The 57,671-nt window shown below is 58.5% G+C and carries 53 protein-coding genes, 2 pseudogenes, 1 riboswitch and 1 other annotated feature (2 of these 57 running past the window's edge); of the genes and pseudogenes, 9 read left to right on the top strand and 46 right to left on the bottom strand.

From position 1 onward, the window contains the following. On the top strand, nt 1-274 hold the end of the coding sequence (gene murF, locus IRT44_RS12535; protein ID WP_212132404.1) for a UDP-N-acetylmuramoyl-tripeptide--D-alanyl-D-alanine ligase. It extends 1,106 nt beyond the left edge of the window; only the last 274 of its 1,380 coding nucleotides appear in the window; the start codon falls outside the window, past its left edge; it ends in the stop codon at nt 272-274. Nucleotides 275-375: 101 nt separating this feature from the next. On the opposite strand, the gene IRT44_RS12530 is transcribed toward murF, so the two are convergent. Further along, a complete protein-coding gene (locus IRT44_RS12530; RefSeq protein WP_212132405.1) occupies nt 376-1,494 on the bottom strand; it encodes a D-alanine--D-alanine ligase in 1,119 nt (372 codons plus the stop codon). A 232-nt stretch (nt 1,495-1,726) separates the two neighbouring features. Between IRT44_RS12530 and IRT44_RS12525 the strand changes: the two genes are divergently transcribed. Next, nucleotides 1,727-2,218: a hypothetical protein gene (locus IRT44_RS12525; protein ID WP_171565327.1), complete on the top strand. Its 492-nt coding sequence runs from the start codon at nt 1,727-1,729 to the stop codon at nt 2,216-2,218. Between the two features lie 86 nt (nt 2,219-2,304). Here the strand turns inward: IRT44_RS12525 and IRT44_RS12520 are convergent, their stop codons facing one another. Both IRT44_RS12520 and IRT44_RS12515 read right to left on the bottom strand, forming a co-directional pair. Continuing rightward, nucleotides 2,305-3,762: an alpha/beta hydrolase gene (locus IRT44_RS12520; protein ID WP_212132439.1), complete on the bottom strand. Its 1,458-nt coding sequence runs from the start codon at nt 3,760-3,762 to the stop codon at nt 2,305-2,307. Nucleotides 3,763-4,036: 274 nt separating this feature from the next. Then, nucleotides 4,037-5,332: a class I SAM-dependent rRNA methyltransferase gene (locus tag IRT44_RS12515; protein ID WP_230076758.1), complete on the bottom strand. Its 1,296-nt coding sequence runs from the start codon at nt 5,330-5,332 to the stop codon at nt 4,037-4,039. A 204-nt stretch (nt 5,333-5,536) separates the two neighbouring features. Between IRT44_RS12515 and IRT44_RS12510 the strand changes: the two genes are divergently transcribed. Continuing rightward, on the top strand, nt 5,537-6,421 hold the full coding sequence (locus IRT44_RS12510) for a Na/Pi cotransporter family protein (RefSeq protein ID WP_230077884.1): 885 nt from the start codon (nt 5,537-5,539) through the stop codon (nt 6,419-6,421). 6 nt (nt 6,422-6,427) lie between these two features. Here the strand turns inward: IRT44_RS12510 and IRT44_RS12505 are convergent, their stop codons facing one another. The 25 genes and pseudogenes from IRT44_RS12505 to gpr form a co-directional block, all read right to left on the bottom strand. Next, on the bottom strand, nt 6,428-7,093 hold the full coding sequence (locus IRT44_RS12505; protein ID WP_171565330.1) for an LrgB family protein: 666 nt from the start codon (nt 7,091-7,093) through the stop codon (nt 6,428-6,430). Continuing rightward, nucleotides 7,086-7,478, bottom strand: a complete 393-nt coding sequence (locus IRT44_RS12500; RefSeq protein WP_171565331.1) for a CidA/LrgA family protein — start codon at nt 7,476-7,478, stop codon at nt 7,086-7,088. The genes IRT44_RS12505 and IRT44_RS12500 overlap by 8 nt, the downstream gene beginning before the upstream one ends. 174 nt (nt 7,479-7,652) lie before the next feature. Further along, entirely contained in the window at nt 7,653-8,318 is a 666-nt protein-coding gene (gene deoC, locus IRT44_RS12495; protein WP_171565332.1) for a deoxyribose-phosphate aldolase, read from the bottom strand. Between the two features lie 5 nt (nt 8,319-8,323). Next, entirely contained in the window at nt 8,324-8,752 is a 429-nt protein-coding gene (locus tag IRT44_RS12490) for an NUDIX hydrolase (protein WP_171565333.1), read from the bottom strand. Then, nucleotides 8,749-10,107, bottom strand: a complete 1,359-nt coding sequence (mtaB, locus tag IRT44_RS12485) for a tRNA (N(6)-L-threonylcarbamoyladenosine(37)-C(2))-methylthiotransferase MtaB (protein WP_171565334.1) — start codon at nt 10,105-10,107, stop codon at nt 8,749-8,751. Before mtaB ends, IRT44_RS12490 begins: the two co-directional genes overlap by 4 nt. Nucleotides 10,108-10,153: 46 nt before the next feature. Then, nucleotides 10,154-10,897 carry a 16S rRNA (uracil(1498)-N(3))-methyltransferase gene (locus IRT44_RS12480; RefSeq protein ID WP_171565335.1) on the bottom strand — a complete coding sequence of 248 codons (744 nt, stop codon included), beginning with the start codon at nt 10,895-10,897 and terminating at the stop codon, nt 10,154-10,156. Between the two features lie 18 nt (nt 10,898-10,915). Continuing rightward, on the bottom strand, nt 10,916-11,857 hold the full coding sequence (prmA, locus tag IRT44_RS12475; protein ID WP_171565336.1) for a 50S ribosomal protein L11 methyltransferase: 942 nt from the start codon (nt 11,855-11,857) through the stop codon (nt 10,916-10,918). 65 nt (nt 11,858-11,922) lie between these two features. Beyond that, complete coding sequence (gene dnaJ, locus IRT44_RS12470; protein ID WP_171565337.1) at nt 11,923-13,053, bottom strand: molecular chaperone DnaJ; 1,131 nt, start codon at nt 13,051-13,053, stop codon at nt 11,923-11,925. A 109-nt stretch (nt 13,054-13,162) separates the two neighbouring features. Beyond that, nucleotides 13,163-15,001 carry a molecular chaperone DnaK gene (gene dnaK, locus IRT44_RS12465; RefSeq protein WP_212132406.1) on the bottom strand — a complete coding sequence of 613 codons (1,839 nt, stop codon included), beginning with the start codon at nt 14,999-15,001 and terminating at the stop codon, nt 13,163-13,165. A gap of 51 nt (nt 15,002-15,052) precedes the next feature. Continuing rightward, nucleotides 15,053-15,637, bottom strand: a complete 585-nt coding sequence (gene grpE, locus IRT44_RS12460) for a nucleotide exchange factor GrpE (protein WP_230076757.1) — start codon at nt 15,635-15,637, stop codon at nt 15,053-15,055. Nucleotides 15,638-15,708: 71 nt separating this feature from the next. After that, on the bottom strand, nt 15,709-16,737 hold the full coding sequence (gene hrcA / locus IRT44_RS12455) for a heat-inducible transcriptional repressor HrcA (RefSeq protein ID WP_171565339.1): 1,029 nt from the start codon (nt 16,735-16,737) through the stop codon (nt 15,709-15,711). A 122-nt stretch (nt 16,738-16,859) separates the two neighbouring features. After that, nucleotides 16,860-18,002, bottom strand: coding sequence for a radical SAM family heme chaperone HemW (gene hemW, locus IRT44_RS12450; protein ID WP_230076756.1), 1,143 nt, complete (start codon nt 18,000-18,002; stop codon nt 16,860-16,862). Nucleotides 18,003-18,060: 58 nt separating this feature from the next. Next, entirely contained in the window at nt 18,061-19,878 is a 1,818-nt protein-coding gene (gene lepA, locus IRT44_RS12445) for a translation elongation factor 4 (protein ID WP_171565341.1), read from the bottom strand. Between the two features lie 223 nt (nt 19,879-20,101). After that, on the bottom strand, nt 20,102-21,115 hold the full coding sequence (locus IRT44_RS12440; RefSeq protein ID WP_212132408.1) for a hypothetical protein: 1,014 nt from the start codon (nt 21,113-21,115) through the stop codon (nt 20,102-20,104). Next, a complete protein-coding gene (locus IRT44_RS12435; RefSeq protein ID WP_212132409.1) occupies nt 21,085-21,633 on the bottom strand; it encodes a sigma-70 family RNA polymerase sigma factor in 549 nt (182 codons plus the stop codon). The genes IRT44_RS12440 and IRT44_RS12435 overlap by 31 nt, the downstream gene beginning before the upstream one ends. Nucleotides 21,634-21,730: 97 nt before the next feature. After that, nucleotides 21,731-21,886 (bottom strand): annotated as a pseudogene (locus IRT44_RS12430) (iron chelate uptake ABC transporter family permease subunit); the annotation flags it as partial. A 164-nt stretch (nt 21,887-22,050) separates the two neighbouring features. After that, nucleotides 22,051-22,254, bottom strand: a riboswitch (cobalamin riboswitch). A 14-nt stretch (nt 22,255-22,268) separates the two neighbouring features. Continuing rightward, nucleotides 22,269-23,363 carry a M24 family metallopeptidase gene (locus tag IRT44_RS12425; protein WP_230077883.1) on the bottom strand — a complete coding sequence of 365 codons (1,095 nt, stop codon included), beginning with the start codon at nt 23,361-23,363 and terminating at the stop codon, nt 22,269-22,271. Between the two features lie 156 nt (nt 23,364-23,519). Continuing rightward, nucleotides 23,520-24,413 carry a nickel transporter permease gene (gene nikC / locus IRT44_RS12420; RefSeq protein ID WP_230076755.1) on the bottom strand — a complete coding sequence of 298 codons (894 nt, stop codon included), beginning with the start codon at nt 24,411-24,413 and terminating at the stop codon, nt 23,520-23,522. A 12-nt stretch (nt 24,414-24,425) separates the two neighbouring features. Beyond that, nucleotides 24,426-25,436: an ABC transporter permease gene (locus tag IRT44_RS12415; protein ID WP_171565343.1), complete on the bottom strand. Its 1,011-nt coding sequence runs from the start codon at nt 25,434-25,436 to the stop codon at nt 24,426-24,428. A 78-nt stretch (nt 25,437-25,514) separates the two neighbouring features. Next, complete coding sequence (locus IRT44_RS12410; protein WP_171565344.1) at nt 25,515-27,164, bottom strand: ABC transporter substrate-binding protein; 1,650 nt, start codon at nt 27,162-27,164, stop codon at nt 25,515-25,517. 155 nt (nt 27,165-27,319) lie between these two features. Further along, nucleotides 27,320-28,291, bottom strand: coding sequence for an ABC transporter ATP-binding protein (locus tag IRT44_RS12405; protein WP_304414454.1), 972 nt, complete (start codon nt 28,289-28,291; stop codon nt 27,320-27,322). Between the two features lie 18 nt (nt 28,292-28,309). Next, nucleotides 28,310-29,278: an ABC transporter ATP-binding protein gene (locus IRT44_RS12400; protein ID WP_230076754.1), complete on the bottom strand. Its 969-nt coding sequence runs from the start codon at nt 29,276-29,278 to the stop codon at nt 28,310-28,312. Nucleotides 29,279-29,514: 236 nt separating this feature from the next. Then, the gene (locus IRT44_RS12395) at nt 29,515-29,823 is read right to left on the bottom strand and encodes a DUF3679 domain-containing protein (protein WP_212132410.1); all 309 of its coding nucleotides are present in this window, start codon (nt 29,821-29,823) and stop codon (nt 29,515-29,517) included. 6 nt (nt 29,824-29,829) lie between these two features. After that, on the bottom strand, nt 29,830-31,011 hold the full coding sequence (gene spoIIP / locus IRT44_RS12390; RefSeq protein WP_171565348.1) for a stage II sporulation protein P: 1,182 nt from the start codon (nt 31,009-31,011) through the stop codon (nt 29,830-29,832). Between the two features lie 187 nt (nt 31,012-31,198). Then, complete coding sequence (gene gpr, locus IRT44_RS12385; protein ID WP_171565349.1) at nt 31,199-32,299, bottom strand: GPR endopeptidase; 1,101 nt, start codon at nt 32,297-32,299, stop codon at nt 31,199-31,201. 157 nt (nt 32,300-32,456) lie between these two features. Here gpr and rpsT point away from each other — a divergent pair, with 157 nt between their 5' ends. Next, entirely contained in the window at nt 32,457-32,732 is a 276-nt protein-coding gene (rpsT, locus tag IRT44_RS12380) for a 30S ribosomal protein S20 (RefSeq protein WP_171565350.1), read from the top strand. A 39-nt stretch (nt 32,733-32,771) separates the two neighbouring features. Here rpsT and holA read toward each other — a convergent pair. From holA to IRT44_RS12360, 4 genes and pseudogenes are all read right to left on the bottom strand, one after another. Beyond that, nucleotides 32,772-33,817: pseudogene (holA, locus tag IRT44_RS19405) on the bottom strand (DNA polymerase III subunit delta). Between the two features lie 348 nt (nt 33,818-34,165). Then, nucleotides 34,166-35,020: a hypothetical protein gene (locus IRT44_RS12370; protein WP_171565352.1), complete on the bottom strand. Its 855-nt coding sequence runs from the start codon at nt 35,018-35,020 to the stop codon at nt 34,166-34,168. Further along, the gene (locus IRT44_RS12365) at nt 35,017-35,565 is read right to left on the bottom strand and encodes an RNA polymerase sigma factor (RefSeq protein ID WP_171565353.1); all 549 of its coding nucleotides are present in this window, start codon (nt 35,563-35,565) and stop codon (nt 35,017-35,019) included. Before IRT44_RS12365 ends, IRT44_RS12370 begins: the two co-directional genes overlap by 4 nt. 52 nt (nt 35,566-35,617) lie before the next feature. Then, nucleotides 35,618-38,002, bottom strand: a complete 2,385-nt coding sequence (locus IRT44_RS12360) for a DNA internalization-related competence protein ComEC/Rec2 (RefSeq protein ID WP_230076753.1) — start codon at nt 38,000-38,002, stop codon at nt 35,618-35,620. Nucleotides 38,003-38,130: 128 nt separating this feature from the next. Between IRT44_RS12360 and IRT44_RS12355 the strand changes: the two genes are divergently transcribed. The 4 genes from IRT44_RS12355 to comER all read left to right on the top strand — a co-directional run bounded on the left by IRT44_RS12355 (nt 38,131) and on the right by comER (nt 42,602). Then, nucleotides 38,131-38,562: a deoxycytidylate deaminase gene (locus IRT44_RS12355; protein ID WP_171565355.1), complete on the top strand. Its 432-nt coding sequence runs from the start codon at nt 38,131-38,133 to the stop codon at nt 38,560-38,562. A 224-nt stretch (nt 38,563-38,786) separates the two neighbouring features. After that, a complete protein-coding gene (gene asnB / locus IRT44_RS12350) occupies nt 38,787-40,712 on the top strand; it encodes an asparagine synthase (glutamine-hydrolyzing) (RefSeq protein ID WP_171565356.1) in 1,926 nt (641 codons plus the stop codon). Nucleotides 40,713-40,878: 166 nt separating this feature from the next. Continuing rightward, nucleotides 40,879-41,703, top strand: coding sequence for a helix-hairpin-helix domain-containing protein (locus IRT44_RS12345; protein WP_171565357.1), 825 nt, complete (start codon nt 40,879-40,881; stop codon nt 41,701-41,703). 65 nt (nt 41,704-41,768) lie between these two features. After that, a complete protein-coding gene (gene comER / locus IRT44_RS12340; RefSeq protein ID WP_212132413.1) occupies nt 41,769-42,602 on the top strand; it encodes a late competence protein ComER in 834 nt (277 codons plus the stop codon). Nucleotides 42,603-42,711: 109 nt separating this feature from the next. On the opposite strand, the gene leuS is transcribed toward comER, so the two are convergent. The 12 genes from leuS to IRT44_RS12280 all read right to left on the bottom strand — a co-directional run bounded on the left by leuS (nt 42,712) and on the right by IRT44_RS12280 (nt 54,801). Further along, entirely contained in the window at nt 42,712-45,129 is a 2,418-nt protein-coding gene (gene leuS / locus IRT44_RS12335) for a leucine--tRNA ligase (protein WP_171565359.1), read from the bottom strand. Between the two features lie 66 nt (nt 45,130-45,195). Beyond that, nucleotides 45,196-45,435 (bottom strand) — a binding site (T-box leader). 46 nt (nt 45,436-45,481) lie between these two features. Next, nucleotides 45,482-46,225, bottom strand: coding sequence for a class I SAM-dependent DNA methyltransferase (locus IRT44_RS12330; protein WP_230076752.1), 744 nt, complete (start codon nt 46,223-46,225; stop codon nt 45,482-45,484). A gap of 5 nt (nt 46,226-46,230) precedes the next feature. Next, the gene (gene rsfS / locus IRT44_RS12325) at nt 46,231-46,587 is read right to left on the bottom strand and encodes a ribosome silencing factor (protein WP_171565361.1); all 357 of its coding nucleotides are present in this window, start codon (nt 46,585-46,587) and stop codon (nt 46,231-46,233) included. Continuing rightward, nucleotides 46,587-47,177, bottom strand: a complete 591-nt coding sequence (gene yqeK / locus IRT44_RS12320; protein WP_171565362.1) for a bis(5'-nucleosyl)-tetraphosphatase (symmetrical) YqeK — start codon at nt 47,175-47,177, stop codon at nt 46,587-46,589. Before yqeK ends, rsfS begins: the two co-directional genes overlap by 1 nt. Continuing rightward, nucleotides 47,161-47,757: a nicotinate-nucleotide adenylyltransferase gene (locus IRT44_RS12315; protein ID WP_171565363.1), complete on the bottom strand. Its 597-nt coding sequence runs from the start codon at nt 47,755-47,757 to the stop codon at nt 47,161-47,163. Before IRT44_RS12315 ends, yqeK begins: the two co-directional genes overlap by 17 nt. A gap of 3 nt (nt 47,758-47,760) precedes the next feature. Then, on the bottom strand, nt 47,761-48,051 hold the full coding sequence (gene yhbY / locus IRT44_RS12310) for a ribosome assembly RNA-binding protein YhbY (protein WP_171565512.1): 291 nt from the start codon (nt 48,049-48,051) through the stop codon (nt 47,761-47,763). A 29-nt stretch (nt 48,052-48,080) separates the two neighbouring features. Further along, nucleotides 48,081-48,935: a shikimate dehydrogenase gene (locus IRT44_RS12305; protein ID WP_171565364.1), complete on the bottom strand. Its 855-nt coding sequence runs from the start codon at nt 48,933-48,935 to the stop codon at nt 48,081-48,083. 76 nt (nt 48,936-49,011) lie between these two features. Continuing rightward, nucleotides 49,012-50,130 carry a ribosome biogenesis GTPase YqeH gene (gene yqeH / locus IRT44_RS12300; protein WP_171565365.1) on the bottom strand — a complete coding sequence of 373 codons (1,119 nt, stop codon included), beginning with the start codon at nt 50,128-50,130 and terminating at the stop codon, nt 49,012-49,014. Beyond that, the gene (locus IRT44_RS12295; RefSeq protein ID WP_171565366.1) at nt 50,127-50,651 is read right to left on the bottom strand and encodes a YqeG family HAD IIIA-type phosphatase; all 525 of its coding nucleotides are present in this window, start codon (nt 50,649-50,651) and stop codon (nt 50,127-50,129) included. Before IRT44_RS12295 ends, yqeH begins: the two co-directional genes overlap by 4 nt. Nucleotides 50,652-50,772: 121 nt before the next feature. Continuing rightward, nucleotides 50,773-51,855: a DNA polymerase IV gene (locus IRT44_RS12290; RefSeq protein WP_171565367.1), complete on the bottom strand. Its 1,083-nt coding sequence runs from the start codon at nt 51,853-51,855 to the stop codon at nt 50,773-50,775. A gap of 553 nt (nt 51,856-52,408) precedes the next feature. Next, nucleotides 52,409-53,143: a gamma-glutamyl-gamma-aminobutyrate hydrolase family protein gene (locus IRT44_RS12285; RefSeq protein ID WP_212132416.1), complete on the bottom strand. Its 735-nt coding sequence runs from the start codon at nt 53,141-53,143 to the stop codon at nt 52,409-52,411. 26 nt (nt 53,144-53,169) lie between these two features. Beyond that, a complete protein-coding gene (locus IRT44_RS12280) occupies nt 53,170-54,801 on the bottom strand; it encodes a peptide ABC transporter substrate-binding protein (protein WP_212132417.1) in 1,632 nt (543 codons plus the stop codon). 124 nt (nt 54,802-54,925) lie between these two features. Between IRT44_RS12280 and IRT44_RS12275 the strand changes: the two genes are divergently transcribed. After that, a complete protein-coding gene (locus IRT44_RS12275; protein ID WP_230076751.1) occupies nt 54,926-55,738 on the top strand; it encodes a serine hydrolase in 813 nt (270 codons plus the stop codon). A gap of 80 nt (nt 55,739-55,818) precedes the next feature. On the opposite strand, the gene IRT44_RS12270 is transcribed toward IRT44_RS12275, so the two are convergent. Together IRT44_RS12270 and IRT44_RS12265 are read right to left on the bottom strand one after the other, a co-directional pair. Next, complete coding sequence (locus IRT44_RS12270) at nt 55,819-57,111, bottom strand: phytoene desaturase family protein (protein ID WP_171565371.1); 1,293 nt, start codon at nt 57,109-57,111, stop codon at nt 55,819-55,821. Nucleotides 57,112-57,379: 268 nt separating this feature from the next. Beyond that, nucleotides 57,380-57,671: the end of a virulence factor gene (locus IRT44_RS12265; protein ID WP_171565372.1), read on the bottom strand. The gene runs 851 nt beyond the window's last position; the window shows 292 of its 1,143 coding nt (coding positions 852-1,143); the start codon falls outside the window, past its right edge; it ends in the stop codon at nt 57,380-57,382.

Raw genomic sequence — 57,671 nt, 5'->3', positions numbered from 1 at the left:
GTTTGAGCTTGGCGAGAACAGCCCGGCCATGCACGCCCAGGTGGGGGCTTTCGCCAACCGCTACCGCGACCGAATCGAACTGCTCGTGGCCGTCGGTGAGCAAGCGCAGCACCTGTATGACGCGTACGAGGGGAATAAGCGCTACTTCCCGACCAAGGCTGAAGCAGTCGAAACGCTCCTTGCGGTGCGCGACGCCCATCACGCCTTTCTGTTCAAAGCGTCGCAAGGCATGGGACTGTGGACGCTGCTTCAGGCGCTGGAAGATCACGCGTGACCACAATTGAAAACGAAAAACAGCAAGGAGCCTCGCTACAGAGGCTCCTTGTCCAAAAATGAACACGGGAGCGCCCCAGGGCACTCCCTCTACATTCCCCATTATTCCAACTCTTCTGCATCCACCACGTTTCGCTGTTTGTCGGCGTGGCGTTCCAGAGCAAGCTGGACCAGCCGGTCAATCAGCTCGCTGTAGCTGATGCCCGCTTCCTGGAACAGCAGCGGGTACATGCTGAACGGCGTAAAGCCGGGCATCGTGTTCACTTCATTGATATACAGTTGGTCGTTTTCCTCGTCCCAGAAAAAGTCTGCCCGCGACAGGCCCGACGCATCCAGGGCGCAGTATGCGATTTTGGCCATTTCAGCGATCCGCTCTGCCACGTGGGACGGAATCCGGGCTGGAATCTGCAGTTCTGTGCCGGCGCCTTTGTACTTGGCTTCGTAATCGTAAAACTCCTTGGCCGGCACGATCTCGCCCACGACCGAGGTGATTGGTTCCTCGTTGCCGAGCAGGCCGATTTCCAGCTCGCGCGCCTTGACGAACTGCTCCACGATCAACCGGCGGTCAAATTTGGCGGCCAGCATCATCGCGTCGATCAACTGCTGCCGGTCTTTTGCCTTACTGATCCCGACACTGGACCCCATGTTGGCCGGTTTTACGAAGCATGGGTAGCCCAGTTCCTGCTCGATGCGCGCGATGATTCCCTCCTGGTCACGTTCCCACTGCGACCGGAGCACGCCCACGTATTTCACCTGCGGCAGTCCCGCCTGGGCGAACACGTTTTTCATCATCCATTTGTCCATGCCCACTGCCGATGCCATGACACCAGCTCCGACATATGGCAGGTTGGCCAGTTCCAGCAGGCCTTGAATCGTGCCGTCTTCACCGTTTGGGCCGTGCACGACGGGAAAAATCACGTCCACTTCCTGGGCGACGCCAAAGATCGGCGAGGTGCGGCTGACAGCCACCTGTTCCATCTTCACCTCGCTGCTGACAGACACCGCCCCGTTTGTCAGGCGGAGTTCGTTGGTACCCTCCGGCAAAATGCCCCTGAGGTTCTCCCCTTTCACCCAGTTTCCATCCAGCGTCACGTAGATGGGCAAAATGTCGTATTTATCAAAATCGACCGCCTTCATAATCGACAGGGCGGTGCGCAGCGAAACCTCATGTTCCGAGGACTTCCCTCCGTAAATAATCCCCAGCCGAATTTTGTTCCCCATGAACTCCAAGCTCCTTTCGCCTTGCCTGCGCAAAAGCGCGTTCACGCGTCTCCTGCTCTCCCATGGTATGCAAACGCCCGCCTATGGTGTGCGCCGGGCGCAAATACCCCATTCAGCATACACAATCCCTTCCGCAAATACAAGGGGACAGGAGAAGCACAAGCAGCCGCCGTCCAACATATCCTGTGAAAAAACGTCACAGAAGACTTTTCTCAACGCAGGGGGAATGTCCATGAGAGACTATCTGCTCTTCTGTACGTACTGTTCGTCCTATACGCTCCTGCACCGCTACGACAAGGAGACCGGGACGTTTTTGGGCGAGTACTCCCTGTTGCACAACGCCTACACGCGCAACAGCGTCGTGCTCCACAAGTTTCTGCTCGCCCACCTCGGACACGCACTGCGCGTCATCCCCTCCCAAACGGACGAGTACCGCGAGATCATCTGCACAGCTTCCCGTTTTTTGGAAGACGATATCGACAAGTACGTGGAAGAAAGTCTGGCGCTGGTCAAGTACCAGGAACGGGATCGGCAGAGCGAACGGGAGATCGGCCAGGTGCGCCTCTACATCCTGGAACACCTGCTGACGCACGAACTGGAGGAATTGAGTAAAGTCAGGGCGGCCAGCTCAGCCGAGGGGCAGGTGCTGCTCGGCAAGGAACTGGGCATCAAACGAGCCCTGGAACTGGTTCGCGACATCCTGTCCGACAAACAGTTTGCCTGACCGCAGCGTTTTTCGACCCGCCGGACAGCGGGCCGTTTTTTTGTCGATACAAAAAAAGAAGCGGACGCATATGTCCGCTCAGCGTGTCAGTACGGGTCGATCTCTTCCCCCGTCCGGATGTCCTTCACCCGCAGGGGATCGCGCGGTGCAGAAATCGTCCCGCTTTCAGGCGGCTGCCTGCCCTCTTCCACCCAGCCGACAAGCAGGTCAAAGCATTGATGGACGTACGGTAACAGCGGCTGAAGTTCCTTGTCCGGGTCCGATGCGCTCCAGACCAGGCCGTCGACATGATTGCCCTTTTCCACCAGGTAGAGCCGGTGCAGGTTTTCCCGTCCCGCCGCTTTGACCAACCGCCGGTAGGCGTTCCCATGTACCTCGGGGAAGATCAGGGCGTCCCAGGTGCCGAACACGGAGATCAGCGGCACGTCAATCCTGCCCGTATTCTCGATCGCCTCCACCGCTTCTTTCACTTTTTTCGGCCGCTTGGTGAAATCGTAGGTGCGATAGATGCCGTCCAGCGAACGGTCGCGGGTGCCGTCGGCGTTGAACCGCAGGTAGTCCGGCCACTGCAAGCGCTTCGGCGCGTGCGGGTCAAACTCGTCCCGGTAGATGTTGAGGGTAAGGAACCAGTAGATCTGGTCGTAATAGGCCCACAGCTTCTCCGAGCCTTTGGGCACACCGGCTCGGTACAGGGCTGCGCGGGCGCGCTCCCGCTCGTTGCCCTGGCCGTAGATGGCCGCTTCCGCGTGGTTGACGACGTCGGTCAGTGTGGTGATCAGGTTGGGCCTGTCAGCGCGCCACAGCACCCCTTCCCAATCGACGCCGCCGTCGTACAGCCGCGGCTCTTTGGTCAGTTTCGGATCATCGTGTTCCAAAGCGTACCGGACCACGTACCCGCCGTTGGAAATACCGATGGCGTACGTGGGGATTGGATGCTGTTTCGAGACCAGTCGGGCAGCGGGTGTACTGTCGGAGGGATCGATCAGCCGGTCTCGATGATGCGCCGCCAGGTAGGCTTGCGCCGCCTTGGTCAACTGCCGGAAGCGGACATGCCACTCGGCTACCGAGTCTTCCTCGGACGCGAGGGCGTTTTTTACTTTGGCCAGCGGATCGGCGGGATCGCTTTCTCCCTGCGTCCCTTTGTCAATGGCCGCAAAGGCGTAGCCTTTTTCCAGCACGTAATCGCTAAACAACAGATCGGTGGCCGTCTCGTTGCGAGTGGCCGGGATGCCGGACACGACCAGCTTGCCGTTCCACTCATCCGGCACGCGAATGACGAATTGCGCATCGTCAAACGCGCCGTTTACTTGTGTGCCCGTCACTTCGGCCGGATCGTACATCGTTTCCCAACCGCCCCACGCGGCCGGGACCAGCCCCAGATTGCCGAATTGGACAGCCGCCGCGTACTGCTGCGGGTTGCGCGTGGTCAGCCAGTTTCCCGCCTGGCCGTCAAAGCGGGTGACCGTCACGCCATGCGCGCCCGGTACGACAGGTTCCGAGATCGCTCCGGCGGATGACAGGCCGGCCGGGACCAGCGGAACCATCAGCGCCGCCGCAAGCACAAGACGCGACCATGACATGCTCATCTCTCAATCCCTCCTCTTCTTCCTTCCCCTTTCTTTCTGAGAAGCGCTTTCATTTTACCAGTGCCGATTCGTTCCAGCAACTGCCATTTCTGTATGCGGATGACCCGTTCCGCAGCAGCCAGAGAAGCATGTTTCCCCTGCTGCCCGACGGAAGAACGGCGCAAAAAGGCGGCATGCCGCGCTGCTGCGACATGCCGCTCGTTTTTTGTCCGCCGCTCCTGGCAGCGGATGGTTACCGCCGATCCCTTACTTCAAAGATGGCAAACTTGAGGTAGTGGGATTCGTCCGCTCCGCTGATCTGTGGGTGGTCCTTGCCTGCTCCCCGCCACTCAATCAGCCGCAGGATTTTACGGGCATCCATCGCCGCGTCCTGGATCGTCTCCAGGAAAAGCTGGGGAGACATGTGGTACGAGCAGGAGGCCGTCACCAGATACCCTCCGGAGCGCACCAGCTTCATCCCGTTCAGATTGATGTCCTTGTAGCCGCGGCAGGCGCTCTTCACCGCCGCGCGCGATTTGGCAAACGCCGGCGGATCGAGAATGACCACGTCCCACATGCGGCCGGCATCGACGCACTCGCGCAGGTAGTCAAACGCGTTGGCGACGACGAATTCGACGCGGTGCAAAAAGCCGTTTTGCATGATGTTTCGCCTAGCCGTCTCGATGGCGTGCTCGGAGATATCGAGCGCCGTCACCTTTTTCGCGCCGTGCTTGCATGCGTTCAGCGTAAACGACCCGGTATGGGTAAAGCACTCCAGCACCTCTGCCCCGTCCCAGTAGGGGTTTTTTACCACTTTGCCGCGCCGGTCTACGGGGACGATCTTCTGTTCGCCGTCCACGTCCATCTCCTTCAGGGTGATGCCGTGCTTTTCTCCCCAGCCTTTCATCAGCGGGGCGATGGCGGCTCGGTTTTCCCGCTGGTCGTAGAAGAAGCCCGTTTTTTGCCCTTCGATGATATCCACAATGTATGTCAGGCCGTTTTCCGTAATTGTCACTTCCCGCGGACATTCCCCGAACAGCACTTCCTTGCTCTGGTCCAGCCCCTCCAGTTCACGCACGGGGACGTCGTTGCGCAGGTAGATGCCCTGCGGTTGAAACACTTCCACCAATGCGTCCCGAATCCAGTCGCGCCGCACGTCCATCCCAAGCGAGAGAATTTGCGCCACCAGCACGTCTTCGTACCGGTCCACAATCAGACCGGGCAGGAAGTCCGCCTCGCCGTAGACGACGCGGCATGCTCGCGGATTGTCGACGAACCGGGAGCGAAACGCGGCCGCTTCGCGGATGCGGCGGAGAAAAAAGTCATAGTCGATCGCTTCGTCCTGATTGTACGTCAGAACGCGAACGATGATTTGTGATGCGGGATTGATGTAGCCTTTGGCGAGGAAGTGGCCTTGGTGGTTGGTGACCTCGACAATGTCGCCCGGCTTATACTCTCCTTGAATCTCCTTCACTTCCGATTGAAAAATCCACGGATGGCCCGCTTCCAGCCGCTTTTTTCGGTGCTTGTGCAGAATCACTCGTGCCAATGTTTTCGGTTCCTCCTTGTCATGCTCGTCTTGGTACAGGCATAGCGTATAGTAATTCAATCCCTCCCGACAGCCTGCACGGTGCCCGTTCAGATGGCACACGCGGGCTGCGCGAAGGGTGTTCTCATTGCTGGTAAGGAGGATCGCTCCGTGACTGCCATCCTCGCTCCCTTTACATTCGGTCTCAGTTTTTTTCTGTTGGGTATGTATGTCATGCGCACCGGTTTTCAAAACCTCGCCGGGAAGAAAATGGCGGACTGGCTGGGACGCTTCACGCGCACGCCGGTCCACAGCTTTTGGGTGGGTCTGTTGAGCACCATGGTGCTGCAGAGTTCCAGCGCCGTCACCGTCCTTACCATCGGGCTTACACATGCAGGCATGATCAGTTTTTCCCAGACCGTGGGAATCATTCTCGGCACCAATGTAGGGACGACGTTCACAACCGAATTGATCGCGCTTCGGCTGGAGACGTTCGCCGTGCCCATGCTTCTGGTCGGCGTCGCCTTGTGGCTGATGCCGCGCCGTCTGACCCGCTGCATCGGACTGGTGGTGGCCGGCTTCGGCCTGATCTTTCTTGGGATCGACACCATGCAGGTGATGGCCAAACCGCTGGAACAGTCGGACGCGTTTCGCTCGCTGTTTCTAGAAAGCCGCCATTCCGTCTGGATCGGCCTGATCACCGGAATGGTGTTTACAGCGCTCATCCACAGCAGTTCGGCGACGACCGCCATCACCATGGGGTTGATGAGTCACCAGGTGCTCTCGATGGAGACGGCGCTGGCAATCGTGCTGGGTGCCAACATCGGCACCTGCTTTACCGCCATCATCGCCAGCATCGGCACCAATGCGGCTTCCCGCCAGGTCGCCTGGTGCCACACGCTGTTCAACCTGGTAGGCGCTCTCGCCTTTCTGCCGTTTCTTTCACAGCTTGCCATGGTCAGCAGCTTGTTGACAGACAGCCCGTCGATGCGAATTGCTCATGCCCAGACCCTGTTCAACGTGGTGTGCTCCCTGGCCGCCCTGCCGTTTACCAGGCAGATCGCCGCTGCCGTCCAGTGGCTGGTGCCGGACAGGAAACGACGCTGGTAACTCCGTCTACGTGGAAAACGGAATCAGGTACAGCGCTGTCACCACACCGGCCAAGATCATCGCCACACTGGACGCCGCCGTCTGCACCGGTGAGACGCGGTTCAGGTTGGCTGTGCCGATTGCATGAGAGCTGGTGCCGACGGCAATCCCAATTGCCCAATCATCCCTGATCCCCGCCCAGGAGAGGACCGGACGGGCAATGGTGACGCCGATGATCCCCGTCAATACGGTAAACAAGGCCCCCAGCGCCGGAATGCCGCCGATGCTGCGGGTCAGTTCCACGGCGATTGGCGTGGTCACCGATTTGGCCATCATGCTGTGCACCATCGTCTGATCCGTGCCCAGCAGCCATCCCACCAGCCGGACCGTCAGGATCGCAACGGCACAGCCCGCCGCCACACCCAGCAGGACGCCGCGCCAAATATGGACGAACTCCTTCAGCTGCTTGGCGAGCGGAACAGCCAGTGCAACCGTGGCCGGTCCCAGCCAAAACGAGATCCATTCCCCGCCGGCGCGGTACGCTTCCCAATCCTCGCCGATCAGCCACCAGGCAAACCAGACGCAGATTGTCGCCACGACCAGCGGTTGCAGACGGGGAAAGCGCTCCGCCAGCACACTCGCTGCCTTGTATCCCGCCAGTGTGACAGCAACGGCAAGCAATTGGTCAAACATCGAGCATCCTCCCTTCCAGTTGGTGATGCTCCATTTTTTGCTTGTGCCGGTTCAGATACCACTGAACGACCCGACCCGACACCAGCATCACCGCGAGCGGACCCAGCACGAGCGACGAAACGATCGGCCACGGGTCGCCTGCAATCCACTTGAGATACGCAGTCACTCCCACCAGAATCGGTACAAAAAACAGCATCATGTGCCGAATCAACAGATTGCTGGCCGTCTCGACCCACTCCAGCTTGACCAGTCCCGTGCATAGCGCCAGCGTCAGCAGCAGCATGCCCAGCAAGTTGCCCGGCAGCGGGACGTGAAGCCATTTGTTGGCCAGCGTACCCATTCCAAAAAAGGCAAGCAGAATCAACACGCCCTTGATGGTTTTCATGTGATGCGCTCCTTCCACCCGGTTTTTGTCCATATGGTTACACCGGGATTTGTCAGGCGGTTCACTTTGCCAATATCCGCACTTCAGACACTTTGTCACATCCTGCAGAGCAGAGGTGTGACCCACCTGCAGAAAAAAGCCCGACCACTCATACGGTCAGGCTTTCCTTACGTGTCAGTAACCGCTGCCACCCGCGTTTGCGCCCGTCACGATCGCGACGCCGGAACTGGTGCCAATGCGGCTCGCTCCCGCTTCGATCATCGCAAGCGCCGTCGCGCGGTCGCGCACACCGCCGGAGGCTTTCACGCCAATATTCGGCCCCACTGTTTTGCGCATCAGGGCGATATCTTCCACGGTGGCACCGCCGTGTCCGAATCCGGTGGAGGTTTTGACGTAATCGGCGCCTGCTTCAACGCACAGCTTGCAGGCGGTCACTTTTTCTTCGTCCGTTAACAGGCCCGTTTCCAGAATCACTTTGACCAAAACGCTGCCAGCCGCTTCCTTGACGGCTTTCACATCCGCTTTTACCAGCTCCAGATCGCCGGATTTCAGCGCACCGATATTGAGGACCATGTCCACTTCCGCAGCGCCGTTTGCAATCGCGTCACGGGTTTCCGCCGCTTTCACCGCCGGAGTGCTGGCTCCCAGCGGGAACCCGATGACCGTGCACACCTTTACATCAGTGCCTTTCAGCAGCTCGGCGCAGCGCTTTACCCAAGTGGGGTTGACGCAGACGGAAGCAAAGTCGTGTTCTTTTGCTTCGGCGCACAGCTTGTCGATCATCGCTGCCGTCGTTTCCGGCTTCAGCAGGGTATGGTCAATGTACTTGTTCAGGTTCATCCTTCTCACACCTCGATCCCGAAATGTTGCAAAGCCTTGCGCAGGACGTCGTCGTTGTTGCGGTACCCTCGCTCCTGCTGGAGCGCCCACGCTTCCAGCGGCGTGTACCAGTGAACGTCGTTAATCTCCTCCACCTGCACGGTAATTTCCGTCGTGTACGCCTCCACCAGAAAATAGTGGACTTCCTTGTTGACCACTTCTCCCGTTACTGCGTGCTGGTAGTCGTAATAAATCGTGTCCAGCTTTTCTCCGAGCACCCCGCGGATTCCCGTCTCCTCCAGCACTTCCCGGAGTGCCGCTTCCTCAATAGTCTCGCCCAGTTCCTGTTTTCCCTTGGCCAGCGTCACCTTGCCGTAGCGGTCTTCAATCAGCAACAGCAGCAGTTCTTCGTCGTGAAAGCGGTAGACGACGCCGCCCGCTGATACCTCTTTCATATCGCCCGTTCCTTCAGTTGCACAGGACGCTCGTTGTCCAGTACGCGGACAAGCGTGCCGTTGCAGTATTCGGAGCCGGGTTCATCCAGCCGGACCTTGCAGATGTTGCCGATCATCGACGCATCGCCTGGGAAAACCACATTCAAATAGTTGTCGGAATACCCCATCAGCAAGCCGCTGTCCGGGTCTTCCTTGTACGGGCGTTCGGGAATCACTTCCAGCACTTCGCCGACAAACTGCTTGGCGTATGCCAGCGTCAGCTGCTGGTTCAGCTCCAGCAGTCGGGCGACCCGCTCATGCTTCACCTCTTCCGGAATCTGATCCGGCATGCGGGCAGCCGGCGTACCGGTGCGCATGGAGTACGGGAAGACGTGCAGTTCGGCAAACCCCACGGTTTTGATGAAATCGTAGGTGTTTTGGAACTGCTGTTCCGTTTCGCCCGGGAAGCCGACGATCACGTCGGTTGTCAGGGCGACGCCTGGCAGTGCTTCGCGCACTTTCACCATCTTTTCGTAGAATTCCGCCGTGGTGTACTTGCGGCGCATCCGCTTCAGCACCTCATCGTCGCCCGCTTGCAGGGGCACGTGCAGATGACGGCAGACGCGATCCGAATTGTTGATCACATCAATCACTTCGTCAGTAATCTGGCTGGCTTCGATGGAGCTGATGCGAATCCGCTTCAGTCCCTCCACCTGATGCAGATCCACGAGCAGTTTGGCCAGGTTGTAGTTCTCCAGATCCTCGCCGTAACCGCCGGTGTGGATACCGGTCAGCACGATCTCCAGATACCCGGCATCGACCAGCTTCCGGGCCTGTTCGAGAACGCTCTCCGGTTTGCGGGAGCGCATCAGGCCGCGTGCCCAGGGGATGATGCAGAAGGTGCAGAAATTGTTGCAGCCTTCCTGAATCTTCAGGGACGCGCGCGTGCGATCCGTAAACGACGGGACGTCCAGTTCTTCAAACTCGCGCGCCTTCATGATGTTGCTGACCGCGTTGATCGGTTGGCGCTCCCGGCGGATTTGCTCCACGTATTCGATCAGTTTCTCGCGGCCCTGTGTGCCGACGATGATATCTACACCCGGGATTTGCGCAATTTCCCCGGGGGAAGTTTGCGCGTAGCAACCTGTCACCGCGACAATCGCGTCAGGATTGCGGCGAATGGCACGGCGGATGACCTGACGGCTCTTCTTGTCTCCGGTATTGGTCACCGTGCACGTATTGATCACGTAGACGTCGGCGCCGTCCTGTTCAAAGTCCACCCGCTCGTAGCCGTTGGCCTTAAACAGCTGCCAGATCGCTTCCGTCTCATAACTGTTCACTTTGCAGCCCAATGTATGGAAAGCAACCGTAGACATGGCGCTTCCTCCTTTCTGTAAGTAGCCTTGACCCATCTTACGCGCTCTACGGGGCCAGGCGTTCAAACTGGTACGATGCGGCTGCCAGCACGTACTGGCTGGCCGTCTCCGTGCGCAGGATGCGCGGACCGAGTGATACGGACTGAAAGCCCATCAACTCTGCCTGCTTCACCTCGTCCAAAGAAAAGCCTCCTTCCGGCCCGATCAGCACAAAGAGCGACTCTCCCGGACTCATGCCGGCAAAGACCTGATGAAGCGTAGAGCCGCCTTCCTTTTCATAGGCGATCACACGCTGCGTGTAACCGGCGGCCGACGCGATTGCTTGTCGAAACGACGCAGGCGGCAGAATCTCCGGCAGCACCGCCCGGTGGGATTGTTCCGCCGCCTCCTTGACAATCTTGCGCCAGCGCTCCAGCTTCTTCGCCTCTTTTTTGGCGTCCAGCTTGACGATGGTGCGTTCGGAGGTAAACGGAAAAAAGGCATGCGCCCCCATTTCCGTCCCCTTTTGCAATATCCACTCCATCTTCTCGCCCTTCGGCAGTCCCTGTCCGATGGTAATGCGGATCGGCAGTTCCGTCTGCTCGTCCAGGAACTGGACGATCGATGCTGTCACTTCTTTTGCGGACAGGGAGACGAGCTGAGCGACAGCCGAACGGCCCGCCCCGTCGCACACGACGATTTTCTCGCCGGGTTTGGCCCGCATCACGTTTACGATATGATGAACGTCGTCGCCGACAATCGTTACCTCTTGTTCGGAAAAGAGGTGTGGCTCGACAAAATATCTTTGCATCTCGCCAACCTCACTATTCTACCGTTTTTTTGCCACAATTGCTACCCAGTCATCGATGAAAATGGTTTCCACGAGTTCAAGGCCGGACGCCTCCATTGCCGCTTTCACATCCGCTTCCCGCGCGGCGATGATCCCGGACGCGATGAACACCCCGCCCGGTTTCAGCACGCGATATACGTCGTCGGTAAAGCGGACGATCACTTCTGCGAGAATATTGGCCACCACCAGGTCGACCTGCTCGTCCACTCCGTCCAGCAGGTTGTTCTGCCGGACGGTGATCCGCTCGTGGACGCCGTTCAGTTCGATGTTGGCCTCCGCGGAGCGGACCGCCACCTCGTCCAGATCCATCGCCAGCACGTGGTCGGCGCCCAGTTTGACGGCGGCGATGCTGAGGATGGCCGTTCCCGTCCCTACGTCGTAGACGCGGTCGCCGGGCTGCAGGTATTTTTCCAACGCGCGCAGGCAGAGAATCGTCGTCGGATGGGTGCCGGTGCCGAAGGCCATGCCCGGGTCCATCTCGATGATGATCTCGTCTGGCCGCTTCGGCTCGTATGCCTCCCAGACCGGTTTGATCGTCATCCGCTCGGAGACGTTGACCGGTTTGTAATACTTTTTCCAGGCGTGGGCCCACTCGTCTTCGTGCACGTCATTGACGGCAATCGTGCCTTTGCCGATGTCGAGACCGTAGTCGGTCAGGTGGCTGAGCTGCTCCTTCAGCTCATCCAACACGTCGACCAGCTGACTCGAATCCATCGGCAGATACGCCTTGACGAATACGCCCTCGTCCGGAAAATCATCCGGGGAGAGCTGGTAGATTTCACCAAACGGCGTATCCCAATCGCGATGCAGCACCTCGGGGTCTTCAATGACGACACCGTTGGCCCCCATCTCGTATAGCAGGTTGGACACTGCTTCCACTGCCTCCGCTGTCGTGTGGATACTGATTTCCGACCATTTCATGAACTACCAACTCCCCAATTTTGCTCATGTTCTGCCAACGTCTCGCTGACAGACGCGATTCCCGGCTACTCGCCGCGGAACGCCCGCTTCATTTTTTCAAAAAAACCCTCATCTTCCACGCCGTACCCGCTTATCGACTCACCAGACAGGGAGGCGAATTCGCGAAGAAGTTCCTTTTGCCGCTCGTTCAGCTTGGTCGGGGTGACGACGCGCACCTTCACATGCTGGTCGCCGCGGCCGCTTCCGCGCAGGTACGGCACCCCTTTGCCCCGCAGCCGGAAAAAAGTCTCCGTCTGCGTACCGGCGGGAATCTTCAATTTAACCCGGCCGTCGACCGTCGGCACTTCAATTTCGTCCCCGAGCGCTGCCTGGGCAAAGGTGAGCGGCACTTCGCAGTAGATGTCGTTGCCTTCCCTTTCAAAAAACTCGTGCGGCTTCACCCGCAGCACGACGTACAAGTCGCCGGGAGGGCCGCCGTTTATGCCCGGTTCGCCTTCGCCCGCGACGCGAAGCTGTGCTCCGTCGTCGACGCCTGCCGGAATGTTGAGGTGAATTTTGCGGCGCACCTTCACCCGGCCCGTACCGCGGCAGGATGTACACTTCTCCTTGACCACCTTGCCCTTGCCTTCGCAGGTCGGGCACACGCGACGGTTCACGATGCGGCCAAACGGGGTATTTGCCACCACTTCCTGCTGACCGGTGCCGCCGCACGTCTTGCATGTCTCTATGCCGGAACCCGGCTTCGCTCCCGTGCCACGGCAGGTGTCGCACTCCGCCTCTTTGGGAATCTCCACGTCCGTTTCCTTGCCGAAGACGGCATCCGTGAAGTCAATCGACAACCCAAACTGCAGATCCGCCCCTTTTCTCGGCGCATTCGGGTTGGACCGTCTGCCGCCGCCAAAAAACATGTCAAAAATGTCCCCAAAGCCGCCCATGCCGGACGTGTCAAATCCGCCGAACCCGCCGCCAAAGCCCTGGCTGGGGTCTTGATGGCCGAACCGGTCGTACTGGGCACGCTTTTGCGGGTCAGAGAGGACATCGTACGCTTCTTTTACTTCCTTGAACTTCTCTTCCGCATCCGGCGCCTTGTTGACGTCGGGGTGGTACTGGCGCGCCAACTTGCGGTACGCCTTCTTGATCTCGTCGGCATCCGCTCCCTTGGAGACACCCAGCACCTCATAGTAATCCCGTTTCATCTGCTCGATCACTCCCATGACAGTCAACTGTTATCATAGCATGTGACTGACTTGAAAAAAAGTCAAAGTCAGCATTCCGTGACTTTGACTTTTTTTCGTTCACACTCGGTTACTTCTTGTCGTCGACGACCTCGTAGTCAGCATCGACGACGTTGTCTTTTTTCGGTTCGCCGGATGCGCCTTGGCCAGCCGCGTTTTGTGCTGCCTGAGCGGCTTGAGCGGCCTGTTCGTACAGTTTCACGGAGATTTGTTGAATGACCTGGGACAGTTCGTCCTTGGCGGTCTTGATCTCGTCGATCTTGCCGCCTTCCAACGCCTTTTTCAGTTTGTCCTTGGCTTCGTTGGCCTTGTCGATCTCCGCCTGATCCACCTTGCCTTCCACTTCTTTCAGGGTCTTTTCGGTTGTGAAGACCAGCTGATCCGCTTCGTTGCGGAGCTCTACTTCCTCCTTGCGCTTTCTGTCCGCCTCTGCGTTCAGCTCAGCCTCTTTCACCATGCGCTCGATCTCTTCGTCCGTCAGGCCGGAGTTGGACGTGATGGTGATGCGCTGCTCCTTGCCGGTGCCGAGGTCTTTGGCGCGCACGTTCACAATCCCGTTGGCGTCGATGTCAAACGTTACCTCGATTTGCGGAACGCCGCGCGGAGCCGGCGGAATGTCGGACAGGGTGAAGCGGCCCAGCGTCTTGTTGTCGGCTGCCATCGGACGTTCGCCCTGCAGTACGTGGATTTCCACGGAGGTTTGGTTGTCGGCAGCCGTAGAGAAAATCTGCGATTTGCTGGTCGGGATCGTCGTGTTGCGCTCAATCAGCTTGGTAAACACGCCGCCCAGCGTTTCGATACCCAGAGACAGCGGTGTTACGTCAAGCAGCACAACATCCTTCACATCACCGGTCAGCACGCCTGCCTGAACGGCTGCGCCCAGCGCCACCACTTCGTCCGGGTTAACCCCTTTGTGCGGCTCTTTGCCGATAAATTTCTTGATGGCCTCCTGTACGGCCGGAATCCGCGTGGAACCGCCGACGAGGATGACGCGGTCGATGTCGCTCGGGCTCAGTCCCGCATCTTGCAGCGCCTGGCGAGTCGGTCCCATGGTGCGCTCTACCAGGTGCGCGGACAGTTCTTCAAACTTGGCGCGGGTCAGGTTTACCTCCAGGTGCTTCGGACCGGTCGCGTCCGCGGTGATGAACGGCAGCGAGATGGTCGTGGTCAGCACGCCGGAAAGGTCTTTTTTCGCTTTTTCCGCGGCGTCTTTCAAACGCTGCATCGCCATGCGATCCTGGGACAGATCGATGCCGTGTTCCTTTTTAAACTCGCTTACCAGGTAGTCGATAATCACCTGGTCAAAGTCGTCACCGCCCAGGAGGTTGTCGCCGGAGGTGGCTTTTACTTCAAAGAAGCCGTCAGACAGCTCCAGAATGGAAACGTCGAAGGTACCGCCGCCCAGGTCGTAGACGAGCACGGTTTGGTCTTCCGTTTTTTCGATGCCGTACGCCAGTGCAGCCGCTGTCGGTTCGTTGACGATGCGGAGCACTTCCAAACCGGCGATCCTGCCGGCGTCCTTGGTCGCTTGACGCTGGCTGTCGTTAAAGTAAGCCGGAACGGTAATTACCGCTTTGGTGACCGGTTCGCCCAGGTATGCTTCCGCGTCGGCTTTCAGTTTTTGCAGAATCATCGCCGAAATTTCCTGCGGCGTGTACTCCTTGCCCTCCAGGGTTACCTTGTGGTTGGTTCCCATGTGGCGTTTAATGGAGATCACCGTGTTGTCCGGGTTGGTGATGGCTTGACGTTTGGCCGCTTCTCCCACGATCCGCTCGCCGTTTTTAAACGCGACGACGGACGGCGTAGTGCGGCTGCCCTCCGCATTGGCGATGACGACCGGTTCGCCGCCTTCCATCACGGCTACGCAAGAGTTTGTGGTTCCAAGGTCAATACCGATAACGCGACTCATACTGGATATCCTCCTTACACTTCTGTCCAACTGGAATTATCTTAAGTACAATCAGGCGTTTACCTTGACCATCGCAGGACGGATGACGCGATCCTTGAAGAGGTAGCCTTTTTGGAATTCCTCCACGACCACGCCCGATTCGTATGCCGGGTCTTGGGCCTGCATTACCGCCTGATGGACGTTGGGATCAAAGGGCTGGCCTGTCGCCTGGATCGCCGTCAAGCCTTCCCGTTCAAAGATCTGCAACATCTGGCGGTACACCATGTTGACCCCTTCGAGCAGGGATTCGACCGTCATCGAATCCTTGTCAGCACTCAGCGCGCGTTCAAAGTTGTCAATCACGGGCAGAAGCTCCGAGATAACCTTGAGCGAGGCGTATTTGGCCAGATCCTCCTGCTCCTTGCGCGTCCGCCGCCTGAGGTTTTCCATGTCGGCCAAGGCGCGCAGCATGCGGTTATGATTTTCTTCCGCCTGTGCCTTCCAGCGTTCCGCTTCCTGCTGCCAGTCGATCTCTGCCGCCGGCTCCTGCTCTTGTGCGGCGGCTTCCTGCTGCTCCTGGTCAGCGGTTTCCTGCTGCTCGGCTGCTGCCGCTTCCGCTTCCTGTTCGTGGTCTCGCGTCAGTTTGTCCTCGTTCAACGTTCCGATACCTCCCCAGGCTGTCCGCTGCCGCTGCACCGGGTCAGCCTTTCACTCCATTACGATTTCTACTATTTCTCAAACTGCGATGTCAGCATACGCGACAGACCTTCCGCCAGATAGTTGAGCACGGTGATCACCCGGCTGTACTCCATCCGCGTCGGCCCCAGGATTCCCACCGTCCCGACCGGCTTGCCGCCGATGTAATAGGCGGTGGTGATGATGCTGCATTCCTTCATCGCGTCAAGCTGGTTTTCCTGTCCGATGCGAACGGTGATGCCCTCACTCGGAGGTCCGAACAAGTGGACCAGTTGATCGTTTTGTTCCAGCAGTTCCAAGATGTCCTTCACTTTGTCCACGTCGCGGAACTCCGGCTGATCCATGATCTTGGTCGCACCACGGAGATAGACGCGTTCGCCTTCCTTCCGCTGGAGAGACTCTTCCAGAATCCGCAGCATCTCTTCGTACTGCTCCACATGACGCCGCATCTCGCCCGCCACTTCCAGATACATGCGCTGGCGAAGCTGCCACAGCGGCACGTCGCTCAGCTTGCTGTTCAGCAGGTTGACCAGCTTCTCGATCTCCTGCGGTCGAACGCCCTGCGGCATGTCAATCAGCTTGTTTTCCACGCGGCCGGTGTTTGTGACCACGATGGCCACTGCCTGTGTTTCATTCAGGGGAACGATCTGAATGTGTTTCAGCCGATGCTCGAAAATCTCCGGACCCAACACGATGGCCGTGTAGTTGGTCACGTGCGAGAGAATTTGAGCAGTGTAGTCGATCACCTTCTCAAAGTGATGAATCCGTTCGGCAAACAGCTGTTTCAGTTTGCTCAACTCCAACTCACTCAACATGTGCGGTTTGATCAAGTTGTCGACGTAAAAGCGGTACCCTTTCGTGGAGGGAACGCGGCCTGCTGATGTATGCGGCTGTTCCAGGTACCCGAGTTCTTCCAGATCAGCCATCTCGTTGCGGATGGTCGCGGAGCTGAAACCGATGTCCTCCCGTTTGGAGATGGTGCGTGAGCCTACGGGTTCGGCGGAATGAATGTAATTATCGACAATCGCATTGAGAATCAGTCGTTGGCGTTCCGATAACATGCTGTCTTCGCCCCCTGTTGTTAGCACTCAACAGCATCGAGTGCTAAATCTATTTACTAAGGTATCAATACGCGAAGGTTTTGTCAATGTTTTCCCAGCACGCTGTCCACCCGATCCTGCCGCTAATCGCGCAGGAAGCGGGCGAACACTTCGTTTCCCAACGGCAAGGCCTGTTTGGTCAACCGCAGGTGGCCGTCCACACGTTCCAACATCCCTTTTGCCACCTCTTCGTCAATCACCGGTCCGAACACCTGCTCCGCCGTGACGCCGAAGCGCTCCGCGAAACGGGCGAGGTTCACCCCGTCGCGCAGCCGCAGCCCCAGGATCATCTGTTCCTCCATGGCATCTTCGCGGGAGACGGCAAACTGCTCCACTCGGGGCAGCCCTTCCTGGCCCATGCGCATGTAGACGGCCAGCGGTCCTGCGTTGACGTGCCGTTCGCCGTTTACATAGCCGTGGGCTCCCGCGCCCAACCCATAGTATTCATCATTGAGCCAGTAGGTGCAGTTGTGACGGCTTTCATAGCCAGGCTTGGCAAAGTTGCTGATCTCGTACTGGCGATAACCGTGCGCTTCCATCTCCTCGATCAACATCAGATACATTGCCAGCTCAGCCTCTTCCGAAGGGAGCGGAAGCTGGTCTTTTTGGTACAGCGTGTGGAACAGCGTGTTTTCTTCCACCTTCAGACTGTACGCGGAAAAATGCGTGGTCGGCAGCTCAAACGCCAGTTCCAGCGTGCGGCGGAAAATCTCTTCCGTCTGGTCCGGCAGCCCGAACATCAGGTCGATGGTCAGGTTGGTAAAGCCGACGGTCACGGCGTTGTCGATGCTGCGGTAGACGTCGTCCACGTCGTGAATCCGGCCCAGCCGCTTCAAGAGCGCATTGTCGAACGACTGCACGCCAAAACTGAGCCGGTTGACGCCCAGCTCGCGCATCAGCCGGAGCTTTTCCACGTCAGTGGTGCCGGGATTGGCTTCCATCGTGAATTCCAGATCGTCGGCCCAGAACCGTTCTGTATGCTTCCGCACCGCCCCCAGAAAGACCTGCATCTGGCGGCGGTCGAGAAACGTCGGCGTCCCCCCGCCGACGAAAATGGTTTTGATCTTCTCCGGCGGCCACAGGGCAAACGTCCGCTCCATCTCCTTGTCCAGTGTGTCCAGATAGTCTTCGATCACCTGCGGGTTGCTGGTGACGAACGAATTGAAGTCACAGTAGTAGCACTTGTTGGTGCAAAAGGGAATGTGGATGTACACCGACTGCGGCATATCCGCTCCCCTCCTTTTTGCGATAGTGGAATGGAAAAGACCTGACGCGCGGTCAGGCCTACTTTTTGTCGTCCATGCGCAGCACAGCCATAAACGCTTCTTGCGGCACCTCGACGGAGCCGACGGCTTTCATGCGCTTTTTCCCTTCTTTTTGTTTTTCCAACAGCTTGCGCTTCCTGGTGATGTCGCCGCCGTAACACTTGGCCAACACGTTTTTCCTGAGCGCGCTGATCGTCTCGCGCGCGATCACCTTGTTGCCGATGGCGGCCTGGATCGGCACTTCAAACTGCTGGCGCGGAATCAGTTCTTTCAGCTTTTCGCAAATGACGCGTCCGCGCTGGTAGGCGCTGTCGCGGTGGACGATGAACGACAATGCGTCAACCACTTCGCCGTTGAGGAGGATGTCCATTTTCACCAGCTTGGAGGGCTTGTAGCCGGCCAGTTCATAGTCAAAGGACGCGTATCCCTTGGTGCCCGACTTCAACAGGTCAAAGAAGTCGTAGACGATCTCGGAGAGGGGCATGTCGTACTTGAGCTGAACGCGGTTTTCCCCCATGTACTGCATGTCGAGGAATTCCCCGCGCTTGCCCTGGCAGAGCTGCATGACGTCGCCGACGTAATCGTTGGGCACCATGATTGTCGCCGTGACGTACGGCTCCTCGATCTGTTCGATTTTTTGCGCCTCCGGCATTTTCGAGGGGTTGTCGATCTCAACCACTTCGCCGCTCGTCTTGGTGATGCGGTAGATAACGCTCGGCGCGGTGGTAATCAGGTTGATGTTAAACTCCCGCTCGATCCGCTCCTGGATGATCTCCATGTGCAAAAGTCCGAGGAAGCCGCAGCGGAAGCCAAATCCGAGCGCCTGTGAGGTCTCCGGTTCGAACTGCAGCGACGCGTCGTTCAACTGCAGCTTTTCCAGCGCCTCGCGCAGATCGTTGTACTCGCTGGTGTCGATCGGGTAGAGACCGCAAAACACCATCGGATTGATTTTGCGGTAACCTGGCAGCGGTTCGGCGGCCGGACGATTGGCATCCGTGATCGTATCCCCGACACGGGTGTCGCCCACCGTCTTGATCGAGGCAGCCACGTAGCCCACGTCACCGACGGTCAGCTCGTCTACCGGCGTCTGACGGGGGGTGGAGGTGCCCACTTCCGTCACTTCGAATGTTTTGCCGGTGGCCATCATCTTGATTTTCATACCTTTTTTCAGCGTACCGTTGACGATCCGCACGGATGCGATCACGCCCCGGTACGGATCAAAGTAGGAGTCGAAGATCAGCGCCTGCAGCGGCGCATCCGGGTCTCCCTCGGGTGCCGGCACCTTTTTCACCACTGCCTCCAGCACGTCCTTGATGCCGATCCCTGCTTTGGCCGAGGTGAGGCAGGCGTCGCTGGCGTCCAGCCCGATGACGTCCTCCACTTCCTGCTTGATGCGCTCCGGCTCCGCGCTGGGCAGGTCGATCTTGTTGATGACCGGGATAATCTCGAGATTGTTGTCCAGCGCCAAATAGACGTTGGCCAATGTCTGCGCCTCAATCCCCTGGGCGGCGTCCACCACCAGGAGCGCCCCTTCACAGGCGGCAAGGCTGCGGGATACTTCGTACGTAAAGTCGACGTGTCCGGGGGTGTCGATCAGGTGCAGGATGTACTCCTCTCCGTCATCGGCTTTATAGTTCAACCGCACGGCGTTCAGCTTGATCGTAATGCCGCGCTCCTTTTCCAGCTCCATCGTGTCCAGAAACTGGTCTTCCATCTCGCGGGCCGACAGTGCTCCGGTCAGCTCCAAAATGCGGTCCGCCAGGGTTGACTTTCCGTGGTCAATATGGGCGATAATGGAAAAATTGCGAATTCGTTTCTGTCTTTCACGGCGATCCATCTGTGTCTGTTCCCTCCCACGCCATCCGAAAGTCGCTTTCAGATAGCGTTCCGAAAAAATACACTAAGGTCAATTATAACAAAGGGCGGATAGCGGAGCAATAAGCAGGAACGAGGCGGAAGGAGAGGGAAGATGGGAGATGGAAGGGGCATGACGGGGCGCACCCCTTCTGGAGGAGAGGGCGACGGGGGAATTAGGGGAGCAGCACCCGGGTACGGCCCTGTCAGTGTGCAGAGCCGTACCTTTTCAGTTTCTGCACGATCTGCGGCGGAAACATCGACTCGAGGCTGCTCTGGTAACGGCTGCCGTCCTCCGGCATGCGGTGGCTTGTGACCTGGTACCCGGCGCTGCCGCCGCGAGAGACCCTGTACGCGATGTCAAAGACCATCGGGGCGCTGAGCGCGAGCTGCTGTTGGTCCCCGCCCCTGCCGGTAATCTGCACCCATGCGTACACGCGCCGGTTCTCCGCATTGGGGGCTTCCACGCCGATTACATCCAGTTTGACGTCCCGCTCACCGCCGAGCCAGTCAAGATCACCCCGGATGCTCTGCAGGTAGCGGGTAATCAGCGGCGTGACCAGTTCCCGGTTGGCCGGCGACACGCCCTCCTTCACCTCGACGAACACCTGTCCGAAATGCTTGCCGCCGGAGACGACCTGCAGCTTCCAGATACCCGCATGCGGCAAAACGATGCCGGAAGGAAAATGGCCGTCCGCGTCATACTGCGGTCCCGCCACCCGGTAGCTGCCCAGATCCACGCGCTCCCCCTCGGTGCTCCACCCGACCAGATTCACTTCCGGGGCAAACGGACCATTCAGCAGCCAGAACACGTTTTGCATCTGTCCTTCGTACAGCTCATCCGTGATGATGCGCACCGGCTTCTCGCCGACATAGCGGAACGGTTTGCCGTCATGGACCGTCTCCATCTGCGGCGACGTTTTCCACAGCACGGGAGGAGAGGAGACGAGGCCGAACAGCGGCGGTGCGGTTGTCTTCGGCGCGGGGCCAGGGGCGGCCGGTTGCTTGGGCTGCAGCGCATCGGGCCACCACATCCACAGGGCCAGCAGCGTCACCGCAGCGGACGCCGACGCCAGAAGCGGTCCGCGCCTCTGCCGCTGCGACCGCTGTCTGATGCGCTTTCGCACGGCTTCTTCCATTCCGGGGGTAAACGTCACGTCCTTGCACACCGTTTCGTCGGCCCGCTCCTTCAGCTCTCGCAGCCATTTGTCCCGTTCCATTCCCATTCCTCCCTTGACTCCATCCGCTGTCTCAACTGCTGCCGGGCGCGGTGCAGCCGTGTCCGGACCGTTCCCTCCGTCACGCCAAGCACTTCGGCCGTTTCCGCGATGGACAGATCGGCGTAGTAGTGCAGCGCGATCACCTGGCGGTACAGCGGCGGCAGCTCCAGCACCAGGCGAACCAGCTCGTCCCGTTGCGCCCGCTCCATGACCTGCCGCTCCGCGGACACGTCGCTCTCCCGGCTGATCCAGGAACGAGGCAGCAGGTTGCGAAACGCCCAGGAGCGCAGGCACCCTTTGCACTCGTTCACGGCGATCCGGTAGAGCCAGGTGCGGATGCTGCTCTCGCCGCGAAAACGGGGCAGGTGACGGTACGCTTTCAAAAAGACGTCCTGCGTGATGTCTTCCGCCAGACTGCGGTCTTTCACCATCAAGGTGACCAGGCGAAGCACGCGCGTCCCGTATTCCCGCATGATCTGTTCCAGCACCGCTTCCACCGTCGGCTGCAGTTTTTCCACGCGGCGCGCCTCCCTTCGTGTGCATTCACCTGTTTAGATGCGGCCGGCCGACGAAATGTTACAACGTTTATGGCGAAAAACGGGTCCAGGGGAGCGGGAGTGCGCCAAACAGCATGACCGATGTCGCCCCGACCGACGCCCCCGAAGAGACGCCCAGGATGTCGGGATCAGCGAGGGAATTGCGGACAAGTGCCTGGATGGCCGCCCCGACTACGGAGAGGCCATCCCCGACGAAAGCACCAATACATACTCGCCTGCCTGTTGTAAACCTGGCTCACATGTTTACGCACAAACAAAAAAGCACCTCCCGTATTGGACGGAAGATGCCTGTCTGCATGCGGACACGACAAAAGAACAGACGCGGAGCGCCGTTTCTTTCTGTCCCCTGCTTTCCACACATCCCCATCCTCGTGGGTAAAAGCGTGATCGCTTCACGGCAGGTCTCCTGGCTTGGGTTCATCGCTCCCTGCACCTTCCCATCTCGCCAGACCGGCGAGACAGTGGCTGTCGCAGGGCGCTCCCGTTACAGTGGCGGGACCGCGTCGGACTTTCACCGAACTTCCCTTTTAAGCCCCCCGGGCGGACCTGCACCCGGACGGCACCGTGAAACACCATATTCGTTTTTCGTCTGAGCCTTACCTGATGACGGTCAGCTGTTTCGGGAACTGCGTCAATACATCGCAGCCGCTGTCGGTCACCAGCACGTCGTCCTCGATTCGCACGCCCCCCACGCCCGGGAGGTAGATCCCCGGTTCGATCGTGAAGACCATGCCGGGACGAAGCACGTCCTGGTTTTGTCCGTGAACCGACGGATATTCGTGGACGTCCATGCCCAATCCGTGCCCCAGACGGTGCATGAAATACGGACCATACCCTTTTTCCTCGATTACGCGGCGAGCCGTTTGGTCGAGGTGAGCCAGCGTGACACCCGGACGCACCTCAGCGATGGCCGCTTCGTTGGCCGCAAGCACCGTCTCGTAGATTTCCCGAAGCTGTGCACTGATCTCGCCGATCGCAAAGGTGCGGGTGATGTCGGACACGTAGCCGTCAGCCGCCACGCCCAGGTCAAACAACAGCAGGTCTCCCTCGCGCACCTGCCGGCTGCCCGGGGTTCCGTGCGGCAGCGCCGATTTTTCGCCGGCCAGCACCATCGTGTCAAACGACGGCCCGTCAGCCCCCAACCGCTTCATCTGGTATTCCAGTTCGGCGACGATCTCCATCTCGGTGACACCCGGTTTCACTTTTTTCAGACTCTCGCTCAGTGCCTGTTCCACCAGCCGCACGGCGTGCCTGATGCGGGCCACTTCCTCCGCCGACTTGATCAACCGCATTTCGCGGAGCGGTTCCTCCACGTCGGCGTACCGCTTGGCCGACACGACCGCGCTCATCGCTTCAAAGCGCTCCACAGTCATGTGGCTCTTCTCGATGCCCAACCGCGTCACTCCGGCGGGCAGCGCCTGCTTCAACACGTCATACGGATTATCCGTATCGGTATGCGTCAGGATTTGCTTGACCCCGGAAGCCGCCGCTGCCGCCGCTTCACGATCCAGCGCCGGGACGATCAACGACGGTTCGCCCTGCGCCGGGATGATGAGGCCCATGAAGCGTTCGTGGGGTTCCGTAAAAAAGCCAGTCAGATAGTAAACGTGTTTGGGCGAGGTGATCAACACCGCGTCCAACTCTTCCTTTTCCATATACGTGTGCAACTGCTGCATGCGCTCCTGGTACAACTTGCTCACCCTGCTTTCTCTTGGTATCTACTAGCGAGGATACCATGTCCTCGGAAAAAAAAGAAGCGAGCGGGCCCTATCACCCATGCTCCACGGACTTTGTCTATATACGGGAAGGCTGCCGAGCAGCCTCGACAGCCGGACGGAATGGCGTTTTCAATGTTTCATCCGCGGGTCAAGCGCGTCGCGCAGACCGTCGCCGATCAGGTTGAAGCCGAGCACCGTCAGCATGATGGACAAGCCGGGGAAGATGACGGTCCACGGCGCTTTTTGAATGTACTGGCGTGAGTCGGACAGCATCAGCCCCCACTCCGGCTGCGGCGGCTGCGCCCCCAGTCCGAGGAACCCCAGGGCAGCCGCTTCTAGAATTGCCGTCGCAATGCCCAGCGTGCCGGTGACGATGATCGGCGCCAGGCTGTTCGGCAGGATGTGATGCAGGATAATCCGAGAGTTTTTCGATCCGATCGCCTTCGCTGCCATGACAAACTCTTCCTCTTTCAGGCTTAACACGCGCGAACGGACCAGCCGTCCGTAGGTAGGAATGTTGACGATGGCGATCGCCAGCAGGGCGTTCTCCAGCGATGGTCCGAGCATCGCCACAATCGCGATGGCGAGCAGAATACTGGGGAAGGCCAGCATGATGTCAAACAGCCGGGAGATGATCATGTCCACCCAGCGGCCGTAATAGCCGGCAAGCAGGCCGAGAAACGTGCCGACGATTACCGATCCGATGACGGAGAACAGCCCGACGCGCAGGGAGATTTGCGCCCCGTAAATCACCCGGGTGAACACGTCGCGCCCGTTGTAGTCAGTTCCAAACCAGTGCTCGGCCGACGGCGGCTTGTTCTTGTTGATCAACTCTCCCTTGTCGTATTCGTAGGGGGTAATGTATGGAGCCAACAGGGCCAGCAGGACAAACACGAAAATGATGATGAAGCCGACGATGGCCAGCTTGTTTTTGCGGAGCGTCCGCCAGGCGTCGCGCCAAGGGGACGAGACCGGCTCGTCGGTTTGCTGCACGCGTAGCGTTTCCACATGGGTTTCTGCCATAAGACGTCCTCCTTAGCGGTATTTAATGCGCGGATCGACATAGGCGTAGAGGAGGTCGACCAACAGGTTGATCAGGACAAAAATCGTAGCGATGACGAGAATGCTTGATTGAATGACGGGATAATCGCGGTTTCCAATCGCCGTAAAAATGTATCGGCCAACGCCGGGCCAGCCAAAAATCGTCTCGGTCAGGACGGCTCCGCCGATCAACAGCCCTGTCTGCAGCCCGACGATGGTCAGGACGGGAATCAGCGCATTTTTCAAGGCGTGCTTGTACACCACGAAAAACTGTCCCAGCCCCTTGGCACGTGCCGTCCGAATATAGTCGGAGCGCATCACTTCCAGCATGCTGGAACGGGTGATGCGGGCGATGATCGCCATCGGGATGGTCCCCAGCGCGATGCTCGGCAAAATCAGGTGCTCGATCACGTCGCGGAGATGGTCCCAACGACCGGCCAGCATCGCATCAATGATATAGAAATGCGTAATCGCCGTTACGGGATCACGCGGATTGTCGCGTCCAATGGAAGGCAGCCACTTCAACTCCTGGGCAAACAGCCACTGCTCCATCAACCCCAGCCAGAATACGGGCATGGATACGCCGATCAACGCAACCAGCATGCAGATGTAGTCAAACCACGAGTTTTGCTTCCAGGCCGAAATGATTCCGGCATTTACGCCGATGAAAACGGCAAATATCATGCTGACCAGCGTCAATTCAATGGTGGCAGCCAGGTACGGCCCCAATTCCTTCGCGATGGGAGCCTTGGTGTGCAAGGATACGCCCAGGTCTCCCCTGAGAACGTCCCACAGGTAGTGGAAGTACTGCACGTACCAGGGATTGTTCAGCCCGAGCTGCTGCCGCAGATCCTCCAGAGCTTTGGCACTTGCCTTTTCTCCCAAAATGGTCAGCGCCGGATCGCCGGGGATGGCGCGAATGATGGCAAATACAATCAGCGACATGCCAAGGAGCACGGGAATCAGCATCAACAATCTACGAATCGTGTATGACAGCAAGGCCATCTCCTCGCTTTCCTCGCGTTTTGCACATGAGAGAAGGGTAAGAAGAAGGGTTCCTCTTACCCTTTGTTGCCGTCTTCCTTATTGGATGTCTACCTTTTCTACGCTTTCGCTGCCTTTGGGATGAGGCTGATAGCCCGTGACGCTCTTCTTCGCGGCGAGCGGCGGAGTGGAGTGCACCAGCGGGATCAGCGGCGCGTCGTTGAAAATGATCTCCTGGGCTTTCTTGTACAGGGCTTCCCGCTCCGCTTGATCGGGCAAGGACTGCGCTTTCAGCAGCAGTTGGTGGACTTCCTCATTGCTGTAGCGGGAAATGTTGTTGCCGTTGATCGTGTTTTTGTCAAGCAGTGTATACAGGAAGTTGTCCGGGTCGCCGTTGTCGCCAGTCCACCCGAGCAGGCACATGTCGTGCTCGCCTTTCCGCGTTTTTTCCAGATAGGTGGCCCACTCCATCGTGACAATTTCCGTCTCGATGCCGATCTTTTTCAGATCCTGCTGAATGGCCTCGGCAATCTTCTTGCCGTCGGGGATGTACGGACGCGGCACCGGCATCGCCCAGAACTTGACCTTGAAGCCATTGGGATAGCCTGCCTCCGCCAGCAGCTGCTTGGCCTTTTCCAGGTTGTACTCGCGGTCCTTGATCTGGTCGTTGTAACCCCAGAGGCTGGGCGGCATCGGGTTGGTTGCCGGTTCACCCAGGCCGCTGTAGAACGCTTGGACCAGTTCCGGCTTGTTGATGGCGTAGCCGATGGCTTGACGCACTTTCGGATTGTCAAACGGCTTCTTCTCCGTGTTGAACGCCAAATAGCCGACGTTCATCGACGGGCGCAGGATCAACTGCAGGTCCTCGTTCTCCTTCACGCTCTCTGCATCGTCCGGATTGAGACCGTCCATCAGGTCGATTTCGCCGGAGGCAAGCGCGGTCAGGCGCGCCGTGTTTTCCGGAATGACTTTAAAGACGACCTTGTCCAGCTTGGGCAGCCCCTTGTTCCAGTAGTCGGGGTTTTTCTCCAGCGTGATGGTGTCGTTGCGAACCCATTCCACGAACTTGAACGGTCCCGTACCGACCGGCTTCTCCCCGAGCGTTCCGCTTTCGATCGCTTTCGGAGACGCAATCGCAAACGGCGACATGCCCAGGTTGGCCAGGAACGGCGCCATTGTCCGGTTCAGCACGAACTGCACGGTGTACGGATCGACCACCTTGACTTCCTTGATTACGTGATCCTTGTCGCCTTTGTAGCCGCCGAACATGTCGTTGTAGTACGGGTAGCCCTCGGGGTTGTGGTACTTGTTGCTCTTGTCCATCCAGCGGTCAAAGTTGAACTTGACCGCTTCGGCGTTGAAATCGGTGCCGTCGTGGAATTTCACGCCCTGGCGGAGCTTGAAGGTGTAGGTCAAGCCGTCCGGTGAAATCTCCCAGCTCTCCGCCAATCCGGGAATGACCTTGGTGCTGGTGTCTTCATAGCTGACCAGCGTTTCGTATATGTTTTCCGTCACCTTAAAGGTTTCACCGTCGGTCTCCCGGATGGGATCAAGGCTTTTCGTATCAGCGCCGCGGCCGATGATCAACTGCTTGGGACCGTTGTTGGCCGGTTCCGTCGCCGTCTGCGCCGGTTGTTGCCCCGATTGGTCAGCCGGCTGCTGAGCCGTTTGCGAGCCGCTGCATCCTGCCAGCGCCATGGAGAGCGCCAACAGGCTGGCCATTGCAGCAGTAAGCACGTTCTTCTTCATGGATGAGTGCCCCCTTTTCCTCCGTTTTTCTTCACGCCATTATTCGAAAGATTTGGACCGTCACCGTTTTTCCGCATCCCCCCTTTGCCTGGGAACAGGCAGCGTTGCTCCCGACCGTGCGGGTGCTTTTCGCTCCTCCCCGGTCCCCTCGTGACTCACGTCTTGTACAAATGACAGGCGATGAAATGGCCGCCGCCAACGTCCTGAAATGCGGGACGCACGCTGCGGCATTCTTCGGTCACATGGGGACAGCGGGTGTGAAATGTGCATCCGCCGGGCGGATTGGCCGGGCTGGGCACATCTCCCTGCAGGATGATCCGTTCCCGCACGGCATCCGGATCAGGCGACGGCACGGCTGACAGCAGCGCGCGCGTGTACGGGTGCAACGGCTGGTCGTACAGCGTTTCGCTGTCGGCCAGTTCCACCAGTCGCCCCAGGTACATCACGCCGACGCGGTCGCTGATGTGGCGTACGACGCTCAGATCGTGGGCGATGAACAGGTAGGTGAGCCCCAATTCCTGCTGCAGATCCTGCATCAGGTTGAGCACCTGCGACTGGATGGATACGTCCAGCGCCGACACCGGTTCGTCTGCCACGATCAGTTTGGGGTTGAGCATCAGGGCCCGGGCGATGCCGATCCGCTGCCGCTGGCCGCCGCTGAACTGGTGCGGATAGCGCTGTGCGTGGGCGCTGCTCAAACCGACCACTTCCAGCATCTCCCGCACCCGCTTTTTCCGTTCGTCTGGCGTGCCGATGCCGTGCACCACGAGCGGTTCTTCCAAAATCTTTTCAATATTGTGACGAGGATTGAGAGAGGCGAACGGATCCTGAAAGACAATCTGCATGTGGCGGCGCATCCTGCGCATCTCGTCCGCTGTGAGCGCGGTGACATTGACGCCGTCAAATATCACTTCTCCGGCGGTCGGTTCGATCAGCCGCAGCAGAGAGCGTCCGGTCGTCGACTTGCCGCAGCCGCTCTCGCCCACCAGGCCGAGCGTCTCCCCCCGCTTGACCGTGAACGATACGTCGTCCACCGCCTTGACTACGCCAACCTCTTTCCCGAAAACGCCGCCTGTGATGGAGTAGTATTTTTTCAGATTCTTGACAATCAGCAGATCTTCAGCCACCTGCATGCTCCTTTCGGGTTAATCGTACAGCCAACAGCGAGTGCGTCGATTCGGTCCTGCCGCTTTCAGTTCCGGCATCTCTGCCCTGCACCTGTCGGTCGCGTGCTCGCAGCGCGGGGCAAATCGGCAGCCTACGGTGAGCGATCCGGGGATGGGCACGTTGCCGGGGATGGAGTACAGCCGCTTCCGCTCCCCCGCCAGTTTGGGCAGGGAATTAAGCAGCCCGACCGTGTACGGGTGTTTTGGCTCTTTCAGGATGGAGCGGACGTCGCCTTCCTCCACCACGTTGCCCGCGTACATCACGACAACGCGGTCACACATCTCCGCAACCACCCCGAGGTCGTGGGTGATCATCATAATCGCCGTTTCCGACTCGCGATTGAGCTGCCGCATCAGATCGAGAATCTGCGCCTGAATCGTCACGTCCAGCGCCGTCGTCGGTTCGTCCGCAATCAACAGCTGGGGATTGCAGGCCATCGCCATGGCAATCATGACCCGCTGCCTCATGCCGCCGGACAATTGGTGCGGGTATTCGTCCACGATCGCTTCCGCGCGCGGGATGCCCACTTTTTTCAACATGTCAATCGAGCGCTGCCTGGCCTCTTTTTTCGTCGCGTTGGTATGTATTCGAATCACTTCCCCAATCTGGTTGCCGATCGTGAAAACGGGATTGAGCGAGGTCATCGGCTCCTGAAAGATCATCGCAATCTCATTGCCGCGCAGCTCCCTCATGCGCTTTTCGCTGGCTGTGACCAGCTCTTCCCCCTTAAACCGGATGGAGCCGCCGACAATCTTGCCAGGAGGATTGGGGACCAGTCTCATCACGGAAAGCGAGGTCACACTTTTCCCGCACCCGGATTCGCCGACAATGCCGACCACTTCTCCTTTGTTTACCTTGATGGAAACGCCGTCGACGGCCGGGATTTGTCCGCGGTCCGTGAAAAAGTGCGTCTGCAGGTTTTCGATCTCAAGCAAAGGCTGTGACACGCCGTGCACCTCTCTTACCGATATATTCCATAGGACAAGACGCCTAACTGTGATCAATTATGCCATTAATCCAATTTTTTGGCAACGTATTAAATTCACATAATTATAACTTGACTAAACAAACAAAATATTCTCCTGTGCGAACCAATACGAACGAACGAGAAAGACCCGCATGTGCAGCGGGCCTGATTAATACCTGACTGTTTGCCTGCATTGATTTGTCTATAAACGACCGCTCATGGGGCAAAAATCCTGGCCACCCACTCAACGGCCGACTTCGTCCCTTCTTTCACCAGCCGCCCCAGCGTTTGGCCCGCGCTGCTCACGTAGTTGACCATCTCGCGCGGCGCCGCCGCCTGCACCTGTGTACCCATCACCGCGATCTCCATCTGCCCCTTGTCCAACTTTTTGATGTAAAACGTCTGCGGCTGCTGCTCCGGCGTTCCGCTCACCTTATGGATGCCGCGCTCTGCTGTCTGCAGCCCCAACGCCACGCCGATCAACAGGATCACTACCATCCCCGCCAGCTTCACCGTCACGTTCATGCCTCTTCACCTCTTGGCAGGCTCGCTGGTCAACGGTTTGCCCACCTTTTCCGCCTGCCAGTAGTATTCGGCGAACACGTCTGCCAGCGCTTCCGCCGTGTTCAACGACTCCTGCAGCGTATTGCTGGTTCCGCCGATTTCCATTAAAAGGCTTCCCGGTGAGATGGACTGGTTATACTCGCCATGGTCGGTTTTCGCCCCTTTTTCCATGACGCCGCGGGACAGGCCGGGATACATCTTTTCCATCAGGTGGTGCAGTTCGGTGGCAAACTGCTCGTTTTTCTCGTAGTTTTTGTTTCGCTTCCCGATGATCATCAAGACGCGGGCATAGGTCTTACCGTTGATGGTGACGGTGGTTTTGCTGCGCGGCGCAGTGTCGCGGTGCAGGTCAAAGAAGTAATACAGCTCCCGGTTCCGCTGCGTCGCCGCCTTGACCGCCCGCAGCGATTCGGCGTAGGAGAGGGCGTAGTCCAATTTTTTGTCCAACAGCTTTTGGTAGATGTCTTCCTCATTGTACTCCGTGCCGATGCCTCGTTCGTTCAGCGCTTCCGCCAGCCGCTTGCTGACCAGCGAGATGTTGCGCTTAGGGTGGTCCACCGATGTCCCGACGGGCTTTGTTTCACTGTACCAGGACTCGCGGTTGTGGGTGCTGTAGACGTAGACAATTTTCCTGCCGCCGGTGGTCGGGTTGGGCTGCGGTGCCGCCTTGTTCTCCTCCGGCTTCGGCTGTGCATCGTTTGCTGCCGTTTCACCGGTATTGCCAGACGGCGCCGCATCGTTCACCTGATGCGGATAGGCGGGGTATTCCACGTACAGGTCGGCCAGCGTGGAGTCCCTGCCGGCGACGACAAAGCGGGCGTCATCCGCTGTCAGCATGCCGGGCAGCTCCCTTCCCAGCAGGCTGCGCAGGTCACCAGGCTGGATGCCGGTGGCCACCTGAAACAAAAAACCGGATATGCTGTTGACGCCTCGCTCTGTAGAGGCCTGTACCGTCTGTGTCAGCGTGGGAATCTCCTGTCCCATCCATGTGAGCAAAGCCAGGCTGGACACGCGGGTCGCCGCCTGCTGCACAGCCGACGAGGCGATCATGACGCGGTTGCCGTGCATCGCCATCACACTGGTGACGATGAACAGGAAGGCCGTGATAATGGAAAGCGCGACAAATTGGCGCTGAATCAGGGTTGCCATCTGTCTCCCTCCTCATGCTGTTTGCATTGACAGCGGACTTAGCAATCGCCGAACGCTTGTCTATGCTTTAGCCTATGAGCGTCATAGAGACGATAGAACCCTTTTCTACCTTTTCTCTCACCGCTAGTTTTTCCGTCTGCGGTGTCAGTGAGGAGCGCTCACCGGCAGACGGCCAGGACGGCAGCCATCAGTGGGTGTAGGCCGCGCTGTTCTTACTGTTGACGGCACGGTGCAGCGCCTGGTTCAACCCGGTAGCGAGCACGTTGGCCACCCCTTCGATAAAGTCGTCCACTTCCTTGGGTGTCACCACCAGGTCTTGTCCCAGCGGCCGCAGCACCTCGTGAATGAGCTGCCGTTTTTCCTCCTCGGGCAGCGACCCCACCAGGCCCAGAAACGTCTTGCGCGCCTCCATGTCGGGCAGATCATCTTCCGTATACGGCTCTTTCCGCTCCGGCAGACTGCTCATCGCCAGCTTGTTGGCGGGCCGGTTGCTCTCCTTCATTGACTGGCCGAAGTGGCCGAGCAGATAGGTGATGGCGTCGTTGACAATCGTGGAGGCAAACACGACCGTCGGCACGCCGATCGCGATCACCGGAATGCCCAACGTCTTTTCGTCAATTGCCTTCCGCTTGTTGCCGACGCCGGAGCCGGGATGAATTCCCGTATCAGAAATCTGGATCGTGGTGTTGACACGGTGCAGCGCACGGGAGGCCAGCGCGTCGACGCAGATGACGAAGTCGGGTTTGCTCTTTTCCACCACCCCAAAGATAATCTCGCTCGTCTCGATGCCGGTGATCCCCAGCACCCCCGGCGAGAGGGCGCTCACTTCGCGGTACCCGTCTTCCACAGTCTCGGGAGCGAGCGTAAACAAATGACGGGTGACGAGCAGGTTTTCCACCACCATCGGTCCCAGCGCGTCCGGCGTCACATTCCAGTTGCCGAGGCCGACGACGAGCGCCTTCTTTTCTTCCGTAATTCCCAGTTCGCTGAGAAACCGGGCAAATTCACGGGCGAACCGCTGGGCTACCCGTTCTTCGACGGCCGTGTCGTTGTTGCGCAGCTTCGGCACTTCGATGGTGATGTAGTGGCCAGGCAGCTTGCCAATCTGCCTGCCCGCTTCCTCGTTTTCCACAGCCAGGCGCGTTACCTTGATCCCCTCTTCCGAATCGTCCGTCTCGATCCTGACACCGGGGATCTGGCCGCCTTGCTGCTGCTGGGCCAGTTCATGTGCTTCGAGGGCCAGGTCGGTCCGGATGGAATAACCGGACAAATCGAGATTGTGCTCCATCTGTACTTGCTCCCTTCTCCATTTTGTTCCTGCTGTTAGGTTGCTTGAAACCCCGTTTTTTATTCCGAATCCTTTCTTGCAAATGGCAAGTCTGCGTGCTAGAATAAGTTTTGTTGTATTTCCTGCATGCCTATGGTCGTCTAAGGAGGTGACACACATGCCAAACATTAAATCCGCGATCAAGCGCACCAAACAAATCGAAAAGCGCCGCGCACAACGCGCTTCTCAAAAGTCCGACCTGCGTACTGCAATGAAGAACTTTGAGAAAGCGGTCGCTGCTTCCGATGTCGAACTGGCGAAATCCACTCTTCTGGTGGCTGTGAAAAAGCTGGACAAGGCCGCTACGAAAGGTCTCATTCATAAAAACGCAGCAAACCGTCAAAAGTCCCGCTTGATGAAAAAGTTCAACGCTCTGACCGCTCCGGTAGCGTAAGAGTAATCGGTACATCAGAAAAACCCGCGAACACCTGGTTCACGGGTTTTTTGCTTTGGTCCGTTCCTCGTAGACGCGCGTCATGAACAGTTCCAGGGCCAGCCGCTTGTCCACCTGTCCGGACTTCATCCGGTAGTCTTCCTCGGCCAATACGGCCAACAGCCTTCGCAGCGCCGCTTCGGAAAAATGACGCGCTTGTTCCATCGCTTTTTTTACCGCGTACGGATGCACTTTCAGCATGCCGGCCAACTGCTGCTGCGAATACCCCCGCGGCGCCCACTGCCGCACGTGCAGCAGCAAGCGGAACTGCCTGGCCAGCAGCGCCACGAGGCGAATTGGTTCTTCGCCCGTTTTCAGACAGTCGTACAGCATCCGCAGGCCTTTGTCCAGCCTGCCTGCGGCGGTATGCTCAATCAGGGCAAACACGTCTTGTTCCAGCGTGCGCGAGGCCAGCGTTTCGATCACCTCATCCGTGATGACCGCTCCGCTCCCCCCACAAACAACGCCATCTTTTCCAGCTCTTTGTCCAGCAGGCGCAGGTCGCCTCCTGCGCGCTCCACCAGCTTCACTGCCTGCGGCCGCTCAATGACAGCGTGGTACTTCTCCGCCTGACGCTCCACCCACGCGTACAGATCGGCGTCTCGCAGCGGCTGAAACGGTATCACTTTGGCCTTTTGGTGAAGGATCTTGACCAGTTTTTTTCGCTCGTCCAGCTTGTCCGCCTCCGTATGCAGCACGAGCGAAGTGTAGGTCGGCGGCTGCTCCAGATAGGCAAGCAGTGCGTCGGGATCGCTCTCTACCTTCGTCGCCGGCTTGCTGCCGGTCAAAAAGTACGCCTGCCGGGCAATCACCAGGCGATGTTCCCCCAGAAACGGCAGCGTCTCCGCATCCTGGACGATCTCGGCGAGCGGTGTTTCCGTGCAGTCGTACACGCTCAGGTTCAAATCGGCGAAGGCCGGGTCAATCATCTCCCGGCGGGCCGCCGCGAGAAACTCTTCGGCGAGAAAGGACTCCGGGCCGTACAGAACATACACCGGCGCAAACTGCTTCTGTCTGATCTCCCGGATGGCCGAAAGCAGCGGCATGGCTTCTCCTCCTCCTTCGTATTCCTGGGTTATTATAGCACAGATGCGCGCAACGGGCACCGCGGATGTCTCGATCACCGGCATGGGCGGACAAAGGCCCGTTTTTTCTCAAGGCGACGCGCTCCTGCAGAGCGAAACGAAAAACCGCAGCCTGGATCGCTGCGGTTTTTCATATGGGCACCTCTATGTAAACGTTCTGGGAGAAGTCCCGGGATGCCTTCTCCTGAAACGGTAAGCAGGGGGTGCTGGATACTGCAATATACGCAGTTCCTTCCCTGCCGGTGCCGGTCCAATTGCAAAAAGCGCGTTTGTCACGAACGCACGAACACTGCACACGCAAAGGGGGCGTCAGTCTCTGTCGCGCGATTTCCCTCTGTTGCCGCCGGACTTGTCGTCATCATCTTCGTCGCGGTCGTCGTCATCACGCACTTTTTTTTCGTTTCTGTCCGACTTGCTGTCGTCCTTTTCTTCCAGGCCAATCGGAAACACCGGCTTTTCTTCCTGCGGATCGATGACTGGCCTTACGGGCGGTTTGGGTTCCACCTGCTTTTTCGGTTGGACGGTTTGCTTTGCAGGTGGCGTTTTAGTTTCTGTCTTGGTCTTTTGCTCTTTTTTCTCTGTCGTCTGCGATTTTACCTTCTTCGCCGGTTTCGTCTGCTGCTCCCCCGTTGTTGTTACTGATGATGAATGAGTGCTCTTTGGGGGCACAGGCGGACCAAACACGGCAGGCGCCACCTCAGGCGTTTCTTCGCCAGCCGTCGAACCTTGCTGGTAATCGTCCGAGTTCTGCTGCTGATCGCTGCTGCCCATAAAGAGCAGAAATACGAGCAGACAGGCGGCAACTGCACCGCTTCCGATCCGGGCCATCCAGACGTACGCCCGCCGCCACTTCGACGATTTCTCGGTGGCAGACGCCGCCTGTTTCACCTCCAGCTTGGGCAGAGATTCCCGCTTAGGGGATGATGCTTCTGCCGGCCGGACCGATTCTGACTCCAACTGCGGTAGGATCGCGTCCACCAGGCTGTATGGTGGTGTGACAGGGGGAAGTTGTTCCAACTGCTCAGAGACTCGTTTCAAACGGTCGTACGCAAGCTGCAGATCGGGATTGTTCCGGAGCATGGCAAACAGCTTTTCCCGCTCTTCCGGTGAGAGGTCCCCATCCATATCCCGCTGCATCCACTCCCAGACTTCTTCATCTATCATCTACCGATCCCCCCTTTCTGATAGTCGTGCAACAACTCCTGCAGTTGTTGTCTGGCCCGAAACAAATACGACTTGACCGTATTCAGCGGCAGATCCAATGTCTCGGCAATCTCTTGGTAGGACAAATCCTCAAGATAGCGGAGCACCACCACCATGCGGTACTGATTGGGCAGTTTTTTGATCGCCTGCTGAATATCGCTCGACAAACTGGTGAGAAGGATTTCATCTTCTACGTTGTTTCGATCAGGGATGATGAGCTCATGCTCGTCAATCGAGACCGTTTCCTTCATGGCGCGAAATTTATCCATGCAAACGTTGTTGACGATCCGTTGCACCCATGTGGAAAACCTTGCCTTTTCCTGGTACGTGTCCAGCTTTCGATAAATCCGGATCAACGCTTCCTGGGAGGCATCGAGAGCGTCCTGTTCATTTCCTAGGATATAATAAGCGCTGCGGTAAACAGAGGCCTCAATCGATCGGAGCAGCTCGACAAGCGCGTCGTGATCCCCGGCTTGCGCCATCCTGATCAGCTCTGCCTCTCGCATAATCTCCTCTCCCTCCTACAGACGGGGCGCTGCTGAAAAAGGTTGCAAGCATTTATGTATCGGTAATTTGCGTTTGCCAGTGCACCGCTCCCCTGCGTATGACCAGGGTGACTGCCCCATGCAGATCCGTTCGGTAAACATTTGCCCCTGTATCCATCAAACGCTTGACCACGACGGGCGAGGGATGCCCGTAGCGGTTGTTTCGGCCGGCCGAAATGACGGCGGCTCGCGGTTTTGCTGCGGCCAGAAAAGCGGGAGAGCTGGATGTGCTGCTGCCGTGATGCGCCACTTTCAATACATCGACGGGCGACAGCAGGCTGCGGGCAAGCAGCCGCTCTTCCCCTGACCGTTCAATATCGCCAGTAAACAAAACAGTCGTGCCATAAGCGGTAAGACGAAGCACGACAGAAGCATCGTTGCCCGTATGTGTCAAATCTCCGTCCGGGTGAAGCCAGGCCCACTCCACACCGGGTACATCCGTCCATGTCTGCCCAGGCCTTCCGGTCAGGACAGGTACGCGTTTTGCGCGGAAACGTTCGAGAATCGCGGCTTCCTCGTCACGGGGAGGTGAACCGTTGACAAGCACCGAGCCAAATGTAAAGTGCGGCACCAGCGCTGCCATCCCTCCGATGTGGTCGTGATCCCCGTGCGTCATTACCACATGGTCGATCCGTTCGATCCCCCGCGCTCGCAAAAAAGGCAACACGACGTCTTTCCCCACATCAAACGGATCACGTCGCTCCCGCCAGGATTCCCTGGCTGGGTACCGGGGTGTTCCACCCGCATCTATTAAGTATACCTTCTTTTTACCAACTTCGACAACGATAGAATCTCCTTGATCGACGTCAAGAAACGTGATCCGCACTTCGTCCCCGCCGGCGAACGGCTGTCTCGCGGCCACGAGCAGCAACAGAAACAGGCCCGCATACAGCCAGCGGTCCCTCGGACGATGGTAGCCTCGCCACCACAATACAGGCAGTGCCGCGAGAAAAAGCCCGTACAGCACGATCCACCACCACTGGGGATGCGGCCAATGGGAAAACGGCACGGTCTGCGCCTCCAGCCAAAACAGCGGCCCGTGCAGCCAGTCCAGCAGCGCGGAAGCCAGCTGGGCGGGCAGCACGGCCAGCGCCGGGTGAATCAGTCCGAGCAATAGCGCGAGGTAGCCTGCAGGCAGCACCACCATTGAAAGCAGCGGCACGGCCAGCAGGTTGACCAGCCAGGAGAGCGGTGAAAACTGATGAAAATGGTAAATGAGAAACGGGAACGAGACAGCCTGCGCGGCAAAGGTGACGGCCAACGACGTGCGCAGCCACTCGGGCCCCCGCGTGAAAAACTGGCGGCCGACGGGCACGAGCACAATCAGCCCCAGTGTCACGCCAAACGAGAGCTGGAACCCCAGGTGCCACAAGTAGTACGGATTGAACGCCAGCATCAACAGCAGCGCCCACCCCCACACCTGCCTTCCCTCCGTCTGCCGGGCTCCAGCCTGACAGAGCAGGCCGATCGCTCCCATGATGCCGGCGCGCACCGCGGAGGCACTGGCCCCCACGATTAGGACATAGCCGACAAGCAGCACTGTCGTCAGCACCAGGGCCGTCCGGCGCGGCATCCCCGCCCGCTCTGCGATCCACACGAACATCCCGCTCACCAGCGTCACGTGCAGCCCGGAAATGGCCAGCACGTGACTCAAGCCAAGGTTGTCGTACATCTCTTCCGTTGCCGGCGACACCCCGTCCGTGATGCCCAACAGCAGCGATTGCATGTAACCGGCTGCTTCCTGGTCTGGAAACAGCAGGGCAATGCGGTCGGCAGCTGTCGTCTGCCACCGCCGAAACAGCATCATTACACCCGACTCGGCCGGCTCCATCCGGACGTCGCCGTACTCCGCTTTCGCCACGATACGCACGCCCTGCCACCGCAGATAGCGGGCGTAGTCAAACGCATGGGGGTTGCGGGCCGACGACGGCAGCGACAGCCGGACCGTAGCCGACAGGCGGCTGCCCTGCATCCACCGTTCCACCTCATGCGCTTCCGGCTCACGGGACAAGCGGACCCGCAGGGCGATCCTCTCCGCTGTCGCCATGTCGGTCATCTGCCGCCCGGTTTTCCCCCATGTTTCGACCGACAGAAAAAACCGGGCCGTATCGCCGTCGCGCTTCACTGGCGAATCAATGACACCGGCGACCGCGATCGACTCGCCGTCCTCCGCCAACGGCAGCAGCGTCGAACGCTGGAGATAGTCGTACCCTTGAAAGTAAAGACCTGCTAGAATACAAATGAGAGAATGATAAAGCATCCGCGTGCGATGCGGGCGGGGCAGAAAGAGGCACACTGCCGACGCAGCGGCGGCTAATAGTGCCAGCCAGGCGGTTTGCAGGCAGGCCCCCGCCAGCAGCCCGCAGACTGCCGCAAGGCTCACGGTAAAAACACTCACCAACGACACCCCCGTGTCACGTGTCTGAGACATCGAGTGTACACAAGGGGGATGGGACAAAAAAACAGTGCAAAAAAAGCGTGCCAGCAATAACAGACCCGCATGGTTCGCTCAGAGGGAGGACAGTCATGACGAGGAAAAGTTGGGATGAATACTTCCTGGACATTGCCGAGCAGGTGTCAGCCCGTTCCACGTGCAACAGACTTCACGTCGGCTGCGTTATCGTGAAGGACAAGCACATCATCGCCACCGGCTACAACGGTTCCATCCACGGACACGATCACTGCGAAGACGCAGGCTGTCTTCTGGGAGACGACAACCGCTGCCATCGGACTATCCATGCTGAGACAAACGCCTGCCTGCACGCAGACCGGGACAGCCTCAAGGGTGCCACCGCCTACGTGACGCATGAACCGTGCGAAAACTGCTCCAAAATCCTGGCCCAGGTTGGCATCAAGCGAATTGTCTACCGCCATGCCTACCCAAACAAATGGAACCGGTACTTTCTCAAGGATCTGGAAGTCGTCCACATGCCGCCGCAACCGGTGCAGAGTAATTGACGCTCGTGGATGAAGCGAGGCATTTCCCGCCCCAAGCTCCCGTCCGAAAAACCGGGCGGCGTACACGACCTGCCCGTTTTCAATCACGCGTGGTGTCTGAGTCACGGTACCCTCGGGGACTGCACTTGCTACGGAGTCAGCTTGGGCATTCGGAGCGATTGCGTTGACCGTCAATCCATGATAGAGTTAGCTAGAGCAATCAGTGAGAGGAAGAGTCATTTCATATGTGTGGAATCGTATCAATCTACAACAAGCGCCAAGCGCCCGTCGCCCAAGAGACGATCGGCGCGATGACGCGTGTCATCCTGCACCGCGGTCCAGACGATGATGGCTTTCACCTGGAAGACAACATCGCCCTGGGCTTTCGTCGTTTGAGCATCATTGACGTGGAAGGCGGCCATCAACCGCTGTTCAACGAGACGCGTGACATCTGGATTATCGGCAACGGCGAAATCTACAACTACAAGGAACTGCAGCACTGGTTGAAGGGGTGCGGACACGTTTTCCATACCGATTCCGATATCGAAACCATTCTGCACCTGTATGAAGAGGTGGGAATGGATGCACCGAAACACCTGCGCGGGATGTTTGGTTTTACCATCTGGGACTCCCGCAACAAGCGGCTTTTCGGCGCACGCGACCACTTCGGCATTAAGCCGCTCTACTACGTGGAGACGAATGACGCGATCGCCGTGGGCAGCGAGATCAAGAGCCTCCTGGAACTGCCCGGAGTCAGCAGGGAAGTAAACCACACCGCGTTTTATCATTACTTGACGTTTCAATACGTGCCCGATCCGGAAACGATGTACCAGGGCATCTACCGCATCCCGCCCGCCCACTCGTTCGTGATTGAGAACGACCAGATTCGACTGCAGCGCTACTGGGATGTCGAGTTCAAGCCGGACGAAAGCAAGCCGTTCTCCTACTTTGTGGAAGGCACGCGCAGCATTCTGCTCGAATCCGTCGACAAACACCGCGTCAGCGAGGTACCGCGCGGCGCATTTCTGTCCAGCGGCGTCGACTCCAGCAGCATTGTCGGCATGCTGCGTACGTTTGAACCGGTGAAGACGTTCTCCGTCGGCTCTGACATACCCGGTTACAGCGAGCTGGATTACGCCCGCCGTACCGCCCAATATCTCGGCACCGAACACCACGAACTGGTCGTCAACGCGCAGCGCTACATGGACGAACTTCCCCGTCTCGTCTGGCACCAGGACGAACCGGTGGCCGACCCGTCCGCCATCCTTCTCTATTTCGTCGCGCAGATGGCCAGCGAACACGTCACTGTGGTGCTCTCCGGAGAAGGCGCCGACGAATTTTTCGGCGGCTACAACATCTACCGCGAACCGCACTCGCTGCGCATGTTCTCCCGGATGCCCGGCTGGATGCGCCATTCCATCCGCTATCTTGCAGAAAAGCTGCCGGAACAGGTCAAGGGCAAAAACTTCCTGATCCGCGGTTCGAAGACGGTGGAAGAACGCTTCTTTGGCAACGCCCTGATCTTTACCGAAGAGATGAAGGAACGAGTCGTCATGGCTGATATTCGCCGCTCCGAGGAGTACCGTTCCCCGTGGACGGTCACGGAAGAGATCTACAAACGGGCGAGTGCGTACGACGACGTCACCAAAATGCAGTACCTGGACATTCACACCTGGCTGCGCGGCAACATCCTGATGAAAGCGGACAAGATGACGATGGCCAACTCGCTGGAGCTGCGCGTTCCGTTCATCGACGTCAAGGTGTTCGAATTTGCCGCAACCATCCCGACCAAGTACAAGATCGCCAACGGCACCACCAAGCACGTGCTTCGTGAAGCGATGAAAGATTTTCTCCCGCCGGAAATCAAGACGCGCAAAAAGCTGGGCTTTCCTGTGCCGACGCGCCACTGGCTGAAAAACCACTTTTACAAGTGGGCCAAGGAGATCATCTTCGAATCCAAGGTGGACGATTTGATCAACAAGGCGTACGTTCTGTACATGCTGGATGAGCATCGCGAAGGCAACGCCGACTACAGCCGCAAAATCTGGACGATTTTGATCTTCATGCTGTGGCATCAGATCTTTATCGAGCAGAAATACAACTTTGGACCGTATGTCAGCCCCAGCGTGGAAATTCGCCGCAAAAAAGAATCGCTGCAAAACTTGGGATAACACCAACACCTGACCAAACGGCTTCGCCCAAAGATGCTTCGGGCGGGGCCGTTTTTCAATGGTTTGCATATCATTTGCACACCCCTGCTGTCTTTTTGTAGCATCCGGATAGAGAGCCTTATGACGCCTTCACGGCATGCCGGACGAGACGCAAGGGGGTTTTTTTATGCTTTACGAATGGTGGGAACGATACCGGCGCATCGCGATCGCCGCAGCCGTCATCCTGTTTGTGGGCATCAGCATCTGGCTGTACCATGCGCAGCAGGCTGGGACGACAGCGGACCTGCCGCTGCAGGAAGCGTTTGCCTCTGTCGGGGACGGCCAATCTGCATCGGGCGAAACGTCCGCTTCGGTCGAGCCGCCTTCTACTGCCGGTACACAACAACACTTGTCCGATCCACCAGGCGCGGTCGGGGCCGTTCCTGCTCCTCGGCAGGACGTGGCACATCAGGGGCAGCCGCGCGATACAGGCGCTCCTCCCCTGTTCGTGGACGTCAAAGGTAAGGTAAAGCAGCCCGGGCTGTACCAGTTTGAGGCCGGGGCTCGGGTCGCCGACGCCATTGCCCGGGCAGGAGGACCCGCGCCGGATGCCGACGTGGAGCAGATCAATCTGGCCGAACCGCTGACGGACGGCAGCGCTGTCCTGGTGCCGGCCAAAGGCAGTCCGGCCTCTCCCTGCGGCCAGGCGGCGGCCCACTCCGCAATCGTGGAAACAGTGGGAACGGGCAGTTCGCTCGGCAGCGCAGCCGCGGGGAGTTCGACCGGCGCTTCCGGGGGCGGAAAAGCTGGCGGCGCACAGCCCGTCAATCTCAATACTGCCAGTCTGGAAGAATTAATGACGCTGCCCGGAATTGGCGAAGCGCGGGCCAAGGCAATCCTGGCCTACCGGACAGAACACGGAGCGTTCCGTTCGCCGGAGGAATTGAAACGAATCAGCGGCATCGGCGACAAGATGTACCAGCGCCTGAAGGATCACATCCGCGTCCGCTAGTGATGGTCATGTTCCGTCTCCTGTACACATACAATGGGGAGAGAACCAGCGAGGGAGGAATGGACATGGACAGGATCGGGTTTATCGGCACGGGCAACATGGGCAGCATGCTGATCGAAGCCCTGCTCGCGGCCAAAGCCCTGTCTCCCGGCCAGATCATTGCGAGCAATCGCACCCCCGCCAAAGCGGAATGGTTGGCCGAACGTCACCCCGGACTGACCGTAGCTGCCAGCAACGCCGACGTTGCCCGCGGTGCCCGTGTGCTGCTGCTGTGCGTCAAACCGTTCGAATACAGGCAAGCATTGGAACAGACTCTTCCGGCACTTACGCCGGAACACACCCTGCTGACGATCACCAGCCCCGTCAGTTTGAAACAGCTGGAATCGCTCGTCCCCTGCGCCGTTGCCCGTATGGTGCCCAGCATTACGAATGCAGCCGGCAGCGGCGTCAGCCTGTTTGAATTTGGGTCAAGAATCGACAGTGACACGCGGGAAGGCATACTGGACCTCTTCTCCCAGATCAGCAATCCGGTGGAAGTGGCGGAGCCGTTTTTGCGCATCGCGTCCGACATCGCCAGCTGCGGCCCAGCCTTTGTCAGCTATATCCTGCGCGAGATGATCAATGCCGCCGTCGAAAAAACCGGCATCTCCGAAGAAGCCGCCGCTTATCTGACGTCTCAGATGCTCATTGGCATGGCCGACCTGTTGAAACAGGAGATGTTTACCCTGTCCGCGCTTCAGGAGCGGGTCTGCGTACCGGGCGGCATCACCGGCGAAGGGCTGATCCCCCTGCGCGAAGCCGTGCCTGGCATGTTTCGGCAGGTGTTTGAACGCACGCACGCCAAATTTGCCGAAGATCGCGAGCACATGGCCCGCCATCTTGAGACGCCGCCCGACTGACACCAAATAAAAGGCGCGTTCCCTGCCGGAACGCGCCTCATTTGGTTGATGCAATTGTCTCCTGTATCTTTTACTGCCGATTAAAACGTGCTCAATCGATGCGGATTTGTTACTTGACCACGATGTTGACCAGTTTGCCAGGGACAGCAATCACTTTTACGATCGTTTTGCCGCTGGTCAGCTCCTTGATCGTCTCGTTGCTGACGGCCAATTCTTCCATCTGCTCTTTGGTCGCGTCGGCCGGGATGCGCAGTTTTTCCCTGTTTTTGCCGTTGATCTGCAGCACGATTTCCACTTCGTCTTCCACCAGTTTGGATTCATCGTACTCCGGCCACGGTTCGTACGCAATCGTATCGGTGTGGCCCAGTTTTTCCCACAGTTCTTCGCCGATGTGCGGGCAAATGGGCGACAGCAGCTTGACGAAGCCTTCCATGTATTTCTTCGGCAGCACGTCCGCCCGGTAGGCTTCGTTGATGAAGATCATCAACTGGGAGATGCCCGTGTTGAAGCGGAGCGCCTCGTAATCTTCCGTCACCTTTTTCACGGTTTGGTGGTATACGCGCTCCAGTGCGGCCGACTCGCAGTTATCCTTGATTTTTTCATTCAAGCGGCCGTTGTCGTCAACGAACAAGCGCCATACGCGGTCGAGGAAACGGCGCGCTCCGTCAAGCCCTTTGGTGGACCAGGCGATGGAGGCGTCCAGCGGCCCCATGAACATTTCGTAAAGGCGGAGCGTGTCGGCGCCGTGGCTTTGCACGATCTCGTCCGGATTGACCACGTTTCCTTTGGACTTGCTCATCTTTTCGTTGTTCTCGCCGAGGATCATGCCCTGGTTGAACAGCTTCTGGAACGGTTCTTTCGTCGGCACGACACCGATGTCGTACAGGAACTTGTGCCAGAAGCGGGCGTAGAGCAGGTGGAGAACGGCGTGTTCCGCACCGCCGATGTAAATGTCAACGGGCAGCCATTCCTTCAGCTTTTCCGGGTCGGCCAACTGCTGGTCGTTGTGCGGATCGATATAGCGCAGGTAGTACCAGCAGCTTCCCGCCCACTGCGGCATCGTATTGGTCTCGCGGCGTCCCTTCAATCCTGTTTCCTTGTCGACGACGTTGACCCATTCCGTGATGTTGGCAAGCGGCGATTCGCCCGTGCCGGACGGTTTGATCTCCTTGGTCTTTGGCAGGACGACGGGGAGTTCTTCTTCCGGCACCACTTTCATCGTACCGTCTTCCAGGTGGATAATCGGAATCGGCTCACCCCAGTAGCGCTGACGGCTGAATAGCCAATCGCGCAGGCGATAGGAGACTTTGCGCGCTCCCTTGCCGTTTTCCTCCAGCCATTCGATCATCTTGTTGATCGCCTGCTCCTTGTTCAACCCGTTCAGGAATCCGGAATTGACGTGCTCGCCGTCGCCGGTATAGGGCGCTTTGGTCACGTCTCCGCCGACGATCACTTCCTTGATCGGCAGGCCAAACGCCTGGGCAAACTCGTAGTCGCGCTCATCGTGTGCCGGTACTGCCATGATGGCACCTGTACCGTAGCTGACCAGCACGTAATCGGCGATCCAGATCGGCAGCCGCTCCCCGTTTACCGGATTGATCGCGTACGCGCCGGTAAACACCCCGGTTTTTTCCTTGGCCAGGTCGGTGCGCTCCAGATCGCTCTTCCGTTTGGTCTGCTCCAGGTACGCATCCACCGCCTGCTTCTGTTCCGGCGTCGTGATGGTGTTCACCAGCTTGTGCTCCGGCGCGAGCACCACATAGGTGGCACCAAACAGCGTATCCGGGCGGGTGGTGAAGACGGTGATGGTCTCGTCGTGACCCTCGATTCCAAAGACGACTTCCGCCCCTTCCGAACGGCCGATCCAGTTGCGCTGCATCTCCTTGATGCTTTCCGGCCAATCCAGTTCTTCCAGGTCTTCCAGCAGGCGGTCAGCGTAAGCCGTAATCTTCAGCACCCACTGCTTCATCGGGCGGCGTTCCACCGGGTGGCCGCCGCGCTCGCTCTTCCCGTCGATGACTTCCTCGTTGGCCAGCACAGTTCCCAACGCAGGGCACCAGTTTACCGGCACTTCATCAATGTAGGCCAGTCCATGCTCGTAGAGCTTCGTAAAGATCCACTGGGTCCATTTGTAGTAGGCCGGGTCGGTCGTGTTTACCTCGCGATCCCAGTCGTAGGAAAAGCCCAGGGATTTGATCTGCCGGCGGAAGTTGTCGATGTTGCGCTGCGTAAACTCCGCCGGATCGTTTCCGGTGTCGAGCGCATACTGTTCGGCCGGCAGGCCAAAAGCGTCCCATCCCATCGGATGGAGAACGTTGTAGCCCTGCATCCGTTTCATCCGGGACAGGATGTCAGTAGCCGTATAGCCCTCTGGATGGCCGACGTGCAGTCCTGCGCCGGACGGATACGGAAACATGTCGAGCGCGTAAAACTTCTTCTTGTTCTTGTCTTCCAGGGTTTTAAACGTTTTGTTCTTCTCCCAGTAGTCCTGCCACTTTTTTTCGATCTCCTGATGATTGAAAACCATTGTGTCGCACTCCCATCGTAAAAAGATGACAAAAATAAGAAAACCTCCCGCCCCTGGCGCACTGCCGAAAGGGACGAGAGGATTATGCACTCCCGCGGTACCACCCTACTTGATGAACGTATCGTTCACCCGCTTGTTGTCCCTATCGCGGACGAGACGCTCCTCCTTACGCAGCCGGCGAAACCAGCCGGCCTTCGGGCGGAGTGCTTCGAGGCGAGTTCGGAAAGTCCCAGGTTGACTCGCACCTGCCGTCAACTCTCTGATGCCATGGGAGCCTTTCGTACTACTCCTCTTCAACGCATACTCATGTTTGCGGTTGTATTCCGATTATAGACAATCCGTACCAACCGTGTCAACGCTCGGGTCGACGCGCGGCAAAAAACAGCCGTTCGCTGGTTTCGTGCGGCGGAAGACCGGTAAAATCGGCCGTGATCTCCACGTCGACAAACCCCGCGTCCGCCAGCCAGCGCAACAGCTGAACCGGCTGGTACGCACGCTGCCAGTGCTCCTCCTCCACACGCTGGTACAGCCCGTCCGGTTGGCGCAGGAAAAAGGTGAGCTGGTGCTCCACCTCCAGCCGAATCGGGTCGCAGAAACATTGCCAAATGTACGAAACTTCGTCATCCACCAGCGTAAACGTCTGATTGCCGAACACGTGCAGCATCTTGTAGGGGCTGTGAACGTCAAACAAAAACGTGCCGCCGGGATTCAGATGCTGATAGACACGTTCAAACGTCAGCTTGACGTCTTCCTCTTCCGTCAGATAGCTGAGCGAATCGCACAGGGAAATGACGGCGTCGGCAGCGGGCAGATCCAACTCCCGCATGTCCTGCTCCACCCAGGTGATTTGAACCTGCTCCCGCCTCATTTTGTCATAAGCCACCGCCAGCATCTCCTCCGAGAGATCCACCCCCGTCACCCGGTAACCGCGTTTGGCGAGCGGAATGGCGATGCTGCCCGTTCCGCAGCCAAGGTCGATTACCTGCCGGGGTTTTTCCCGCTTTTCCCAGACCCGCTCCAGCCAATCCAGCCACTGATCGTAGGGGGAATCGGCCATCAGCTTATCGTAGACGGACGCCAAATGCGCGTACGCCATCGCCGTCAGCCCTGCTCTCCAAAGGAGACTGCCGGTGCGTCTCCCCAGAGCCGCTCCAGATTGTAAAACTCCCGTTCTTCGCGGTGAAACACGTGAATGACCACGTCTTCCAGGTCAATCAGCACCCAGCGTCCCTCGTCCGCCCCCTCGATGCCGCGGACGTTGTAGCCGTGTTTGTGCGCCTGGTCGCGAATCTCGTTGACGATTGCCTGAACCTGGCGCTCGTTGTTGCCGTGGCAGATCACGAAATAGTCGGCGATCACGGACTGTTTGCTGATGTCCAAAACGATCAGGTTTTCCGCCTTTTTCTCTTCCGCAGCTTTTACCACCAGGCGTGCCAGATCTTCCACCGTTTTAACCATCAAACTCCTCCTTGTGCATCCCTGCGGGATACGAGATCGTTGTATGCCAAGAGCGTCAACGGATACACCGTTTTCCGCTTTTCGATCAAATGCTGGATCGTGCCCCCGAGCGCGCACGCCAGCGCTTCGTCCAAATCCTGCTCGGCCAGGGCGCGAATCATCTCCACCCCGGGGAAATCCCGGTTTGGTTCTATATAGTCTGCCACACAGACCACCTTTTCTAACAGACTCATCCCCGGACGACCGGTCGTGTGGTACCGGACGGCCTGCAAAATCTCCGGATCGCTCACGCCGAGCTCCGTCTGGATGACGATGGCACCGGCAAATGCGTGCCACAGCTCTTTTTCCCCTTCCAGAAGCTCGCGCGGCATGTCGTGGCGGACGAGGATGTCGCGCATTTTCTCCACCGGCCAGCATTTGCAGTAGTCGTGCAGGTAGCCGGCCAGCTCCGCCTTGTCCGGATCGGCGCCAAAGCGCTCCGCGAGCCGCCTCGCCGACTCCGCCACGCCCAGGGTGTGGCGGTACCGCTTGTCATGCATTTGGGCGCGCACCTTCGCGAGCAGCGCCTCCCGATCAACCAGTCCGTACATATAACCCGTGCTCCTTTATATAACGCTCTACTGCCGGCGGGACGAGGTAGCGGATACTTCTGCCCGCCGCCACTTTTTCCCGAATCAGCGAGGACGAGATGTCCCAGGACGGCATCTCGACGAAGCTGACATACGCTTCGTGCGCCTGTCGGTCCAGCCGTGTCCCCGGCCGCGCCAGCCCGATAAACCGGACCAGCCGGATCAGCTCGGCAAAACGATGCCACTTGGGCAAAAGCTCCACCATGTCGGCCCCGACGATAAACGAAAAGCGGCAGTCTGGATACGCGGTGACCAATTGACGCATCGTGTCGTAGGTGTAGGATGGCCCGTCTCGCCGCAGTTCCACGTCGGTCACGCGAAAGGCCGGATGGTCCGCGACAGCCAGTTCCACCATGCGCAGACGGTGTTCCGCCGGCGTGATGCCCGCCCTCGCCTTGTGCGGCGGGATGCGGGCCGGCATGAACCAGACTTCGTCCAGCCTCATCTGGTCTCTGGCCTGCTCCGCGGCAAGGAGATGACCGCAGTGAATCGGATCAAACGTGCCGCCCATTATCCCGATCTGCTTGTCGCGCTGTTCCATGGCTTACGGCAGCTCGATCGTCTTGTTTTCCCGGGACTCCTTGTACAGCACGACGGTATGGCCGATGAGCTGCACCAGTTCGGCCTCCGCTCCTTCCGCCAGGGCGTTTGCCACCTCGTGTTTGTCATCCAGATTGTTCTGCAGGATGGACACCTTGATCAGTTCCCGCGCTTCCAGCGCCTCTTTGATCTGTGCAATCATGTTGTCGTTGACGCCGCCTTTTCCCACTTGAAAAATCGGAGTGAGATGATGGGCCTGCGCCCGCAAAAAACGCTTCTGCTTGCCGGTGAGCATCGGCATGCCTCCTTCTTTTACGTCTATGGTCATGAACTTGTCTTCGTAAGCTGCTGCAAAACAATGTCCCGCATCGTCCCTGCGGGAGCCGTCTGCCCCGTCCACAGTTCAAATGCGAGCGCGCCCTGGTTGACGAACATGCCTACGCCGGAATGAACGCGCGCACCGCACGCCCGCGCCTCTTTCAGCAGACGGGTCTCGAGCGGGTTGTAAATCAGATCACTGACGATCAGACCGGGGTGCAGCCAGTCCGCCTGCACCGGCATTTCGTCCACCTGCGGGTGCATGCCGATCGACGTGGTGTTGATCAGCAGCGTGGCATCGGCGATCGCCGCTTTCCCGTCCGCCGGATCGATCACCGCAGTGGGCACGATCGTTCCCACGTGTTCTGCCAGGAGCGCGGCGCGTTCACGCGAGCGGTTGATGATTCGGATTTCCCGCACGCCCTGTTCAGCCAGGGTGAACGCGACAGCGCGCGCCGCTCCCCCGGCCCCCATCATCGTGACAACATGCTCGCGCAAGTCGATCCCCGTCTCCTCCACCAGGGAACGGACGTAGCCCGTCCCGTCGGTGTTGTAACCGATCAGGCGGCCGTTCCGGTTGACGACCGTGTTCACCGCGCCGATCCGCTGGGCCAGGGGATCGATTTCGTCCAGCATCGGCATGATCGCCACCTTGTGGGGAATCGTCACGTTGACCCCTTTGATCCCCAGCGCGCGAATGCCGGCCACTGCTTCCCCCAAGCGCTCCGGTTCCACATCAAAAGCGGCATAGGCAAAATCCAGCCCCAATTCGGCAAAGGCGGCGTTGTGCATCAACGGCGATTGGGAATGCGAAACCGGATGGCCCAACAGACCAACCAACTGTGTTTTGCTCGTGATCATGCGGATCTCCTTCCCCTCTGCTGCTCTTTGTGTAGCATATGACAGGGCAGGCGGCAGGCGAAGCAGCACTGCCGCTTTAAATCAGACCTTTTCTTATCCCGACGCTGACGCCCTTGGGCGCGTGCACGACGACGTGCGCCTCTTCCTTGCCCCGCAGGCTGACCCATCCCAATCCGGAGATGACGATGTCCGTCGTGCCGGCAGGCGGGATCTTGAACGTATGCTTGACAAAGGGGGGCAGCGCCTGAGCCGCCTCTGCTCCCGTGGGCGGGCTAAGCAGTTCCCCATGGTGCTTGGCCATGACCTCGTCGGCATTCTCCAGCTTGGTGCGGTGAATGTACAGGTTGTTGGCCACGTAGACGACAAATGGCTGGTGCTGGCCGCGTACAAAATCGATGCGAGCCAGTCCGCCCAAAAACAGCGTCTGTTTGTCGTTTAACTGGTATACCTTGGGATTAATGCGCGCCGTGGGCGTGATCCTGCGCAGATCCTGCGGCGACACCATGTGGCCGATCTGGTCGCGGTTGATGATCCCGGGCGTGTCGTAAATGGAGCGGCCGTCTTCCAGCGGAATTTCGATCTTGTCCAGCGTCGTGCCAGGGAATGGAGACGTGGTGATTTCCAAGTCGGCCGAACCGTAGTCGTGCAAAATCCGGTTGATCAAGGTCGACTTGCCGACGTTGGTAACCCCGACGATGTAAACGTCCCGTCCGCGCCGCAATTGGCCAATGCGCGCCAGAAGCTCGTCGATGTTGACGCCTTTTTGCGCGCTGACCAGGATGACGTCCTCCGGGCGCAGTCCACGCTCTTTGGCTTCGTGCTGCATCCAGTTGCGAACGCGGTTCAGGTTGATGTTTTTGGGCAGCAGATCCACCTTGTTGCCGACCAACAAAATGGGGTTCTTGCCGACAAAACGGGGCAAGCCCTTCAGCCACGACCCCTGGAAGTCGAAGATGTCGACCACCATCACCACGAGGCTGTCGGTCGCTCCAATGCCGTGCAGAATCCGCAAGAAGTCGTCGTCCTCCATGCTGACCGGCGCCACTTCATTGTAGTGTTTGATCCGGAAACAGCGCTGGCAGATGACGGTTTCCCGGGCGAGGGCCGACGCCGGCGCGTACCCCGGCCGTTTCGGGTCCTCCGTCTGAATGGCCACGCCGCAGCCTGCGCACGTCTCCGGTGTTTGTTCGTTCACGATTCTGTCTTCCACGAAATCATTCCTTTCTTGCGCATCCAGTATAACGCCACCCGTTCCATCCGGCGGTTGAACCGCGTCCAAAACCCGTCCGTCTGGGCAACGGGGACGACGAGGATGGTATGAAACCCGAGCCGGTTGCCTCCCAGCACGTCGGTAAACAACTGGTCGCCGATCACAACCGTCTCCGCGATTGTCACGTTCATCTCTCGGACCGCCTGCAAAAAGGCGCGGCTGGACGGCTTTCGCGCTGCGCAGATGAACCGGACCCCCAACGGGGCGCAAAAGCGGTTCACCCGCTCCTGATTGTTGTTGGACACGACCGTCACCTGGATGCCTGCCTCGTTCAGCCGTTTCAGCCAGGCTTCCACCTCGGGAGTGGCGTGTGGCCTGTCCCACTCCACCAGGGTGTTGTCCAGGTCGGTAATGACCGCGCGTATGTTTCTTTTTCGCAGTTGATCTATATCAATATGATGGATAGATTCCACAAATTGATCCGGCATCAGCTTCTCCAGAAACACGGGGCACCTCCAACACGGCCTGAAAAGAACCGCGATTTCGGCACTTACTATACCACACTCCGCCACCGGCTTGCAAAAGTTTCAATCCGCATTCAAATACAATCCGCGAGGCAGCACGGCATCACTGCCCGAGACGATATCCCGTGTCCGCTTCATGAAAACCCTCCCACGAAAACAGCGTCAACTGCTCGTACCGCTGTTCCGTCGGCGGCGCAAAGTTGGAGAAACCAACACCGACGAGGCGCACCCCCGGGGAGTAGTCAAACGCGTCCAACAGCTCTTCCAGCAGGTCAGCCCAGTTTTCGCCGGGGGCGGCCTTGCGCTGTTTGGTCCTGAGGGTGAAGTCGGCGTATTTGATTTTCAGCGTCAGCGTTTGCGGGATGACACCCTCCTGCCTCACATCCTGCTCCGCCTCCTCCAGCAGGGCGGCAGCGATGGGGCTGACCGCCTCACGGTCGTATAGGTCAAACGGCAGCGTCGTCTCGCGGCTGAGCGATTTGGGAGCCCGCTCCGTCACGATTTCCCGGTCGTCCACGCCCCGGGCCCGATGGTAGAGCGCTCGTCCGAACTTGCCGAACAACTGCACCACTTCGTCCAGGGAAAGCTGCCAAAAGTCTTCCACGGTGTGAATGCCCTTTCGCGCCAGCAATTCCTGCGATTTTTTGCCCACGCCATGCAGCGTTCCGACAGGCAGCGGCCGCAGCACCTCCAGCGCCTGTTCCGGTCGGATGACGACGAAGGCGTCCGGCTTTTTCAAATCGCTGGCGATCTTGGCGAGGGACATGTTGTAGGAGAGGCCGATGCTGCAGGTCAGGCCGGTCTCACGCTTTATCCGCCGCTTGATCTCCCGGGCGACGGGAACGGCGTTGTCGTATCCGGAGACATCCAGGTACGCCTCATCCAGTCCCACGGTTTGATAGCGATCCGTATAGGCGGCAAACACCTCGCGGATCTCCGCCGATTTTTCCGCGTAGCGCTCGTAACGAACCGGCAGAAACACGCCGTGCGGACATTTTTTGCGGGCCAACGCCATCGGCATCGCGGACCGCACCCCGTATTTTCGCGCTTCATAGCTGCAGGTGGATACCACGCCGCGGTTTCCCGTGCCGCCGACGATCACCGGCCGGCCGCGCAGTTCCGGGTGATCCAACTGTTCAACACTGGCAAAAAACGCGTCAATATCCAGATGCAGGATCTTCTTCACAGGAGATACCACCAAACATACATTCTCATATGGCTATTATCGTTCTTTTTTTAAACGGATGCAAGATACAGCCGCCTGCTGCGTACGGTCGCCGCCTGCATCGTGTCAGCCGCCTGGTAACGTCCTCATGGTGACAAAAAACCGCCCTTCCCGAGCGAAGGGCGGCCAGACTAAAACAATCTTAACCATCGTTTCCAGGCCGGAGGCCTGCACATCGATCAAATAACGTTGTAGAAAAGTACGAGGTATGGAGTGATGGGCCAAGCGAGCTCCTTTGACGACCCGCTCAGCGAAAAAACGAAGACGCGGGAAAAACAGGGGGCACAAGTCTCACATCCTCGAAACACCCAGATGTGTGCCCCCTGCCCGCGTCGCGTTTTGAAGCGGACGCATTCCGCTTCTTTGCTGGTCGTCAAGAGAGCGAGCGGGCCCGATCACCCATGCGCTACGGACTTTGACTACAAACTGACCGCCCTTCCTTAAGAGAAGAGCGGCCTGTGCTGTTTTTTCTTTTGCATGACTGTCTTCCTTATTGCATGCTGTGGCCGACGCCTTACCGGGCCAGCGCCTTTACCTGACGCGCCTTGTTGACGAACGCTTCCGCCAGCTTCAGCATCGTGTCGTCGTGCGCCCACATGCGCTCCGGATGCCACTGCACGCCCACGTGCAGCCCGTCGAGGCTTTCGATCGCCTCAATCACCCCGTCTGCAGCCACCCCTGTTACCTTGAAGCCAGGGGCCACGTCTTTTACCGCCTGATGATGCGACGTATTGACGAGGATTTCCGTCTTGCCCAATGCCTCCGCCACAAACCCCGGCTGTAGCGTGACCTTGTGCGCCCCGTATTGTCGCGAACCTTTTTGCTCGTGTTGAAAGGCACCTGGCACCTGGCTTGGGATGTCCTGGATCAGCGTGCCGCCGCAGGCTATATTCAGGATTTGCATGCCGCGGCAGATGCCGAGAATCGGTTTCTTCAGCTCCAGAGCCAGCCGAATCACCGCCAGTTCCGCCAGGTCCCGTTCGTGCTCCACGTCCCCCAGCCCCTGCAGCGGCTCTTCTCCGTACAGATGGGGGGCGGGATCGTCTCCGCCGGTGAGAATCAGGCCGTCCAGCGATTCCACCATCGCGCGGAACGGCGCATCCGGGATGGACATCAGCGGCAGGATGAACGGAATCCCGCCGGTGCGGGCCACCCCGTCCACATAGCTGGTACCCACGTAGTAGAACTGGTCGAGATTGTTGTTGGGAAAGTACATTTTGGTACACGCTACACCAATGATCGGACGCACATGCGGTCACTCCTTGTAATCTGTAATTACTTTTCGTTGGATGCGTATTTGAAGTCGATGAAACCGAGCGGATCCACCACGACGTCTTTTACCGTGTCCTGCTTCACCCACGCGTAGGTGAAGTAGTAAATCGGCATCGCCGGCATTTCGTCCATGACGATGGCGTCCGCCTTTTTGAGGATTTCGTTGCGCTTTGTCGGGTCTGCTTCTTTTGCCGACTGTTCCAGCAGGGCGAGGAATTCCTTGTTCTCCCACTTGGACGTGTTCAGCCCGCCCTTGAAGACCTCGAAGAAGTTGATCGGATCGTTGAAGTCGCCGATCCAGCTTGCCCTGCCGATTTGGAAGTTGCCCAACTTCATCTGCTCGCGGTGAACCTTGTTTTCCTTGTTGACCAGTTTGACTTCGATGCCGAACGCCTTTCTCCACTGGTCTTGGATAACGGTTGCGATGCGCTGGTTCACTTCCGTCGTGTTGTAGGACAACGTGATCTCCGGCAGTTTGGAGATGCCCAGCTCCTTCATGCCTTCTGCCAGCAGCTTTTTCGCGGTCTCCACGTCGCCGTCCTTGAAGTAGCCGTCCGGATTGAAGGCCATCGTCGGCGGCAGGATGCCGAGCGCCGGCGTGCTCTTGTACGGCACGACATTCTCGGCGATATCCTTGCGGTTCACCGCGTATGCGAAAGCTTGGCGAATTTTCTTGTTGGAGAACGGAGGCTGTGACGTATTAAACACGTACCAGTACGTACCGGCGGTCGCCTGGGTTTGCATCTTGCCCGAGTCCTTCAGCGCATTGAGCGCATCAAGCGGCAAGTCGCCCAGCGGCGAACCCGCCCAGTCCAGTTCCCCTCTTTCGAACATGGACAGCTCGGTATTGGCGTCTTCGATCATGTTGATCGTCAGTTTGGACAGCTTGACTGCATCCTTGTCCCAGTAGGACTCGTTTTTCTCCAGTTCGATGACCGACTTGTGTTCCCACTTCTTCAGTACAAACGGACCGTTCCCCACGTACGTCTCGGGGCTGCCCGCCCAGTTTTCGTTGGCCTCCACCACATTCTTGTTGACAGGGAAGTAGGTGACGGAAGCGACCAACTGCGGGAAGAACGGCGCCGGGTTTTCCAGCGTGACGACCAGCGTCTTGTCGTCCGTTGCCTTTACCCCCACGTCTTCCGCCTTGGCCTTGCCCGCATTGTACGCCTGCCCGTTTTTCAGATAGTAGAGCTGGTACGCGTAACCCGATGCCGTCTCCGGGTTGAGCACCCGTTTCCAGGCGTATTCAAAGTCGTGCGCCGTGACCGGATCGCCGTTGGACCACTTGCTGTCGCGCAGATGGAACGTGTAGGTCAGCCCGTCCGCAGACACTTCGTACTTCTCGGCGACTGCTTCCTTGAGCTGGCCGTTTACGTCGAGGCGCAGCAGACCGTCAAACGCCGCGCGGGCCACTGACATGGACGGAATGTCTTCCGCCAGTCCCGGGTCGATCGTGCTGGGGTCACCCGTATTCAGGTTGACACGCAATTCTTGCGCGGATGCCTGCTGACCCTGCTCGGTTGGCGTATCCGCAGGTTTCGCCGCGTCTTGCGCACCATTCCCTCCACAGCCGGCAAACGCAAGGCTGGACAGAAGAACCGCGCATAGAGACAGTCTCTGTAATGTTTTCATAACATCCCCCTCATGAAACATTTTTTCTTGATTATGCCAAGTACGAGTACATATTATTATCTTATCTTATGAATATTTTGTCTATTGCCTATATTAATAATGTACGCGAAAGGAGTTGGCTGCGGTGCTCTCTGCCCTCGGGCCTTCACTTGAAAGATTAACGGAAGAAACCGGCGGTCAATGGGGAATTTACCTGGAGGATGTGCGGACAGGGGAACGGCTCGGCATCGCCGAACATCAGCGCTTCTACGCTGCCAGTCTGATCAAGGTGCCGATCATGACGGCAGTGTTTGCCGAGGCGTACGCCGGCAGACTGGCCCTATCGGACAAGCTCCGGCTGCGTCGGGAGGATCAGGTGGGCGGAGCCGGCGTGCTTCAGCACTTCACCCCGGGCACCGAACTGACCGTCTACGACGCCGTGACGCTGATGATCATTCAAAGCGACAATACAGCGACCAACATGCTGATCGATCTGATCGGCACGGACGCCATTCGCACCGCGATGAGCCGTACGGAAATGGTCAACAGTTCGTTTTACAACAAACTGATGATTGTGCCCGCGGAGCCGGAGGGCTACAACGAAGTGACGGCCGCCGACATGGGCAGCCATTTCCGTTTTTTGGCGACGGGAAAAGCGATCTCGTACAACAGCTGTCTGCAGATGATCAACATCCTCAAGGGGCAGCAGCACCGCGACCGGCTGCCGTGTCGCCTGCCCGATCCGGAAGGCGATGTCATCGGCATGCTGCCCAAGTGGGAGCTGGCGAACAAGACCGGAACGGTGACCAACATCACGCACGACGCCGGCATTTTGTACGTGGGCGGCCACGCCGTGATCATCTGCGCCCTGTCGAAGAACGTGGATGCCAAGGCTGCCGGTGAGGTGATGGGACAAATCGGACGGATGGTGTACGACCTGTACGCGGGCCGCTCCTGACCCATGCCGTGCAGGCAGGTGCCGCACAATGAAACGGCGTCCTCCCCGATTGGGAAGGACGCCTCTGTTGTATCGCGTGTCTACTTTTCGAGAATCAGCTTGCTTGCCTCGTACGCGCTGGAGAAAGAGAGCTCGGACAGTTGTCCCTGTCCTTCACACCAGTCGCCGGCAAAGAAGAGGTTACGGTAGTCCGGCAGGAAGATCGGCATGGGCTTCTGGTTCATGGTCCACTTGATCTCCTGCACCACGGCACGCGTCGAAACGCGCGGGACGACCAGATGTTCGCGCCAGCCCGGGAAGTGCTTGTCGTACAGCTGTTCAATTTCCTGTTTGCGCTGTTCGACCGCTTCCTTGTTGCCAACTTCCGATTGGCGCAGGTAGGCTGTCGCCTGCAGCAGTTGGCCTCCCTCCGGCACGCAGGTGGTGTCGTAGTAAGAGATGTCGGTGATGAAAATGTTGTTCTGCTTGTCGTATACATAGGTGTAGGGCACGTCGATCCGCTCTTTCAAGCCGATGTCGTACACCACCACGACCGTCGGTTCGTACAACGCGTACTGTTCGATGGCGTGCTCCAGCTTGGTATCCTTGAACACCTTGACCATTTCCTTGGGCGGAATGCAGCAGACGAACTCGTCGGCCGTATACTCCGCATCCGGGGTGACGGCGGCGATCACGCGGTCGTTTTCCCAGCGGAACGCCTCCACTCTGGTCTTGGTGAGAATCGTGCCGTTGTTGGCCTCGATGACGCGGACAAACTCGTTGATCAACGCCTGCCAACCGCCTCCGATGTAGGCCACCGGCTTGTTGGTCGTAAACAGGCGGCGATAGTAGGTAAAAAACACGTCGGACGGGATTTTTTCCGGCTCCCGGGTAAAGAAGTTGGAAGACGCCAGCGTCAGCATCATTTCTCGCACGTCCTCGCTGACGTTTTTCTTCTCCATCCATTTTTGGATCGACAGGTGCGGATGGCCCGTCTCCATCTTCAGCATCGTTTTCAAGATTTCAAAGGTAAACAGGACCTTGTCAATCCCTTTCAACAACTTGGTGCGGAACAGCCCCTGCACGTTAGCCGGAACGGCGGTCAGGTCGTCTCCCAAGTCGTATTTGGCTTTGTTGGGGTTGAAATCCTGCCAGTCGATCTGCAGGCCCAACTCTTTTTCAAACGTTTTCAAAATGGACGTGTCGCGTCCGTAGATGGCGTGAGCGCCAAAGTTGAAATTAAAGCCCTTGAGTTTCAGCGTGACAGCTCGCCCGCCCAAGGTACCCCGTTCCAAGAGCGCCACTTTCTTGCCCTTGGTCGAAAGATAGGCAGCAGCCGACAATCCGGCCAGTCCGCCGCCGACAATGACGACGTCATAGTGATTGGTTGTCATACAACAAACTCCCTTACGCACTCTCGAAGTTGATTCCTAATCCTCATAGAATAATAAGGGATGGACAAGGTGGAAGTCAACTAAAAATGAACTGTGTCTAATATTATACTCGATATACCATTTATTGGCTGATATCGCCAGTTTTTTACAACCGCACATACCTTTCGCCGACGGGTGATATATCTCGAAGTGATTCACCTAAGCGGGAGCAGCACCTGAACATCGGGCCGTACATCGGAAACGGAGATTGGATGCGTCGACAAGCATCTCAGCCCTGCTCGTTTCGCCGCGTCATCTGCTGCCAGACCGTGCCGCTGGCCGCTTCTCCGCTTTCGATCCGCTCCAGCGCCATCTTGATTTGCAGGCGCACCTCGAATTCCGGTTCGTCCTGGGCCGCTCGCAGCGCCTCCAACGCGGACTCGTCGCCCACTTCGTAAAGGAAGCGGGCCGCCCGCCAGCGGACCAGCTTGTTGGGGTCTTTCAACGCTTCTGCCATCGGGCCGATGGCGCGCGGGTCCCCCAGGTCGGACAGGGTGTCGCCCGCCGTACGCCGGACGGAT

Source organism: Brevibacillus sedimenti (genome assembly GCF_020923495.1).
Classification (GTDB): Bacteria; Bacillota; Bacilli; order Brevibacillales; family Brevibacillaceae; genus Brevibacillus; species Brevibacillus aydinogluensis.
This window is presented reverse-complemented; position numbering and strand designations above follow the sequence as displayed.

Bases quoted from the DNA above. Each gene is read 5' to 3' on its own strand.
- IRT44_RS12530 (WP_212132405.1), bottom strand. From the start codon at position 1,494: ATGGGGAACAAAATTCGGCTGGGGATTATTTACGGAGGGAAGTCCTCG.
- IRT44_RS12525 (WP_171565327.1), top strand. From the start codon at position 1,727: ATGAGAGACTATCTGCTCTTCTGTACGTACTGTTCGTCCTATACGCTC.
- IRT44_RS12520 (WP_212132439.1), bottom strand. From the start codon at position 3,762: ATGGTTCCGCTGGTCCCGGCCGGCCTGTCATCCGCCGGAGCGATCTCG.
- IRT44_RS12510 (WP_230077884.1), top strand. From the start codon at position 5,537: ATGTATGTCATGCGCACCGGTTTTCAAAACCTCGCCGGGAAGAAAATG.
- IRT44_RS12505 (WP_171565330.1), bottom strand. From the start codon at position 7,093: ATGTTTGACCAATTGCTTGCCGTTGCTGTCACACTGGCGGGATACAAG.
- IRT44_RS12500 (WP_171565331.1), bottom strand. From the start codon at position 7,478: ATGAAAACCATCAAGGGCGTGTTGATTCTGCTTGCCTTTTTTGGAATG.
- deoC (WP_171565332.1), bottom strand. From the start codon at position 8,318: ATGAACCTGAACAAGTACATTGACCATACCCTGCTGAAGCCGGAAACG.
- IRT44_RS12490 (WP_171565333.1), bottom strand. From the start codon at position 8,752: ATGAAAGAGGTATCAGCGGGCGGCGTCGTCTACCGCTTTCACGACGAA.
- mtaB (WP_171565334.1), bottom strand. From the start codon at position 10,107: ATGTCTACGGTTGCTTTCCATACATTGGGCTGCAAAGTGAACAGTTAT.
- IRT44_RS12480 (WP_171565335.1), bottom strand. From the start codon at position 10,897: ATGCAAAGATATTTTGTCGAGCCACACCTCTTTTCCGAACAAGAGGTA.
- prmA (WP_171565336.1), bottom strand. From the start codon at position 11,857: ATGAAATGGTCGGAAATCAGTATCCACACGACAGCGGAGGCAGTGGAA.
- dnaJ (WP_171565337.1), bottom strand. From the start codon at position 13,053: ATGAAACGGGATTACTATGAGGTGCTGGGTGTCTCCAAGGGAGCGGAT.
- dnaK (WP_212132406.1), bottom strand. From the start codon at position 15,001: ATGAGTCGCGTTATCGGTATTGACCTTGGAACCACAAACTCTTGCGTA.
- hrcA (WP_171565339.1), bottom strand. From the start codon at position 16,737: ATGTTATCGGAACGCCAACGACTGATTCTCAATGCGATTGTCGATAAT.
- hemW (WP_230076756.1), bottom strand. From the start codon at position 18,002: ATGCCGCAGTCGGTGTACATCCACATTCCCTTTTGCACCAACAAGTGC.
- lepA (WP_171565341.1), bottom strand. From the start codon at position 19,878: ATGGATCGCCGTGAAAGACAGAAACGAATTCGCAATTTTTCCATTATC.
- IRT44_RS12440 (WP_212132408.1), bottom strand. From the start codon at position 21,115: ATGGAACGGGACAAATGGCTGCGAGAGCTGAAGGAGCGGGCCGACGAA.
- nikC (WP_230076755.1), bottom strand. From the start codon at position 24,413: ATGGCAGAAACCCATGTGGAAACGCTACGCGTGCAGCAAACCGACGAG.
- IRT44_RS12415 (WP_171565343.1), bottom strand. From the start codon at position 25,436: ATGGCCTTGCTGTCATACACGATTCGTAGATTGTTGATGCTGATTCCC.
- IRT44_RS12410 (WP_171565344.1), bottom strand. From the start codon at position 27,164: ATGAAGAAGAACGTGCTTACTGCTGCAATGGCCAGCCTGTTGGCGCTC.
- IRT44_RS12395 (WP_212132410.1), bottom strand. From the start codon at position 29,823: ATGAACGTGACGGTGAAGCTGGCGGGGATGGTAGTGATCCTGTTGATC.
- spoIIP (WP_171565348.1), bottom strand. From the start codon at position 31,011: ATGGCAACCCTGATTCAGCGCCAATTTGTCGCGCTTTCCATTATCACG.
- gpr (WP_171565349.1), bottom strand. From the start codon at position 32,299: ATGGAGCACAATCTCGATTTGTCCGGTTATTCCATCCGGACCGACCTG.
- rpsT (WP_171565350.1), top strand. From the start codon at position 32,457: ATGCCAAACATTAAATCCGCGATCAAGCGCACCAAACAAATCGAAAAG.
- IRT44_RS12370 (WP_171565352.1), bottom strand. From the start codon at position 35,020: ATGATAGATGAAGAAGTCTGGGAGTGGATGCAGCGGGATATGGATGGG.
- IRT44_RS12365 (WP_171565353.1), bottom strand. From the start codon at position 35,565: ATGCGAGAGGCAGAGCTGATCAGGATGGCGCAAGCCGGGGATCACGAC.
- IRT44_RS12355 (WP_171565355.1), top strand. From the start codon at position 38,131: ATGACGAGGAAAAGTTGGGATGAATACTTCCTGGACATTGCCGAGCAG.
- asnB (WP_171565356.1), top strand. From the start codon at position 38,787: ATGTGTGGAATCGTATCAATCTACAACAAGCGCCAAGCGCCCGTCGCC.
- IRT44_RS12345 (WP_171565357.1), top strand. From the start codon at position 40,879: ATGCTTTACGAATGGTGGGAACGATACCGGCGCATCGCGATCGCCGCA.
- comER (WP_212132413.1), top strand. From the start codon at position 41,769: ATGGACAGGATCGGGTTTATCGGCACGGGCAACATGGGCAGCATGCTG.
- leuS (WP_171565359.1), bottom strand. From the start codon at position 45,129: ATGGTTTTCAATCATCAGGAGATCGAAAAAAAGTGGCAGGACTACTGG.
- IRT44_RS12330 (WP_230076752.1), bottom strand. From the start codon at position 46,225: ATGGCGTACGCGCATTTGGCGTCCGTCTACGATAAGCTGATGGCCGAT.
- rsfS (WP_171565361.1), bottom strand. From the start codon at position 46,587: ATGGTTAAAACGGTGGAAGATCTGGCACGCCTGGTGGTAAAAGCTGCG.
- yqeK (WP_171565362.1), bottom strand. From the start codon at position 47,177: ATGTACGGACTGGTTGATCGGGAGGCGCTGCTCGCGAAGGTGCGCGCC.
- IRT44_RS12315 (WP_171565363.1), bottom strand. From the start codon at position 47,757: ATGGAACAGCGCGACAAGCAGATCGGGATAATGGGCGGCACGTTTGAT.
- yhbY (WP_171565512.1), bottom strand. From the start codon at position 48,051: ATGCTCACCGGCAAGCAGAAGCGTTTTTTGCGGGCGCAGGCCCATCAT.
- IRT44_RS12305 (WP_171565364.1), bottom strand. From the start codon at position 48,935: ATGATCACGAGCAAAACACAGTTGGTTGGTCTGTTGGGCCATCCGGTT.
- IRT44_RS12280 (WP_212132417.1), bottom strand. From the start codon at position 54,801: ATGAAAACATTACAGAGACTGTCTCTATGCGCGGTTCTTCTGTCCAGC.
- IRT44_RS12270 (WP_171565371.1), bottom strand. From the start codon at position 57,111: ATGACAACCAATCACTATGACGTCGTCATTGTCGGCGGCGGACTGGCC.